General features: G+C 63.0%; 38 protein-coding genes and 2 tRNA genes (1 of these 40 running past the window's edge). 10 read left to right on the top strand and 30 right to left on the bottom strand.

What is annotated here, in order from left to right; all coding sequences use genetic code 11:
* From JX292_RS07535 to murA, 8 genes are all read right to left on the bottom strand, one after another.
* Window positions 1-2,764, bottom strand: the 5' portion of a protein-coding gene (locus tag JX292_RS07535; protein WP_204863151.1) for an ATP-dependent DNA helicase RecG. The gene continues 740 nt to the left of window position 1, outside the view; 2,764 of the gene's 3,504 nt are visible here — the first part of the coding sequence; the start codon lies at window positions 2,762-2,764; its stop codon lies beyond the left edge, outside the window.
* Window positions 2,761-4,239 carry a Dak phosphatase gene (locus tag JX292_RS09030; protein ID WP_239653694.1) on the bottom strand — a complete coding sequence of 493 codons (1,479 nt, stop codon included), beginning with the start codon at window positions 4,237-4,239 and terminating at the stop codon, window positions 2,761-2,763. The genes JX292_RS07535 and JX292_RS09030 overlap by 4 nt, the downstream gene beginning before the upstream one ends.
* A gap of 258 nt (window positions 4,240-4,497) precedes the next feature.
* On the bottom strand, window positions 4,498-5,682 hold the full coding sequence (locus tag JX292_RS07525) for a thiamine-phosphate kinase (protein ID WP_239653693.1): 1,185 nt from the start codon (window positions 5,680-5,682) through the stop codon (window positions 4,498-4,500).
* Window positions 5,683-5,890: 208 nt separating this feature from the next.
* Window positions 5,891-7,348, bottom strand: a complete 1,458-nt coding sequence (locus JX292_RS07520; protein WP_204863146.1) for a hypothetical protein — start codon at window positions 7,346-7,348, stop codon at window positions 5,891-5,893.
* 451 nt (window positions 7,349-7,799) lie between these two features.
* On the bottom strand, window positions 7,800-8,918 hold the full coding sequence (locus JX292_RS07515; RefSeq protein ID WP_204863144.1) for a D-alanine--D-alanine ligase family protein: 1,119 nt from the start codon (window positions 8,916-8,918) through the stop codon (window positions 7,800-7,802).
* A gap of 266 nt (window positions 8,919-9,184) precedes the next feature.
* On the bottom strand, window positions 9,185-10,303 hold the full coding sequence (locus tag JX292_RS07510) for an NAD(P)H-dependent glycerol-3-phosphate dehydrogenase (RefSeq protein ID WP_204863142.1): 1,119 nt from the start codon (window positions 10,301-10,303) through the stop codon (window positions 9,185-9,187).
* A gap of 108 nt (window positions 10,304-10,411) precedes the next feature.
* A complete protein-coding gene (locus tag JX292_RS07505; RefSeq protein WP_204863140.1) occupies window positions 10,412-11,269 on the bottom strand; it encodes a lysophospholipid acyltransferase family protein in 858 nt (285 codons plus the stop codon).
* Window positions 11,269-12,702 (bottom strand): UDP-N-acetylglucosamine 1-carboxyvinyltransferase, encoded by a 1,434-nt coding sequence (gene murA, locus JX292_RS07500; RefSeq protein ID WP_204863138.1) that lies wholly within the window; start codon window positions 12,700-12,702, stop codon window positions 11,269-11,271. Before murA ends, JX292_RS07505 begins: the two co-directional genes overlap by 1 nt.
* Window positions 12,703-13,255: 553 nt before the next feature.
* Here murA and JX292_RS07495 point away from each other — a divergent pair.
* Window positions 13,256-14,761, top strand: a complete 1,506-nt coding sequence (locus JX292_RS07495; RefSeq protein ID WP_239653692.1) for a transcriptional initiation protein Tat — start codon at window positions 13,256-13,258, stop codon at window positions 14,759-14,761.
* Between the two features lie 112 nt (window positions 14,762-14,873).
* Here the strand turns inward: JX292_RS07495 and leuD are convergent, their stop codons facing one another.
* Together leuD and leuC are read right to left on the bottom strand one after the other, a co-directional pair.
* Window positions 14,874-15,467 carry a 3-isopropylmalate dehydratase small subunit gene (gene leuD / locus JX292_RS07490; protein WP_204863136.1) on the bottom strand — a complete coding sequence of 198 codons (594 nt, stop codon included), beginning with the start codon at window positions 15,465-15,467 and terminating at the stop codon, window positions 14,874-14,876.
* A 31-nt stretch (window positions 15,468-15,498) separates the two neighbouring features.
* The gene (gene leuC / locus JX292_RS07485) at window positions 15,499-16,941 is read right to left on the bottom strand and encodes a 3-isopropylmalate dehydratase large subunit (protein ID WP_204863134.1); all 1,443 of its coding nucleotides are present in this window, start codon (window positions 16,939-16,941) and stop codon (window positions 15,499-15,501) included.
* A 523-nt stretch (window positions 16,942-17,464) separates the two neighbouring features.
* Between leuC and JX292_RS07480 the strand changes: the two genes are divergently transcribed.
* A complete protein-coding gene (locus JX292_RS07480) occupies window positions 17,465-18,274 on the top strand; it encodes an IclR family transcriptional regulator (RefSeq protein WP_204863271.1) in 810 nt (269 codons plus the stop codon).
* 129 nt (window positions 18,275-18,403) lie between these two features.
* On the opposite strand, the gene JX292_RS07475 is transcribed toward JX292_RS07480, so the two are convergent.
* Both JX292_RS07475 and JX292_RS07470 read right to left on the bottom strand, forming a co-directional pair.
* Window positions 18,404-20,314, bottom strand: a complete 1,911-nt coding sequence (locus JX292_RS07475; protein ID WP_204863132.1) for a GTPase — start codon at window positions 20,312-20,314, stop codon at window positions 18,404-18,406.
* Window positions 20,315-20,390: 76 nt separating this feature from the next.
* Complete coding sequence (locus JX292_RS07470) at window positions 20,391-22,220, bottom strand: GTPase (protein WP_204863121.1); 1,830 nt, start codon at window positions 22,218-22,220, stop codon at window positions 20,391-20,393.
* A 387-nt stretch (window positions 22,221-22,607) separates the two neighbouring features.
* On the opposite strand from JX292_RS07470, the gene JX292_RS07465 reads away from it, so the two are divergent.
* The 7 genes from JX292_RS07465 to epsC all read left to right on the top strand — a co-directional run bounded on the left by JX292_RS07465 (window position 22,608) and on the right by epsC (window position 30,511).
* The gene (locus tag JX292_RS07465; protein WP_204863118.1) at window positions 22,608-23,468 is read left to right on the top strand and encodes a DUF6318 family protein; all 861 of its coding nucleotides are present in this window, start codon (window positions 22,608-22,610) and stop codon (window positions 23,466-23,468) included.
* Between the two features lie 188 nt (window positions 23,469-23,656).
* Window positions 23,657-24,880 carry a DUF6318 family protein gene (locus tag JX292_RS07460; protein ID WP_239653691.1) on the top strand — a complete coding sequence of 408 codons (1,224 nt, stop codon included), beginning with the start codon at window positions 23,657-23,659 and terminating at the stop codon, window positions 24,878-24,880.
* Between the two features lie 282 nt (window positions 24,881-25,162).
* The gene (locus tag JX292_RS07455) at window positions 25,163-26,032 is read left to right on the top strand and encodes a DUF6318 family protein (protein WP_204863116.1); all 870 of its coding nucleotides are present in this window, start codon (window positions 25,163-25,165) and stop codon (window positions 26,030-26,032) included.
* A 134-nt stretch (window positions 26,033-26,166) separates the two neighbouring features.
* Complete coding sequence (locus JX292_RS07450; RefSeq protein WP_239653690.1) at window positions 26,167-27,165, top strand: DUF6318 family protein; 999 nt, start codon at window positions 26,167-26,169, stop codon at window positions 27,163-27,165.
* A 192-nt stretch (window positions 27,166-27,357) separates the two neighbouring features.
* The gene (locus tag JX292_RS07445; protein ID WP_204863114.1) at window positions 27,358-28,122 is read left to right on the top strand and encodes a DUF6318 family protein; all 765 of its coding nucleotides are present in this window, start codon (window positions 27,358-27,360) and stop codon (window positions 28,120-28,122) included.
* Between the two features lie 566 nt (window positions 28,123-28,688).
* Window positions 28,689-29,624 (top strand): cysteine synthase A, encoded by a 936-nt coding sequence (cysK, locus tag JX292_RS07440; protein WP_204863112.1) that lies wholly within the window; start codon window positions 28,689-28,691, stop codon window positions 29,622-29,624.
* A 302-nt stretch (window positions 29,625-29,926) separates the two neighbouring features.
* A complete protein-coding gene (gene epsC, locus JX292_RS07435; protein ID WP_204863110.1) occupies window positions 29,927-30,511 on the top strand; it encodes a serine O-acetyltransferase EpsC in 585 nt (194 codons plus the stop codon).
* 192 nt (window positions 30,512-30,703) lie between these two features.
* On the opposite strand, the gene gndA is transcribed toward epsC, so the two are convergent.
* Window positions 30,704-32,176, bottom strand: coding sequence for an NADP-dependent phosphogluconate dehydrogenase (gene gndA / locus JX292_RS07430; protein WP_204863108.1), 1,473 nt, complete (start codon window positions 32,174-32,176; stop codon window positions 30,704-30,706).
* Between the two features lie 175 nt (window positions 32,177-32,351).
* Window positions 32,352-32,424: transfer RNA gene (locus JX292_RS07425), tRNA-Val, on the bottom strand.
* 483 nt (window positions 32,425-32,907) lie between these two features.
* Here JX292_RS07425 and aceE point away from each other — a divergent pair.
* Window positions 32,908-35,640 carry a pyruvate dehydrogenase (acetyl-transferring), homodimeric type gene (gene aceE, locus JX292_RS07420; protein WP_204863106.1) on the top strand — a complete coding sequence of 911 codons (2,733 nt, stop codon included), beginning with the start codon at window positions 32,908-32,910 and terminating at the stop codon, window positions 35,638-35,640.
* Window positions 35,641-35,931: 291 nt separating this feature from the next.
* On the opposite strand, the gene JX292_RS07415 is transcribed toward aceE, so the two are convergent.
* From JX292_RS07415 to JX292_RS07340, 16 genes are all read right to left on the bottom strand, one after another.
* Window positions 35,932-40,233, bottom strand: a complete 4,302-nt coding sequence (locus tag JX292_RS07415) for a non-ribosomal peptide synthetase (RefSeq protein ID WP_204863104.1) — start codon at window positions 40,231-40,233, stop codon at window positions 35,932-35,934.
* 180 nt (window positions 40,234-40,413) lie between these two features.
* Window positions 40,414-40,641, bottom strand: coding sequence for a phosphopantetheine-binding protein (locus JX292_RS07410; RefSeq protein ID WP_204863098.1), 228 nt, complete (start codon window positions 40,639-40,641; stop codon window positions 40,414-40,416).
* A gap of 80 nt (window positions 40,642-40,721) precedes the next feature.
* Window positions 40,722-42,425 carry a (2,3-dihydroxybenzoyl)adenylate synthase gene (locus JX292_RS07405; RefSeq protein WP_204863097.1) on the bottom strand — a complete coding sequence of 568 codons (1,704 nt, stop codon included), beginning with the start codon at window positions 42,423-42,425 and terminating at the stop codon, window positions 40,722-40,724.
* A gap of 108 nt (window positions 42,426-42,533) precedes the next feature.
* Complete coding sequence (locus JX292_RS07400) at window positions 42,534-43,985, bottom strand: enterochelin esterase domain-containing protein (RefSeq protein WP_239653689.1); 1,452 nt, start codon at window positions 43,983-43,985, stop codon at window positions 42,534-42,536.
* Between the two features lie 484 nt (window positions 43,986-44,469).
* A complete protein-coding gene (locus JX292_RS07395; protein WP_204863268.1) occupies window positions 44,470-45,273 on the bottom strand; it encodes an ABC transporter ATP-binding protein in 804 nt (267 codons plus the stop codon).
* Between the two features lie 44 nt (window positions 45,274-45,317).
* Window positions 45,318-46,445 (bottom strand): FecCD family ABC transporter permease, encoded by a 1,128-nt coding sequence (locus tag JX292_RS07390; RefSeq protein WP_239653688.1) that lies wholly within the window; start codon window positions 46,443-46,445, stop codon window positions 45,318-45,320.
* Window positions 46,445-47,512, bottom strand: coding sequence for a FecCD family ABC transporter permease (locus JX292_RS07385; RefSeq protein ID WP_204863096.1), 1,068 nt, complete (start codon window positions 47,510-47,512; stop codon window positions 46,445-46,447). The genes JX292_RS07390 and JX292_RS07385 overlap by 1 nt, the downstream gene beginning before the upstream one ends.
* Before the next feature lie 146 nt (window positions 47,513-47,658).
* A complete protein-coding gene (locus JX292_RS07380) occupies window positions 47,659-48,681 on the bottom strand; it encodes a plasmid partitioning protein (protein WP_204863095.1) in 1,023 nt (340 codons plus the stop codon).
* A 157-nt stretch (window positions 48,682-48,838) separates the two neighbouring features.
* Window positions 48,839-50,380, bottom strand: coding sequence for a peptidase (locus JX292_RS07375; protein ID WP_204863093.1), 1,542 nt, complete (start codon window positions 50,378-50,380; stop codon window positions 48,839-48,841).
* 121 nt (window positions 50,381-50,501) lie between these two features.
* The gene (locus tag JX292_RS07370) at window positions 50,502-51,581 is read right to left on the bottom strand and encodes an ABC transporter substrate-binding protein (protein WP_204863091.1); all 1,080 of its coding nucleotides are present in this window, start codon (window positions 51,579-51,581) and stop codon (window positions 50,502-50,504) included.
* Window positions 51,582-51,908: 327 nt separating this feature from the next.
* A complete protein-coding gene (gene rpe / locus JX292_RS07365; protein ID WP_204863089.1) occupies window positions 51,909-52,610 on the bottom strand; it encodes a ribulose-phosphate 3-epimerase in 702 nt (233 codons plus the stop codon).
* 51 nt (window positions 52,611-52,661) lie between these two features.
* Window positions 52,662-54,617, bottom strand: a complete 1,956-nt coding sequence (locus tag JX292_RS07360; RefSeq protein WP_204863087.1) for an RsmB/NOP family class I SAM-dependent RNA methyltransferase — start codon at window positions 54,615-54,617, stop codon at window positions 52,662-52,664.
* Window positions 54,614-55,582: a methionyl-tRNA formyltransferase gene (gene fmt, locus JX292_RS07355; protein WP_204863085.1), complete on the bottom strand. Its 969-nt coding sequence runs from the start codon at window positions 55,580-55,582 to the stop codon at window positions 54,614-54,616. Before fmt ends, JX292_RS07360 begins: the two co-directional genes overlap by 4 nt.
* Window positions 55,583-55,588: 6 nt before the next feature.
* Window positions 55,589-56,194 carry a peptide deformylase gene (def, locus tag JX292_RS07350; protein ID WP_204863084.1) on the bottom strand — a complete coding sequence of 202 codons (606 nt, stop codon included), beginning with the start codon at window positions 56,192-56,194 and terminating at the stop codon, window positions 55,589-55,591.
* A gap of 223 nt (window positions 56,195-56,417) precedes the next feature.
* On the bottom strand, window positions 56,418-57,281 hold the full coding sequence (locus JX292_RS07345; RefSeq protein ID WP_204863083.1) for a cytochrome: 864 nt from the start codon (window positions 57,279-57,281) through the stop codon (window positions 56,418-56,420).
* 159 nt (window positions 57,282-57,440) lie between these two features.
* A tRNA-Val gene (locus JX292_RS07340) sits at window positions 57,441-57,515 on the bottom strand.
* Window positions 57,516-57,671: the final 156 nt, after the last annotated feature.

Here is a 57,671-nt window from a genome sequence, read left to right as displayed (position 1 = left end):
CGCCCTCCTCCCCAATTTTGGGCACGACAACATACACCTGGTGGCCCGCATCGATTTCTTCGCGGGCGCGCCTCCACAGCCGGGACGCCCAAGCGGGCTTTTCGGCCAGGGGCACCACGTGGGTTGAAATCTTCTGGCGGCCGGCGGGCAGGGTGTCGAGCACGGACACGTCCAGGTCGCCAAATACGGTCATGGCGACGGTGCGCGGAATGGGTGTTGCGGTCATGACCAGGCGGTGCGGCAGGGCGCCGTCGGTGCCGCGCAGGCCGTCGCGCTGTTCCACGCCGAAGCGGTGCTGCTCGTCCACGACGACCAGGCCCAGGTCATTGAAACGCACGTCGTTGGAGAGCAGGGCGTGGGTGCCAATCACGATTTGCGCGGTGCCGTCGGCAAGCTCCTTCAGCACCTGCCGCTTGGCACGGGTGCCCATGGAGGCAGTCAGTAGGCGCACACGCACGCGGCCGGGTTCCTCTCCGCTCCCCGCTGGGCTTCCCTCGGCGTAACCGTCGGCAGATTCGGCAACATCAGAGCCTTCGGGTGCCGCCATATCCCCCAGAATGTCCAGCACCGAACGCAGGTGCTGCTCGGCGAGCACCTCGGTCGGGGCGAGCATCGCGGACTGGCCGCCCGCATCGGCCACCTGCAGCATGGCGCGCAGGGCCACCACGGTCTTACCGGAACCCACATCACCTTGCAGCAGGCGGTTCATGGGCGATTCGCTCGCAAGGTCGGCGGCAATCTCAGCCCCCACTTTCTGTTGCCCCTCGGTCAGCTCGTAGGGCAGAACCTGAAGCAGCCGATCGGCCAGGCCACCCTCCACAGCGGGGCGAGGCTGGGTCAGGTGCGCGGCACGCACCGAATGCAGGCGCGCCAGGGCGCTCTGCAACACGAAGGCTTCACGGTAGCGCATCTGAGCCTGCGCGGCGCGCCAGGTGTCCTCGGTGTCGGGGGTGTGCAGGGCGCGGTACGTCCACTCCAGGGACGGCACCTTGCGGGCGCGACGAATCGTGTAGGGCACCGGGTCTTCAAGCTCTTTGAGCGGAACCTTTTCGAGCAGCTGCGCCATGTAGCCGCTGATGCGGTCGGTGGGCAGCTTCACGGGGGCGCGGTAGACGGGCACGGGGGCGGTGGCGGCGTCGGTGACATCCGCGCCGGAGGCGTCCTTCGAGAGCAGGGCGTAGTGCGGGTTGGTGAGCGTGTACTCGCCGCGGTAGATGCCGACTTTCCCGGAGAACATCATGGTTTCACCCTCATGGATTTCGCGGGCGGCGGTCCAGGCGTTGAAGAAGGAGAGCTTCATCTGCGAGCCAATAAGAGCCCCCGTGCCTGGGTTCATGCTTGGGCTGGGCGCGGGCACACCAAAGAGTCCTCCCTGCGCGAAGCCATCCTGTGCAAAACCATCCTGGCCGTAACTGTCTGCGTAGCCGCTATAGGAGGCGGGCTGCGCTCCCCTGCCCTGCGCAGGGTTCTGCGCACCGGGGTTCCGCGTGGCATGAGCGAGCGCGTTAATGCGCGGGTTGTGTATCCCGGTTGCCTGCCAATTCTGTGCGGGTGTTGCAGAGGAACCGGGGCGGTTAGCGCGCCCGGGCACCACGGATACAGGACCAGCGGCACCAAAACCGGCAGCCCCAAAACCTGCGGGTGCATCCTGCCCGGTGGCGTCTGCGAGCCGGTCGGTGATGGTCACTTCCGTGATTTTGCCGCGGCGCGCCGCCATGGTTCGAGTACTCACGTGCACCACGCGGGCGATGATGGTGACGTCCTGGCCCTCAACGAGTTCGGCGAAGGAGCTGAGCTCACCGCGCGGCAGGTACTTGCGCGGGAAGTATTCGAGCATTTCCCCGACGGTTTCCAGGCCCAGGTGCGTGGCGATGGCCTTGGCACTGGGTGCGGGCAGGTACTTTTTGAGCGGCGCGTTCTCGAGGCTGTCTTCGGCCGCGTAGCGCGCCAGGGCGCGACTTTTGGCCTCCGCAGCAATTGATGCGACGGTCGGTTTCTCAGCCGCAACCTTCTCAGCGGTTGCCTTCTTTGCGGAAGCTTTCTGGGCGGGCGCTTTCTTTGCGGGAGCAGTCTTCTTCGCTACGACCTTTTTAGGTGCAGTCTTTTTGAGTGCAAGCTTTTCAGCTTCCGCCTCGGGCGCGCTCTTCTTCGGCGCAGGCTTCTGCTCGCCCCCTTCGCTCGCCTTCGCTACCTTTTGCGGGCGCGCCGAAATATCCCGCGTAGTAGTTTCGCTCTCCTGCGGGCTTGGTTCCTTCTGAGCAGGTTCCTTCTGAGCTGTTTTCTTCCGAGCGGGTGCTTTCCGGACAGGTTCCCCCGGCAGATGTGATTCCGGCTGAGTAGCCTGCCGCGCCGCCAACGCAATGTCGACCAGCTCGTAGAGAGCGTCGTCGGTCATGGTGTGCGCGGCGGGCCCCAGCGAATGTTTGAGCGCCTTGAGCGCCTTTCGGTAGGGCGCGCTGGTTCGGCGCGCGGCCCGCTCGCTCAGCTCCTCGCGGCTCACCTCGCCGCGGGCGAAAGCGGCAAGGTCGCGCACGGTCAGTTCGGCTGTGGTGCGCAGCTGCTCATCGCTGAGAAGGGCAGCCCGGTGCTCCTTCTTTTGAGGCTCGGTAGGTTTGGCGGGCGCGGCGGGTTTAGCGGATTCAGCCGTTTCGGCGGGCACAACAGTCCCGGCGGATTCTGCGGGCGTTGCGGGTTCAGCCCCGAAAAGGCCCAGGTCCAGGGCCTCCTGTTCGGGGCTGTGCTTCGGGGTACGGCGCGGGCTCATCCGCAGGCCTCCGCGTGGTGCCCGTCTGCGAGCGAGGAGATGCGCTCGTCCGACCACTCCCCGTAGGAGGTCACGAGTTGGCGGGCCGGCTCCACCTCGGGCACGTGCACGTGCACAGCCCAGAGGCCGGCGGCCATGTCCAGAGGCGTGATGAGCAGGCTATCGCCTATGCCCTCCAGTTCTAGGCGTAGCTGCGCCATCCCGAGGGGTTCACAGCGCAGGGTGCCCATGAGCTCCCAGCCGCTTTCCCTTTCCTCGGCGGGAGTCCCCGTGCCCGTTTCGGTGGTGTTCGGCGCGGGTGCCGCGGAGGCGGGGGTCAGCATACCCCGGACCTCTTCTTCATTCAGGGTTGCGCCCTCCCAACGCGGGTTGGCGTGCACGACAGCCAGGTAGAAGCCGAGGGCGCCGGCGTCCACGCTTCCGGCCAGGTGCGGTGCGGGCGGGTACTCGGCGGTGCGTTCCAGGGCCCTCAGCATGGCGGCGCGGCGGGCACGGTTCAGAGGAGCTTCCGCGCCCTCGACATCCACCCCGTCGACGTCCTCCCCCTCGGAGCCATCCGCCCCGTTCGCTCCGGGATTGCCGGCTTCGGGCTCATCAACGCCGGGTTCGCCTGTACCGTGCGCCGGCTCGTCGGGGGCGTTCTCCCTCTCGGGCACACGGTAGTACAGGTCCAGGCTGGCCAGCTCCATCATGACGGACAGCATCGTGGAGGGCACCATCTGCTCCCCCACGCTCGCGCGCACACGCTCGGCGGCGCAGGCCATGGCGCGGGCCTCGGCCACCGCGTAGTCAAAACCGCGGAGCCCCTCGGAGCCCTCACCTCCCGAGGCGGCCGCGTGAGCCGCGCGCACCCGCTCCTCATCCCGAGCGAGGGCGCTCAGCAGCGGTAGCTTCTCGGCCTCCGGCCCCAGCTCCTGGGTAAGGTTGCCAGGCAGATCCCAGTAGCTGCGCACGGCTTCCAGTCCCCAGGCACAGAGTAACGTTCCGGAGTTACCGCGGGCCATCCGCGAGGCGCTCACGATGGCGCGCTCGTAGATTCCGCCCAGGCGCACCCACAGGTGGGCCAGCCCGGGCACGGTACCGTCTTCGCGGTCCGCGGGGTCCTCGAAGAGGAGCTCCTCCATGCCCCGGTCGAATTCCTCGGTGAGCGTGCGCAGGGTGTGGGCCAGGTTCGACCCGGTATCGTGGTCGGGCACGGGAAAGCCGTTAAGCTCGTTGAGGGGCTCACGATAGTGATCCACCACGGCGCGGGCGCTCGCGGACCAGGCGATACCGAACCGGTAGGCTCGCATGCAGGCACGGCGGTACACCTCGCGGGCCTCGCGCAGTGAGTCGTTGCGTTCGGGATTGCTCGGCGCAGAAGCACGCTGAGCGGCGGTCTTCAATCCCTTGTTCAATCCCTTGGAGCAGGCGGCGCCGCTGGGACCGGTCCCGACGGGCTGAGCGCCCCGCGAGTCTTCACGTTCTGTCCTCATGCTCCCCTCCTGCTTTTCCGGTTTCTGCCGTTTCTGTGGGCCCATGCGCCTGCGTGCACCAGGGCCAGCCAGGGCTAGTCCGCGCCACGGCTCATTACGGTAACCCCCAGGTCGGCGGGTGGGCGCAGTCTTTGTGCCCGAACCCCACCTCCTGCTTCGTATTTCTATTCTAATAGAATTTTCGATTAAATGTACGGTATTTGCTGCGGAATCCGAGAACCCGCAGGGCCCGGATCGGGCCAGGCTCCGTAGATTGCGCTAGGCTCCGTAGTGCTCCCAGCCCAACTCACTCAGGGGCGCGCCGTCCATGAGCACGGAACCGGCCGCAAGCGTCCCACGATGCCCCGCACCGTAGTGCCCGCCAGCCAGAGGGTCCGCGCTGTGGGCTCGGCCCGCGCGATCCACGCGGCACGATCCCAGAATCGTAAAGCCCTCGGGCACCTCAGCGGGAAAGGCCGCCAGCAGGCCGTGATCCTCTCCCCCGCCGAGTACGAAAGCCCTTGCTAGGGAGGCGGGGCTCTCGGCTCCCTCATTGCGTTCGACGATGGTCAGCAGCAAGCGAGCCACGGGTAGCAGGGGTGCGGCGAGCGCGTCCACGGCGGCCTCATCCAGGTGAATCTGCACGTTGGATGCGCGGGCAATTCGCCCCGCGTCCTTAACGAGTCCGTCAGAGACGTCCAGCATGGCGTTTGCTCCTGCATCGCGCGCCACCTCACCGAAAGGTACCGGGCTGACGGGGCGCATCTGGGCGTCGATCGCGCGTTCGCAGGCCTCGAGCATTTCGGTAGCTTCGGCGCTATTCAAGGTTCCCACGAGGTCTAATAGCCCCTCGGATAGGGGGATTTCAGGCAGTGGGTCGTGGGATAGCCCGCCATTCGCAATGCCCTTTAGGAGCACCAGGGCGGGGCGGGACAGCGGGTTGAGGAGCAGGCGCACCCCGGCGTCGGCCCAGCCGGTACGCCCAGCCAGCGCGAGTGTGTCACCAGCCTGCGCGCCGGAGCGTAGCACGGGCCGATCAGTGCGCCCCAGGGCGGTGACGGTTACCGAAATCTCGGAGGAGGCACCCATGTCTCCTCCGGCAATTGCGCAGTCTTCGGCCCCGCAGGCGTGCACACCGTCCACGAGCCCTCGGGCGAAGTCTTCAACCCAGCCGTAGGGGGTCTCACCCGGCAGGCTCAGGGAGACGAAGAGACTCACTGGCCGCGCACCCATGGCGGCGACGTCGGCTAGGTTTTGTGTGGCCGACTTGCGACCGACCTCGTACCCGCTACTGCGGGTTCCATCGAAACCTCCGGGCCAGGGGTCCATGAAGTCTTGGTCTTGCACGAGAGTATCGGTGGTGACCACGGTCCGCTCAGTCGAGGGGGCCAGTACGGCGCAGTCGTCTCCGGGCCCTACTTCGAGCGCTTCGGTGCGCCCCGATGCACGGAGTGCATTGGCCACTCGTTCGTTATGGGCCTCGATGATGGGCATGAAGGCGCGCAGAACGCGGGACTCTCCCAGCTGCGCGAGAGGTGTCTCGCGTGTGGGATGGTCCCGCGTTTCATGAGATGTTTGAGGATTCACACCCTTAATTATCGCGTATTCTGCGCTACGCGTTAGCTCGCGGCCACTTTTCTCACAAGGGAGAACGATGGCCTGTTCGGGAGGCTTAGCTTCCCTGGCTGAAGTAGCGGATTGCCAAGGCAATCAGCACAATGCCGATGAGCGAGAAGAGAATCAGCGGTGCAATGCCGGACAGACCCGAATCGTCTGCGTCGGCGTTCTTCACGGCCTGTTCCTGCGAGGCGTTCGCACCGTCAGCCTTGGTCACGCTCTTGGCGGAGCGGCTGGCGGTAGCAGACGCGGAGGAGCTGGGCGACTTCGAAGCCGCTGCCGAGCTGGGCGATTTCGAGGGGCTGGCCTCTGTGGTTCGGTCGTCCTCAGATTTATTGCGTGAGAGGTAACCGGCCACCCAATCGGCCGCACCGGGAATCGAATCCTGCGAACCATTGTTCGCGGCGATGCGTCCCAGTGTCGTAGAGCCGGCGGGCAGAGGATCTTCGTCGGTATCGCCACTCGGATCAGGCTTTGCGGCCCCCTTCGATGCGGAGGTCGGCGGGGTGATCGGGCGCGCTACCTCGATGGAGATAACGGTATCCTCTTGACGCCTGGTCGGTGCGATAATCTCACGACCCACCGAAGGTGCCGGCGCTACGGGGTCCGTCTCCGGAGGGGCTACAGGCTGGCTGGTGTTGTCTTTGGGATCATCAGAAATCACGGGTATGACGGGAACCATCGGATCCTGAGAAGTGCCCTTCGTGGGTTCCTGAGTGGGCGCGGGAACAACCGGCTGTTGCGTGGGCTCCTTGGAAGGCTCGGGGGCGGGCTCCGGTGTGGGGTCCTGAGTAGGCTCGGGGGTCGGATCTTGAGTCGGCTCAGGGGTGGGGTCCTGAGTAGGCTCAGGGGTGGGGTCCTGGGTCGGTTCCGGAGTGGGGTCCGCGCTCTTGGAGGGTTCCGGAGTAGGCTCAGGGGTCGGATCCTGGGTAGGTTCCGGGGTGGGGTCCTGGGTCGGTTCCGGAGTAGGGTCCGTGCTCTTGGAAGGTTCCGGAGTCGGCTCAGGGGTCGGATCCTGAGTCGGTTCCGGGGTCGGCTCAGCGCTCTTTGAAGGCTCGGGCGTGGGCTCGGCGGTCTTGGAGGGCTCGGGCGTGGGCTCGGCACTCTTTGAAGGCTCGGGAGTAGGGTCTGCCGTCTTGGAAGGCTCCGGAGTCGGCTCGGCGGTCTTCGAAGGTTCCGGAGTAGCCTCCTTAGTCGGTTCAGCACTCTCAGACAACTCAGTCTTTGGCTGGGCATCAGAAGTAGCGCGAGGAGATGCCTCAGCATCGGCCGTCGCGGAAGAAGTAGCGTTGGTGGTAGGCCACGCACTCACCGTAGCTAGGGTAGGAACTGCCGCCTGCGAATGTTCGTCAACGGCGGGATTTAAGGTTTGATCTGCGGCGTTTTCGGGGTGCACCGGTACCCGGGCAGCGTCCTGTATATCCTGCGCAAACGAGGCTACAAAGGGGCTTCCGGAAGCAACCAGTGCTGTCGCCAGACTCGCAGAGACCACCTTACGGTTTCGTTTTCCCAAAGGTTGTCCTTGACTTTCTGATATATCGTGAGTGAATAGGTATCCCATCAGCTAGCGACGGAATACCATCAGTTATTCTACCGAATTGGCGGAGACTTTCACGTTCATCTTACCGCTTTTAGGCATGTCTTCGAGGCATGTTATAGATTTTTATACCCGCTCATACGGACTTATTATCTATTACAAGCATTGCGTTCACTGGTGAGAAACTTTGCGTTACCCCTAATCGGTATACATCCTCATTGTGGCAATTCACAAAGACACTCTCACAGTATAAACCCTCAGTGATTTTTCACACCAGAGAAATTAGAATATCTCTCGCGCATTCCCGAGAGTCTCCCCGGCCTTCCCAGCCAGTAAAACACGGCAAAACAGAGGGCATATGCAAGCGGAGGCGCACCGTACAGCAGAAGACACCATACGGCGCACCCCCCCCACAGCGAACGCAAATCTAGCGCAGACCCAGAGGACGTTCCATCGCCAGGGTCAACAGCTCGCTAATCAGGTCGGTGTAGGAAATACCGGTGTTCTCCCACATGGTCTTATACATCGAAATTGGGGTAAAGCCGGGCATGGTGTTCACCTCGTTGATGACCAGGCGGCCATCCTCAGTGTAGAAGAAGTCCGCACGCGACAGACCCTCACCGTCCAGCGCCAGGAACGCCTTGACCGCCAGTTCGCGCAGGCGCTCCTGCACATCCTGCGGCAGGTTTGCCGGGCACACGGTCACAGCGGAAGACTCAGAAACGTACTTCGCCTCAAAATCGTAGAAACCGTGATCCTGATCCACGACCTCAATCTCGCCGGGGTACGATGCGCGCGGCATCTCGCCGTGGTGGCCGTCCAGCACGGCGCACTCAATCTCGCGGCCCACAATACCGGCCTCAACGATAATCTTCGGGTCGTGGCGGCGAGCCTCCTCAATGGCGGGCACGAGCTCCTCCACCGAATCCACCTTGGTAATACCGAAAGAAGAACCGGCGCGGGTCGGCTTGACGAACAGGGGGAAGCCCAACTTCAGCACGCGCTCCAGAATCTGCTCACGGTCCTCGTGCTCCCACTGGCGGTTGGTGACGACCTCATAGGGGCCGACCTCCAGGCCAGCGGATTCGAACGCAACCTTCATGAAGTGCTTATCCATACCCATGGCCGAGGCGGTCACACCGCAACCCACATAGTGCAGGTCAGCCATCTCCAGCAGACCCTGTACAGTACCATCCTCACCAAAGGGGCCGTGTAGCAGCGGGAAAACAACATCCACCGGCGCGGTGCGGGTAACGTTACCCTCAGCATCCACCAGGGTCAGGCGGGAATCGCCAGCACCCAAAGGCAGGAACACCTGCTGGGTGCCCGCAGGGAACTCCGCGGTACCGCGAGTGCCGGCGGTCAGCTCGGCGAGCTGCTGCTCATCAGTCAGGTACCAGCGGCCGTCACGGGTAATACCGATAGTGATGACGTCGTAGGCGGTGCGGTCAATAGCGCCCAGCACGCCAGCGGCGGTAATGAGCGAAATGGGGTGCTCAGAGGAGCGGCCACCGCACAGCAGGGCGACGGTCTTCTTCTCGGTCATGTGTTTCTCCTAGTCAGTGTTCCTCTTACCGCGGGCGAACCTTATCGCGGGCGGAAGGACGGAACGGTGAAGCGTCGGTTGAGACGTTACGGGGTGAACGTCAAACGTGCAAATACCGCCGCGACTCCCCGGCCATTGTATGCCCGAAGGTCGCAACGGTATCCGTCGTTGGATGCAAATCTTTTTTTCTAGTATGTCCGCGCGGAGGGCCCGCGCGCAAGGGGTCGAGCAAGGGGTCGAACGGCCCGGCCCGCCGGCCCGGCCCCCTAATGCCCCTCGTGCTTGAGGCGGCGGCCCAGCAGCAACGGGGCGAGATTCTCAATACTGATGCGGCCCGAAAGCACCGCCACCACCGCCTCCACGATGGGCATCTCTACACCGTGACGGCGAGCCAACTCAGCCACCACAGGAGCCGACTTAATCGACTCAGCCGTCTGGCTCATATGCTCGTGCAGGCGGGAAGGCGCAATACCCTCGGCCAGCAGACGGCCGGCCGTGTGGTTACGAGACAGCGGCGAGGAGCAGGTAGCAATCAAATCGCCCATACCGGCCAGGCCGCTCATCGTCGCAGCCTCACCACCCAGCACCACCGCCAGGCGGGTGATTTCCGCCAGGCCACGCGTCATGATGGAGGCCTTTGAATTATCGCCGTAGTTGCGCCCCTCGCAGATACCCACGCAGAGAGCAATCACGTTCTTCACCAGACCACCGATTTCGGTGCCAACTACGTCAGTATTGGTGTACGGGCGGAAATAGCCGCAGGCGACGACGCGAGCCACCGCCTCAGCTACCGGCATGGTGCGGGCCGCCACTACCGAAGCAGTCGGCTCCTCCCCCATAATCTCGGTGGCCAGGTTCGGACCCGACAGCACGCACACGCGATGCGGGATGTGCCCAATCGCCCGCACATTCGCGCCGCGCATCGCCAGGGCTTCCTCCAGCTCCTCGGTAATGACCTGCGACATGCGCAAACCCGTGCCGGTCTCCAGGCCCTTAGCCAGAGAGACCAGCAGCGCCTCCGGCTTAATGAAGCGGGCGTAGTTCTGCAACTGCGAGCGCAGTACCTGCGCCGGCAGAGCCAGGACTACCAGGTCTGCACCGCTCAGGGCCGACGCCGCGTCCGCGGTGAAGTGCAGGTTATCGGGAAGCTTAATACCCGGGAAGTAGCGAGAGTTCTCGCGGGTGCGTTCACACTCGGCCATGGCCTGCTCGTCGCGACCAATAAGAGTCACGCGAGTATCATCACCGCGCTCGTGAGCAGCATCCGCCGCGATTTTGGCGAAGGCTGTACCCCAGCTACCCGCACCAAGAATCGCAATGGATTCCACGGTAGGTGAAGGGGCGAACTCGGAGCTCGGTGCCGGGGTTCGTCCAAAGAAACTCATGGGAACCTGTCTCTCTCGCACTCCCTTGCGGATGCGGGGCGCGGGCGTTGGTGTGGCTGGTAGGGGGTGGCGGCAAGCCAGAGTTACGTGAGCGGCCGGATCGAAGGTTTACTTTGCGTCCGGTTCGCCGAGTGCACCGCCGACCGGGCCCGAAGGGGTTCCGGGGGCTTCACGGCGCTTGGCGCGCGGGTTCCAGCGACCCTCGGGGGCCTTCTCACCGCGAATCTCCTCGAGCTCGGCGGTGATGGCGTCCAGCATCGCGTCGGTCACTACGCCAAGCTCGGTGCGGGTGTGCTTCGCCTCGGGGCTGGGGTCAGCCACGAGGGAGGCAATATCGAGAGCCGGGCCTACCTTCACGCGCACGGTCTTACGGGGGAAAAGCGAAATCTTGCGCTTCTCCTTCACGCGGCCGTCTTCACCGGGCTCGTCCACGTAGCCGAGGATCTGCTCGTCACCCCAGTGCGCCACCGGGTAGACGGGCGCACCGGTGGACAGGGCCAGGCGAGCCGCGCCGGTACGCGCCTGCATGGGCCACAGCTGCGGGTCGTGGGTGGTGGTGCCCTCGGGGAAAATCACGACGGCACCGCCAGCCTCCACGACCTTGCGCGCGGTAATCAACGACTTGCGGGCGTCCACCGAGCCACGAACCACGGGAATGTGCGCAAGTTTGCGCATGATGTAGCCGAGCACGGGGGCGCGGAAGAGCGAGTCCTTCGCCAAGAAGCGCGGCAGGGCGCCATTGACGAACGCGGGGAAAGCCACGGTGACCGGGTCGAGCTCGGTCGTGTGGTTGGCAACGATGATGTACCCACCGTTCCTCGGCAGGTTTTCGCGGCCGGTAATTTCGATGTGGGCAATGAGCTTGTACACTCCGCGTGCGGCGTTACCGAGCACCTTGTAGAGCGCATCACCGTAGGCGGTGGGTTCAATCTCCGGCAGTGCCTTCTTTCCCTGCTGACCGCTCATTAGCCCTGAACCTCAACTTCCTCGGGTTCCACCACGACAATGGCGGCGTCCGGCTTGGGGGCCTTAGTGGTTTTGCGCTCAAGCACCTCGAAGTTAGCGCCCAGGTTCTTGAGCTTCTGCTCAAAGTTCTCGTAGCCGCGGGCGATCAGCTCAACACCGCTCACGTGGGAAGTACCCTTAGCGGTTAGCGCCGCAATGATGTGGGAGAAGCCGCCGCGCAGGTCGGGGACCTCAATATCGGCGCCGGTCAGCGGGGTGGGGCCGGAAATGATGGCGGAGTGGCCGTAGCCCTTACCCTCAAAGCGGCAGGGTGCGCCACCCACGCAATCGCGCATCACCACAATATCCGCACCCATCTGCTTGAGGGCGTTGGTGAAGCCGAAGCGTTCCTCGTACACGGTCTCGTGCACGATGGAAGCACCCTTTGCCTGGGTCAAGGCCACAACGAGCGGCTGCTGCCAGTCGGTCATGAAGCCGGGGTGTACGTTGGTTTCGAAGACGATAGGCTTAAGCTCCGCGCCGGGGGTGCGGCGTGCGGGGTGGGTGAAGCGGATACCCTCGTCGGTCACCTCGTACAGGCCACCCATCTTACGGAACTGGTTCAGGAACGCGGTCATATCCTTCTGAGCGGCACCGCGCACGAAAATATCGCCGCCGGTGGCCAGAGCCGCGGAGGCCCAGGAAGCGGACTCATTGCGATCGGGCAGGGAGGTGTGATCGTAGCCGGTCAGCTCGTCCACACCCTCGATCACGATGGTGCGGTCCTCGTTGATGAAGATAATAGCGCCCATCTTCTGCAGCACAGCGATGAGGTCAATAATCTCGGGCTCAATCGCGGCATTGCGCAGAACGGTCTTACCCTTAGCGCGCACACCGGTGAGCAGAACCTGCTCGGTAGCGCCCACGGAGGGGTAGTTCAGCACAATCTCAGCGCCCTTCAAACCATCCTTAGGCACAATCAGAGTGGTGCCGGTCTCGTCGTCCTTCTCGACGACGGCGCCGAACTTACGCAGAGCAGCCATGTGGTAGTCAATGGGGCGGTCACCAATCTTGCAACCACCCAGGTTAGGAATACGTGCGGTACCGAGAGTATGCAGCAGCGGGCCCACCATCAGAATCGGGATGCGCGAGTTACCGCCGAAAAGCTGAATCTCCTCCGCGTTCTTGGCCGCGGTGAAGGCGTCCTGCGCGGGGTTGAGGGTGAGAACACCAGACTCGGGGTCATAGTCAACCTTGGCGCCGTGTAGCTCGACCAGGGTGGTCACAATCTCCACGTCGCTCAGGTCGGGGACGTTGCGCAGGGTCGAGGGCGTCGAACCGTGCAGCGCTGCGACCATCGCCTTGGGCACCAGGTTCTTGGCGCCGCGTACATGGACCTCACCGACGAGCGGAGTACCACCTTCGATGCGAAGCTTGCTGATGTTCTCAGTCATTAAAAATCCTTTGGAGCGTCGGTCGGTGCGACCCGAACCGGAAAACCATGTGTAACTGCGCCGTCGTTATGTACGTGCCGTGCCTTCAAAAACGAAGTCAAAACGGGCGCATATATTCATCATTATTCTAAGCCCCCGGGTAAAGGTGCTCAAAACAAGGGAAGGGCGTTCAGCCGTAGCATACTACTCACCATGCGGCGCAGACATCACGAAGATACGGCGGCTACGTCTGCTTCGTCCCCCGCCCACTAGGATGCCCAAAATGGCCTATCACGCGAGTGTCAGAGCAGAGACGCCAGAGCAGATGGTAGGGTGCTCGACGCATAGCGAATATCCGAAGTGGCGGCACCTTACTCAAAAACGCCCGCGAAAAACACAGGAAAAAATAAATTAACATACCCAAAAATTCACTGCACTGCAAATACACAGGGGATTTGAGCTAAATATATCGTCGAAAACCCTAAGTATCACCCAGAACTTGAACCTCACGCACATTTAAGCCCTACAATAACGTGCGCAACCGCACCAGCGTGTTCCACACCGAAAGAACCCCATGAAATACAATCACACATCACAAAACACCGCACATCACACCGATTCCCGAACCACCGGAACTCGACCCGCCGCATCGCCGAAGATGTCGCGCCGCAACCTCGTCCGAGGAGCCGCCTGGAGCACCCCGGCCATCCTCGCCAGCTCCACCGTTCCGGCATGGGCAGCCAGCCCCGAGCCCCACTGCTCCCCCGCATTCTCCCTCAAACCCGTAGCCACCGGCTACGACGACGCCAAGGGCGCCTACAGCGAATGGATCGTTCCGCAGGGCACCGGCCGCGTACGTTTCGACCTGACCGGCGGCGCTGGCGGAGCCACCTCCTCCTTCACCCCCGCATACCTCGCCCGGGAGACAGACTCCTACCTCATCGGCGGCGGCGCGGGCGCCCAGCTCAGCGGCATCCTGAAGGTCTCGGAGGGCGATATTCTGCGCGTCTGGGCCGGCAACGGCGGCGTCGGTGCCCCCTCCGGAACCCACCCGGCACTCGGAGGCGGCGGCTACGCGGCGGGCGGCGACTCCACCGGCTCCAGCACACAGGTCGGCGAAGCCCAGACCCCCAAAAGCACCTCCGGCATCGTCTACGGCGCCTCCGGCGGCGGCTCCTCCGCCATCGAATTGGTCCACAACGGCACCGTCACCGTAGTAGCCGTAGCCGGCGCCGGCGGAGGAGGCGCACAGTTCGCAACCCTCGCAAGCTACACCACGGTTTTTGAGAAAGCCCCCAACGATCAGCTCAACCCGGCCATGCGTATCGCCGCAGACGGCGCCGGCACTGCCATTGGCGGCGGCAACGCCGGGGCCGACGCAAGTCAAGACAACGACGGCCAGGGCGGCATGCTCATGGCGCGCCCCTACCAGGCCATCCACCCCATCACCATCGGGGATCAAGACATAGACCTGCGCATCAGCGTCACCGGAGGCACCCAGGGCCGCGCGGGCGTACCCGGCACGACCGGAGAAGCCCTCCTCGGTGTACTCGGTGCCGACCGACAGCTCACCTTCAAGGACATGACGACCCCGTGGTTCGAGAACATTGAGTTCCCGCCCTACTACAGCTACGATGGCGACTCCATCATCACCGGCCTCAAAGGCACCGGAGGCTCCGACGCAACCTCCGGCTACAAGGGACGAGGCGGTTCGGGCGCCCTCATCACCCACGAACAGGACAAGTACACCCTAACCAGCATCGCCTCAGGTGGTGGCGCCGGATACGGCGGAGGCGGCGCAGCCCTGAACCTCTGGACGACCGCCAGCTACTTTGAAGACATCTTCGGCCGTCAGGTGCAATTCAGCGAGGGAGAGAACATCACCTCCATCACCGCAATAAGCGGCGGAGGCGGCGCTGGCGGCAGCTACATCAACCACGAGCTGGTGAGCGACTTCAGCCTGTCCACCGCGAAGAACGCCAACTCGCAGGTAGGCGTGCGCTCCCCCGGCTCGGTGCAGCTGTACACCTGCTCGGAGAACGCATCCCTCGCCTCCCCCATCACGGGAGAGGCCGCCTAGCGTTATTCAGCGGTATTCCACACACATCACAAAAGCTCGGGGCGGTCACCATGACGGTGACCGCCCCGAGCTTTGAGCTACCGACGCTCTCGCGGTAGCGAAGTAGTGGCGTTTAGAGCTCCTGGGTGCGCGGCATCCAGGAGGGGCGCTTCGCCTCGTACGCCTCAATGGCGTCGAGGTTCTGCAGGGTCAGGCCGATGTCGTCCAGGCCCTCCATGAGGCGCCAGCGCACGTAGTCGTCAATCTCGAAGGGAACGACCAGCGCGCCCACGGTCACGGTCTTCGACTCCAGGTCAACCGTGATTTCGGTGCCGGGCTCGTGCTCCAGAGCCTTCCAGATCAGCTCGATGTCGTCCTGGGCGACCTGCGCGGTCACCAGGCCCTGCTTACCCGAGTTGCCACGGAAAATATCCGCAAAACGGGCCGAGATAACGACCTTGAAGCCGTAGTCGCGCAACGCCCACACGGCGTGCTCACGCGAGGAACCGGTACCAAAGTCCGGGCCGGCCACCAGAACGCTACCGTGCTTATAGGGCTCCTGATTCAGAATGAACTCGGGGTCCTTACGCCAGTTGGCGAAGAGCGCGTCGTCGAAGCCGGTCTTGGTCACTCGCTTGAGGTAGACCGCGGGGATAATCTGGTCAGTATCAACATTCGAAGAACGCAGCGGTACGCCGATACCGGTGTGCTTAATAATGGGTTCCATAATGGCTCTCCTTTATAGCGTCGGTGGCGTATTACGCCAGAACGTCGGACGGTGCGGACAGGGTACCGCGCACGGCGGTTGCGGCGGCGACCACCGGGGAGACCAGGTGGGTGCGGCCGCCCTTACCCTGGCGGCCCTCAAAGTTACGGTTCGAGGTGGAGGCGCAACGCTCCCCCGGTGCCAGCTGATCGGGGTTCATACCCAGGCACATGGAGCATCCGGCAAATCGCCAATCGGCACCGAAGTCCTTGAAGATTTTGTCCAGACCCTCTTCTTCAGCTTGTGCGCGCACCTTCTGGGAGCCGGGCACGACCATCATGCGCACGTTCTCAGCGATGGTGCGGCCGCGCACGATATCGGCGGCGGCACGCAGGTCCTCGATGCGGGAGTTGGTGCAGGAACCCAGGAAGACGACGTCCACGGGGATTTCCTTCATGGGGGTACCCGCCTCCAGGCCCATGTACTCGAGGGCGCGGGTTGCAGCGACCTTGTCGTTCTCGTCCTCGAAGTCGTCGGGGAACGGCACAGACTGGCTCAGCGGCACGCCCTGGCCGGGGTTGGTACCCCAGGTGACGAAGGGCTCGAGCTCGTCGGCATTGATGAAGATTTCCTTGTCGAAGACGGCACCTTCGTCGGTGGGCAGGGTCTTCCAGTACTCCACGGCCTTGTCCCACTCTTCACCCTTGGGGGCGTGCGGGCGGCCCTTGATGTACTCGAAGGTGGTCTCGTCGGGGGCGACCATGCCGGCGCGCGCACCCGCCTCAATGGACATGTTGCACATGGTCATGCGGCCCTCCATGGAGAGGGCGCGGATTGCGGAACCGCGGTACTCGAGCACGTAGCCCTGGCCGCCGCCGGTGCCAATCTGCGCGATGACGGCGAGGATGATGTCCTTAGCGGTCACGCCGGGCTTGAGGGTGCCCTCAACGTTGATGGCCATGGTCTTGAAGCGTGCCAGGGGCAGGGTCTGGGTGGCCATGACGTGCTCCACCTCGGAGGTGCCGATGCCGAAGGCCAGCGCGCCGAACGCGCCGTGGGTGGAGGTGTGGGAGTCACCGCAGACGATGGTCATGCCGGGCATGGTCAGGCCGAGCTGCGGGCCGACCACGTGCACAATACCCTGTTCCTTATCGCCCAGAGAGTGGATGCGCACGCCAAATTCTTTGGCGTTGCGGCGCAGGGTCTCAATCTGGGTGCGGCTGGTCAGGTCGGCGATGGTGCCGAAGATGTTGTCGGTGGGGGTGTTGTGGTCCTCGGTGGCGATGGTCAGGTCGAGGCGGCGCAGAGGTCGGTGCTCGATGCGCAGGCCCTCGAAGGCCTGGGGTGAGGTCACCTCGTGCAGAAGCTGCAGGTCAATGTAGAGCAGGTCGGGCTTGCCGTTTTCGCCGGGGACGACGACGTGGGCGTCCCAGACCTTTTCGGCGAGGGTGCGCGGACGAGCGTCCGCGGGGTGTGCGTTCTGTTCGCTAGTCATAGTTTCTCCTGCTGTGATGCGTTGCTACGGTGTGGGGCGCGATGGTCGCGGGGTGGTTTCGGATTCTTGAAACGGAAGGTAGGGAGCGGATTATGTACCCGCAACTACCGTCAATCCAGTATTTTCCTGCGGCGTGTCGCATAAATTTTCATGAGTTCTTAGCCCGTGAGACGGACTGAAGCTCACCCTGAGTACCCCGTATTTTTGTGTGGGTTTCACTCGTGAATCTCTCAAAAATTCACGGTTTTCCCGGTAACGAGCGGGGATTTTCGCATATTATCGACAAGAAACCCACATAAACACTTATTGTGAAACACTCATAATTTACACCGAAGGCGGTCCTTCAATCTTCGACTCTGCACACCTATGAGTCCACAAAGTCCGGGTTATCTTTCATATTCTGAGATAGAATAAAGGAATGACTCCTTCCGCATCACGTTTCAGCGCACACGGAATGCGTCACGTCAACGCATCCACACAACACAACGCACCGATCATCGACCCCGTCAAGCCCCCCGAGCACATGAACGCCGATGAGCAAGTGGTAGAGGTACACTCCCACGGTTCCTCCGGCGTGGGTGTACTCGACAAGGCCACGCTCATCCTCGACTGCCTCGAGGCCGGCCCCGTCTCCCTGGGCGACCTCGTCAAGGCCACCGGCCTGGCCCGCCCCACCGCACACCGCCTCGCCGTAGCTTTGGCTCACCACCGCCTTGTGGCACGCGACGTGCAGGGCCGCTTCATGCTCGGCCCGCGCCTGACCGAGCTGGCCTCCGCCACGATCTCTGACGAGCTCACCACCGTGGCCAACCCGATTCTGCAACAGCTCAGCCTCGACGCCGACGAATCCACCCAGCTGTACCGCCGCCAGGGCGACTGGCGCGTATGCGTCGCGACCTCCCCCCGCCCCTCCGGCATGCACGAATCCATCCCCCTGGGCACCCAGCTGTCCATGCAGGCCGGCTCCGCCGCGCAGGTGCTGCTGGCGTGGGAGGACCAGAACCGCATCGTTGAGGGCCTGCGCGACGCCCACTTCAGCGCCGCCATGCTCGCGGCCGTTCGCCGCATCGGCTGGGCACAGTCCGTGGGCGAGCGCGAACGCGGCACCGCCTCGGTTTCGGCCCCCGTGCGCGCGCCCGGCGGCAAGGTGATTGCGGCCGTCTCCATTTCGGGCCCGATTGACCGCATGACCCGTCAGACCAACCGCAATTACCCCGAGCTGGTCTTCAAGGCCGCGCACGCCATCACCGAGGGCCTGCGCGAGCTTTCGGCCTCGCACGAACACGTTGATATCGAGGCGGAAAACCACGCAGAGACCCCCGAGATCGGCTAGTTTTAGCGGCGCCTCAAACAGCACCACGCAGACTAACTAATAGTCCCTCCCCACCATTTCGGTGGGGAGGGACTATTTGCGTCCGGGCAGGTGTGCGCCGGGCCAAGCTATCCGCGCCCGAAGATTCCGTTAGGGCCGAATCTGAAGCGCTGAACGGTAGGCCTGCAGTCGCTGAGCCTCCGCCTGCACCGGTTCGATAACGCAGGAGCGGACCGCCCCCTCAACCCCCGCGTTCAGGCGCACACGCAGTCGGCGGGCGTAGCGCCGGGCACCCCAGGCCGTCAGCAGTCGTCCCAGCCCGGCGGCGGCAATACCCAACAGCACGCCCAAGATAACGAGCAGGGTCGGCAGTGGCACCGGGAACCCCTCAGGAGCAGGAGGCGGCGGCAACTGAATCTGCAGGTACCCCAGCCCCGCAATGAGGGTCAGCCAGGCCACGCCCGCCAGGGCACTGAGCAGGGCCAGCCACTGCAACACATTGAAGACCGTCCACGGGGCACGCTGGCGGCCGCGCGTGTAGTCGATGCGCGCAATGTCGCGTTCAATCAGGGTCGGCAGCTCGGACTCCCGCGAGAGGGCCGCCTCACTGAGGGAACGCTTCCAGGGCTCGCCCACGTTCTGCCCCATGCGTGAGCCGTAGCGGCGCACCGCGTTAGCCATGTTTGCCTTCTGCGCGGCGCTCAGCGGAGGCAGTGAGGGGGCCACGAGCTCGGGAGCGGATTCCTGGGCAGGTTCGCCCAGCATCCCGGGGTTCGAGGCCTCGGCCCCCTTCTTACGCCCGTTCTTCGCCTCGCTCTTTGTGTCGTTCTTTCCCGCGGAACCGGTCCCAAGGTGAAGGCGGCGTAGCGGGTCAGCCTTCAGGCGTCCCATCCAGCGCGTAGCAATCCAGCCGGTGCGGGTGCGGGCCGCGCGGCGGTACGACTCGGTTGCCGCCTCCAAAACCTGGGTGGCGGGGCTTGCGTCGTAGCAGGCCTGCGTCAGCTCCCGCTCGGCGGTCAGCGCGTCAGCTCCGGTCAGGGTCGTTCCCTCTCCCCCGGCATAGGCGCGCAATTCGCTGGCGATGGCGTACAGTTGGGCGTCCGTGCTCTGCAGCGAGGCGCTCTTCGCGGCGGCCACCTGGGCCAGCAGGTCGCGGAGCGCATCCATTCCCTCACCGGTTCGAGCCGAGAGGGCCAGGGGCGGAGCCAGCAGGTGACGGTCGGTGCCTTCGGCCTGCATCAGGTGCGTCAGGGAGGCCAGCACGGCGGGCACCTCGGAGGGCGCAAGCTTATCGGCCTGGTTGAGCACACAGAGGGTCTGCGCGCCGGAGGCGGCCAGCGGCACCATGAACTCGCTGTGAATCACCGCATCAGCGTATTTTTGGGGGTCTACGACCCACACGAGCACGTCCACGTAGCGCATCATGCGGGCGGCGAGTTCGCGGTTGGCGGTGGTGACGGAGTCGAAGTCCGGCATATCCAGCAGAATCAGGCCGCCGGTGCGGGTGCGGGTTTCGCCGCGGCCCACCATGCGTCGGATGCGGTTAAAGAGGCCCGGGACCGGTTCGGTCACCGCGTTGGGGGCGGACTGTGCGCTCGCAGCGTTCGGCGTCTGCCTCTCGACGTCCCGGATAAATTCCGTGCTCTGGGGGTACACGCGGTTTTCGATGCCCAGCCAGTCCAGTAGTTCGTCGCTGTCCTCGGCACCCCAGACTGCGGCCTGCACCGCGGAGGTCGTGGGACGTGTGGGCGCAGAGCGGGCGATGGGGTACCCAGCCACGGCGTTGAAGAGCGTGGATTTGCCGCTGCCGGTCGCACCGAAGAAGCCGATGATGGTGTGCTCGGTGGAGAGCTCGCGGCGGCGGCTCAGGCGTTCGAGGGCCTCGGAGGCTTCGAGCACCACGGGTTCGGGGAGGCGGTCGCGGCCGTAGTCCAGCGCGTCGTTGAGGCTCGCGACGGCCCGTGCGAAGGTTGAGACAGCCCGGGGAGCCTGGGGAGTCCGGGGATCCTGGGGTTCCGCCGGCGGGTTCGGGCGGTCGCCTCGGGGATTGTGGGTGGTCATGGGTGGGCTTTCTGGAAGGTCTGGTGGGTGCTGGGGTGGTGGCGATAGTGCCGGTACCGGAAAGAGGTTACCGCGGTTAGGCACTCTCGGTGGTCATAGCCTCGGCGAGCGAGTGCACGCTACGGGCCGCATCCCACACCGTTTCGGCGGGTACCTCGGGTTCGGTTTCTGCCAGCACCTCGGTGCAGGGTCGCCCGTGTTCGCGGAGCAGGGAGCCCATGCGTTCGAGCAGGTCGGTACGGGCCCGGGTGGCCATGCGGCGCACGGCGTCCTCGCCAAAGATGGATTCGAGGAGCTTGGCGCCGACCACGCCGCTACCGCCGGCGATGCCGACCTCCACGCCGGTGAGGCCTCCCGTGAGGCTGAACGCGGCGACCATCATGAGCACGGCCACGGCGTTGACGCTCAGCGAGAGGAATCGGGCGCGCTGGCGCTTGCCGGCGCCTTCCTCGCGAATCATGTCGAGTACTGAGGCCTGCCAGAGGCGGATTTCCGCGGCCACGGCAGCCGAGAACTCCTCCTCGGGTGAGGTACCGGCGGGCGAGGCGCTACCGGTCGGGGTAGGGGCCGCGTCCAGACGCTGTAGCAGGGAGCGGCCGGCGCGGGTTGCACGCCAGCGAGCGCGGGTGCCTTCGGAGGCGCGGGCGGCGGCGTCCATGGCCACGGCGTAGATGCCGGTTTCGAGGGCGTCCTCGACCTTTTGTGCGGCGGCGGGCTGGCCTCGCAACGCTGATCCTACGCGGTCGCGTAGGCGGCCGATGGTGTTGTCGAGGGAGCGGAAGAAGTCGCCGGTGCCTACGAAGTCGTGCCAGCGTGAGAGCACCTCGCCGCGTAGCAGTGAGCCATCCGAAAGCGCCGCATCAATGCTTGTCAGAGCCTTTTCGTACTCTTCGGCGGCAACCAGGGTCAGGGCGTGGTGGGAGGCCTGCTGCCGCTCCTGCTCGAGGGCGAGGGTGCGCAGGTTTCGGGCGAGAGTCTCGACGGTTCCGGCAAGCGTCGTGCGGGCGATGGCGGCGCGGGCGGGTGCGTCAGCTCCGAGCTCGCGAATCCACAGGGTAAGCGGCGCCAGGCTGATGGGGTTGATGAGCCCCCGCTCGTCGCGTGGCTGTTCGGTCACGGTGTGAATCAGTACGGCCTCGATTCCGGCCTCGCGGAGCATGCGGCGCAGGTCGGTCTCGATGGCTTCTTCGTCCCCTTCGGGAACGCGGTTGAGCACCACGGCGATTGTGATGGAGCGCGCGGCCGCCGCGTGGAGCAGTTCCCAGGGCACGGCGTCGGCGTAGCGGTTGGCGGTGGTGACAAAGAGCCACAGATCGGCTGCGGAGAGCAGTTCCTTGGCGAGGGTGCGGTTTTCTTTGGAGACCGAGTCGATATCGGGTGCGTCGATGAGCGCGATACCGCGCGGCAGGGCCGCCGTGGGCACGGGGACGAGGGCCTGCGGGACTAGCGGGTCGGCACCGGGTAGACCCTCCCCCTTCTGCACGCGGGTGCGGGGCAGGGTCGGTAGAAAACGGTCGGGAGCTAGGGCGGCTTCGTCTTCGGCGCGGTAGAGCAGCACGGGGTGGCGGGTGGTGGGTCGAATTGCGCCGGATTGGGTGAGGGGTTCACCCAGCAGTGTGTTGACCAGGGTGGACTTGCCGGCGCCGGTGGATCCGCCGACCACGATGGTGAGCGGGCTGTCCATGCTGGCGCTGCGGGGCAGGATGTAGTCGTCAAGCTGCCGGGCCATAGAGGCGATAAAGGCCCGGGCGGAGGCGGTTTCTATCGCTGCGGATGTGGCTTCGCGAGCGCTGCCGTGCCCGTCCTGGTGAAGGCCGATTTCTTCGGGGTCGACATCCAGTGAGAAGGGGATTCGAGTGAGGAGTTCGCGCACTGCCTGAAGCTGCGCATAATCGGTGGTAGTCACAGCGTTATTGTCCCACAGCCCGCATCATCACACCGTTGAGGGGGTGAGTGAAGGCTGTCGTAGGGGGTTATTTCTAACACATTGGTTCGTTTACTCCCACCCCATATGACAGAGAAAAATAAAGATTTGATAACTTTTTACGCTCAGAGGCATATACCCGCGTGATGATCCTCGAAAAGTCCCTAAAATCGTGTGACACGACGTATAACTTTCGGGTTGGGGCGCGGTTCACTCCCGCGCTTCCTGTCCCGTGTATACGGTGCGCGCCAGTTGATGACCACCCGGTGCACGCCCGAATTCCCCGTACGGTTCGCCGCGAGGTTTTCACCTGCCCGCCGAGCCGTGGGGACTTATTCTGCCCGTACACTCTCACCGCGAAAGGTCTGCATGCCCGATTCGCTCTCTCGCCGCCACCTTCTGGCGTTCTCATCTGGGGCGGCGTTTAGCGTGCTCGCAACTGCCTGCGGCGCTTCTTCTTCTCACGTCACGACGCCTAACGGTACGGCCTCGGTTGGTTCAGCCCCCGAGCCCGTTGCTTCCCCTCGTCCTGCCTCAGTCGTTGTCTCTCGTGGTGTCCGTCGTACTGAGCCGTTGCCGGCGTCAGCTCTGGATGGCCGCGGCCCCGTGATTCTTCCCGACCGGTACTTCGAGCGTGACGGGGTTTTCTCCGCCGGAACGCTCAGTCATCGCGCCCTCAACGTCCCCCGCCCTCGCAAGCCCGAGGAGATAGGTGAGCGTAGCGTTGAGGGTCTGCACACGTTCCTGCAGTATTGGAGTGCCTCGCAGAACTATATGTTCCTCACCGGTGACACTGAGCCATTTATGGATCTGCCCGGTCAGGAGCGTTTCAACCATATGACCAACATGTACCGCGATATTTACCGCTACAACATCGGTTGGCTTGTGTCGAAGAATAGCGTGCCCATGTGCATTCACCTGGACAGTGCTCAGCCGGTTCCTGTCTCGACGGCAGATGTGTACTGTTGGAAGGCCACGCTCAAGGTGGATGAGGCGGCGTTCCTCTTCAATCACGAGACGCTTCAGCGTGAGCTCCTCACCAAGGTGTACGGCCATAAGTCGCAGGCTGATGTTTACGTGTACTTTGGTGAGGAAGGCTGGCAGATGCTGGAGGACCCGCAGGCTTCTCCCAGCGCGACCGCCACCCCCTCGGCGGATTCGAGTGCGCAGCCAACCCCCAATGCGACCCCCTCAGCAAAGGCCACCCGGTATCTTCAGGGATCCGCATAAACCCTCCCACCATAGGTGACATAGGGCACGGACGTGGGGGTTTATTTGTGCGCCGGGCGTGAACTCTATAGGCTTAGGGCTATACGGGCTTCACGCCTATGTTTCCTTCAGCACTGATGGGGCATCGCGTGCAAGCTTCTAACACACCACCGATACTTCCGTTTCACATCATGTTCGAGGGGATCACTATGATTCACAGCCGCCGCCGTTTCTTTGCCGTCACGGGCACCGCAGCGCTGGGTGCGATGCTTGCCGCTTGCGGGTCGAAGAGCGCTTCGACGGCCACCGCCTCCGCCACTGCTTCCGCTACGATTGCCGGTGCGTACGACAATCTTTCCGGCGAGTTGAAGTGGACTAAGTTCATTCCGGGCCATGGTGCGTCCGCTATCAGTAGCACCGACCCGACGACCGGCGAGGTGTACACGATTGAGCCGACCGCGGGCCCTGCCTCGGTGGATGCTAAGGCGAGCTCCGTGCCGATTCCCGTTGAGGATGACACCATGTACGACAAGAATGCCCGCGGCTTGCGTGCGACCTTTGCGTACTTTGCGGCGGCCGTGGACTATGCGCGCGCCACGGGTGACACGGGCCCGGCCCTGCAGGTTGTGCATCCCGATAACACTCCGCAGCGCGCCTCGCTGGAGAAGCTGCGCGTCTTCTATGCACCCGGCACGAACTGGATTGTGGATGGTGGCTGGACCTACCGTCTGACTGAGAAGCAGCCGGTTACGCGCGGCACGAAGTATTCGTGGGCCTGCTCGGTGACGCAGGCGCACGGACTGGTGGTGGAAAAGGCCACCAACACGACCAAGCCTCTGGAGAACACCGAAGCGCAGGATATTACGGCCCTCTACGCTGAGTATGACGAAGAGGCGAAGCGTTGGACGGTGATTTCGGCGCAGCAGTACGATCCGTCGATGACGCCGAAGCCGACGCATACCTCGCGCCCGCAGCCCTCCTCGACCTACACGCCGACAGTAACAGACGACAGCACCGCGGCCGCGCACACTGGTTCGGGTGCCGCTACCGGTTCGGGTTCTCATGCTAATACGGGTGGTTCCGCACGAACCGGCGCCAACGGTGGAGCGCAGAGCGGAACGGTTCAGAACGGCGGTGCGCAGAACGCACCGGCTCAGGCCCCTGCCGGTCAGGGTGGAGCCGCTCAGAACGGCGCGACCAATACCGGTGCCCAGAACGGTGGGACTCAGAATGGTGGCGCTCAGAATGTCCCCGCGCAGAATGGCGCAACTCCCGCGGCTCCGGCCGGTCAGCAGAGTGCTGAGGCTCCGGCCCAGCAGAATCCGGTGCAGCAAAATCCTGCGGCTCCCACTGCCGGTGGTGCAGCGGATCGTCCCGCGGGTGATACTCCTGCAGTAAACCCCGCTACGGCCGAGGCTCCGGCGGCTCGATAGCCCCTTCAGAAGGCAAACGGTTGGGGAGGTGCCGCCTTCACAGACCCAGCTCACAGACCCAGTCCCACCCATCTCGCGGATGTTACGGCGGGCGGTGGGCGGTACATCACCCCCTGTGCGGCGGTAATGTACCCGGCCGCGGGTGCGGGTGCGCGTTATACTTAGGACTGTCTCGTTCGACGGTGATTCGGTACCGGTTGCCCGGTATCGTGTGCCGTCCTCCGGGCGTCCCTCTCACTCCTTCATTCCTCTCGTATGAGAGTTACACGCGAAAGGCACTCCGTGGCACTTTTCCCTCATGCTTCCGGGCAGTCCCCCCGTTCCGCGTCCGGTCTGAGCCGACGTTCCGCTCTGCGGTATGCAGGAGTCGGTGTTGCGGGCGTGTCGCTGAGTGCTCTGCTGGCGGCCTGCGGTGGCAGTTCTGCCCCCTCTGCTTCGGCTGACCCTGATGAGCCGGTGGTGACTCCCTCTGCGTCGGCGCGCACCGATTTTAGCGGTGAGGTTACTTTTGATCATTTCGATTCCAAGGGTGAGTTCGTGGCGGCCACGGAGTCCGCTCCGGCGCAGAATGTGCCGGTGCCTAAGCGTCCTGAGAGTGCGGCGCAGAACTCGGTGCAGGGCCTGTATGATTCGATTGCTTTTGTCTACGCGGCGATTAACTACCTGGTGCTGACCGGTGACCCTGCTCCCTTGCGTGAGTCGAAGGCCGATGAGAAGTTTATTTCTTCCCTTTCGATGTTTATGGATGAGGGTAACGTAAGCTCCCAGGCGCGTGACTGGTATGTATCGCCGAAGGTGACGTTGAAGGCGTACACGGCGCTTCCGACTCTCGTGAAGAAGAGCGTTCAGTGGACCTTTGACCTGGCGATTGATTTGGGTCCGACCATGGTTTTGGATGGTGCTCCGGTGTCGATTCCTGAGAAGGAGCGCCGCATTGAGCGCGGTCTGGTGGTCACGGGTGTGCGCATGGAGAGTGACTGGGCTTTGACCATTCAGGATGAGTATGAGGTTCAGGCTTCGGCTTCGGCTCCGGCTAACGGTGGTGCGGCTAACGGTGGTGCGGGCTCGCAGACCGACGGTAATGGCGGTTCCGGTAACGGCAATCCTGGTAACGGTAGCTCCGGTGGGAGCGGCCCCAACGATAATCTCTAAATCTTTGCCGAATGGCGCCCATGCCCTAACCTGCCCGTCGGGTTAGGGCATGACTTCTAGACGGGCCTGTGATCTGCGGATGGTTCCGTCGTGTATCGTGCCCCCATGCCCCATCTATGTGAGGTGTATTTCCGATGATTTTCTCTTCCGGTTCTTCCGATTTTTCTGCTTCCTCCGTTTCTCCCGCGTCCGTTCGGATTTCGCGCGGTGTTTCCCGCCGTTCTCTTATCCATGCGGGACTGGGCCTGTCGGGCTCGGCCGTGGCCGCGGCGTTGCTGAGCGCTTGTGGTTCCTCGAATTCGGGGTCGCAGAAGCAGGGTGGTAACCAGGGTGGTAGCCTCTCGGGTTCGAAGTCGAGTGCTAACCCGAATGGCTACACTGACGACGGTAAGAACTACTCCGGGACTGTGGAGTACACCCATTTTGAGGGCGCTATGAACTATGAGCCGGGTACTGTTGATCATCCGCCGCGTAATGCGCCTAAGCCACAGGTGACCGATGCGCTTTCTGCGAATACGGTGACGGGTTTTCACGAGGCGATTGCGTACTTTGCGGCGGCTATGGATTACCTGGTGAAGACCGGTAGCGCTGAGGCGTTCTCGACGGGTACTACGCTGGCGTCGAAGACCCGTTCCGAGGTGGACGCTCTCTCAGAGTCAATCCTGGCGGGTGTTAAGAAGGGCTCATGGTATGTGAACCCCGCGGCTTCTTACGCTCTTTCGAGTGCGCAGCCATCCATTATGAGCGACGGCAACCTGCTTTTCAAGGGTCAGTACACTCTTGATTTTGGCGCGGAGGCGGTTGCTGAAGGCAAGGTGCAGCCGGTGGTGAACTCCGCGAGCCCCTCCGCTTCGGCGTCGGCTGAGGCCACCGAGCCTTCCGAGGATGCGCTGGTTTCCGGGCAGGCTACTAGCGCCTCGGCTTCTCCTTCTGCTGCGGGTCTGGCTTCTCAGGTGACGGTCCAGGAGTGTGATTTCCGTGGACGCTACCACTCTGATTCGAAGGTGTGGGAGCTGAGCGTGGTGTACGGTGCTACGTTGCGGGGCGGGTCGGCTTCCGCATCGGCTTCAGCAGGTGCTTCTGCCGCTTCTGCCGTGGTGAGTTCTGCGGCGGGTTCCCCATCTGCTTCCTAGTCTGTACTCAATTCGAAGGCCCGGATTGCGGCCTGTTCCTGCTTGTTGGTTCCTCCAGCTGGTTTTCTATTCCTGGCTTGCCGAACGAGATGCTTCTCACGCGGCCCCGTCTCCGGGCCGGTCTGGACTCTGTATTGAGGCGCGTTTGCGGTTAAACTGGTTGCAATCACCGAATGTCTGAAAGGTATCACTATGTCTGAGATTCTGACCCGCCGCGCGGCGTTGGGCGTGCTGGGCGTCAGCTCCGTGGCTCTACTGGCAGCCTGCGGTTCGAAGGCTTCGTCTGAGGCTTCTGCGTCCTCTTCCTCCGCAACTCCTGAGGCGACGACGGCCTCGGCTAGCGCCTCTGAGACGGTGTCTCCGAGCGCTTCCGCTTCGCCTTCGGCAAGTGCCACGGCGACCGCCACGAACTCGCCGCTACCCAATGATGATAAGGATTACCGTGGTGTAGCAAAGTTGGAGAAGCTGGAGGAGCACGGCGAGTACCAGCCGGGTAACGCTGAGCATCCGCCGCAGAATGCGCCGTCCCCGATTGTTCCGGAGAGCATGCATCAGAATTCAGTGGCTGGTTTTGCTTCGGCTCTAGCTTATTTTGGTGCAGCGTTTGAGTATCTGTTGCGCACCGGTGATATGCACTATATGAACGAGGTCAGTACTGATCAGAGCACTCTTGCGGTGATGAAGAAGTACGCGGATTCCACTAAGTCTGGTATTGATGAGAAGAAGACCTGGTATGTGAATCCGACCGCTACGTTGACCATTGAGACGAAGCAGCCGGTTCTTGCTCAGGGTGCGTACAACTGGACTGTGACCCTGAATGTTGATTTGGGTGAGAAGCTGTTTAAGGACGGCAAGGAGCAGACCGTGGCGGCTGATAAGCGTCACGTGAAGATGTTCGGTGAGGCTGTTGGTCGTTACCTGAACAATAAGTGGGATTTGCATATGGACATCAACTAGTCCGTTTGCCTCTCGCCTGTGGCCCGGGTGTTTGTTTTGAGGATTTTTCGTTCTGTGGATGCGCTTTTGGGGTTGTCCGCGGGGCGTATTTTGGGGGCTTGAGCCTTCTGTTATGCGGGCCGCAGATATTTTTTCATTCTGTAGCAATAAAATAGCCGTTCTGGACTTGCGGTGAACGGGGTTCACCACTACTCTTATATACAGAGGTTGTCTTTTTGGGCTACATAATGTTTCAAGAAAGCACCGCGCACTCTCCGTGAGGGAGAGCCTTTAGGACGAAGGTTTTGCGCGGTGCTTTTCTTTATGCCATTTGGGGTACTCACCGATGGCCCGGTCACGGCACGGGTTGAGGGGAGCAATCCGGCCCGGCTGAAGTAGCACTGGAACGTCCCGTTGGGGCGCACCCCTGCTAGCGTCCTCAGTCATGAAAAGTCATGTTACGAACTGTGACCGCAGGTTTAAACCTGCCGCCGCCGAGTAGTAGAGTGTCCACGTACCCAAATTATTCACTGGGGAGATGGCCTATTCCGGTAGTCCCCTCCCCCATGCTCAGAAGGAGCACCTCCATGGCAAAGATTGTCAACAGCATCGTCGAGGCTATCGGCGAGACTCCCCTGGTCCGCCTGAACCGTCTGGACGAGGGCCTGCCCGGTAACGTTGCCGTCAAGCTCGAGTTTTACAACCCTGCAGGCTCCGTCAAGGACCGTATCGGCCGCGCCATCATTGACGCCGCTGAGGAGTCCGGCGCGCTGAAGCCCGGCGGCACCATCGTTGAGGGTACCTCTGGTAACACCGGTATCGCCCTGGCCATGGTCGGTGCGGCTCGCGGCTACCACGTCATCCTGACCATGCCCGAGACCATGTCCGCTGAGCGTCGCGTTCTACTGCGCGCATACGGTGCGCAGATTGTGCTGACCCCCGGTACCGAGGGTATGCGCGGCGCCGTGGAGAAGGCTCAGGAAATCGTTGCCAACACCGAGAACGCTATCTTGGCTTCTCAGTTCTCCAACGAGGCTAACCCCGCCATCCACTACAAGACCACCGGCCCCGAGATTTGGGAAGCTACCGACGGCAAGGTCGACATCTTCGTGGCAGGTATCGGTACCGGCGGCACCATCTCCGGTTCGGGTAAGTATCTGAAGGAGCAGAACCCCAACATTAAGGTTGTCGCTGTGGAGCCCAAGGACTCGCCGTTGCTCTCCGAGGGTCGCGTTGGTCCCCACAAGATTCAGGGTCTGGGCGCTAACTTCATTCCCGAGACCCTTGACCGCGGTATCTACGACTCCGTGACCGCCGTCAGCGGCGATGACGCAATGCGCACCTCCCGCCAGCTGGCTACTCAGGAAGGTATCCTGGGCGGTATTTCTTCCGGTGCGGCCGTCTGGGCAGCTCTGGAAGAGGCTAAGAAGTCCGAGAACAAGGACAAGCTGATTGTGGCTGTCGTTCCCGACTTCGGCGAGCGTTACATCTCCACCGCTCTCTACGAGGACATCCGCGGCTAATAGGCCCCAATTTTAGGCGGCTCTCTAGGTAGAGGCCACCATCTAGAACAGGACGCAGTGTTCGACGCTCCGCCCCGGTGTACATACCGTTGCACACTGGGGCGGAGCGTTTGCGTCCCTGCCGCTCCTGGGCCCGTTGGAGCCTCAAATATTACGTTCCGTGCACAATTGTGACCGCGATGTTAAAGAGAGCGTTCACTATGACGACGACCGGGTGCGGGAATAGGTGAATGAGCACCGTTGTTGGTACCTTTGGAAAGGTCGCACACTCAGAGCATGACCATTGAGGGAAAGGGAACCCCATGAGTTTTATTGCGCGTCTGCGTGAAGATATTGAGAACGTCCGCCAGCATGACCCCGCTGCCCGCGGCGCTGTCGAGATTGCTCTGAACTATTCGGGTATGCACGCCATCTGGGCGCACCGTCTCACCCATAAGCTCTGGCAGAAGGAAGAGACGAAGTCGCTGGCGCGTACTCTCTCTCAGGTCGCCCGTTTTCTGACCGGCGTAGAGATTCACCCGGGCGCCACGATTGGCCGCCGCTTCTTCATCGATCACGGCATGGGCATCGTGATTGGTGAGACCGCTGAGATTGGCGACGACGTAATGCTTTACCACGGTGTGACGCTGGGCGGTCGTTCCCTTGAAAAGGTGAAGCGTCATCCGACCATCGGCGATCGGGTCACGATTGGTGCCGGCGCGAAGGTGTTGGGTCCGGTAGAGATTGGTGCCGATAGCGCCATCGGCGCGAATGCTGTGGTGGTCAACGATCACCCGGCTGATTCGATTATTACCGGCATTCCTGCGAAGCACCGCCCGCGTACCCCGGAGAAGAAGAAGCCTCTGGTGGACGCTGTGGAGTACATTGACCCTGCCATGTGGATTTAGCGCTTCCTAGCTTTTTAGACCCTTAGAGGAGCCTTAGAAGGCTCCTAGCCAACATCTGTGGCCCCTCTCCCCCACGCCCACGGTATATTTCTTTATCACCCCGCACAACGACATATCAAAAACATAACGAAGGCCCGCCCGGTTGGATGTGAAATCCAGCCGGGCGGGCCTTCTACGTTCAGCTATAAAAGTTTAGTGAACGTGGATATCCGCTGCGTTCGCCTCAGAACGGTCACCGCTCCACATGGTGTGGAAGGCGCCCTCTTCGTCGATACGGCCGTAGGTGTGCGCACCGAAGAAGTCGCGCTGGCCCTGAATCAGGGCTGCGGGCAGGCGGTCGCGGCGCAGGCCGTCGTAGTACGACAGTGCGGATGCGAACACTGGCACAGGGATGCCCAGTGCGGTAGCCTTGGCCACAACGCGGCGCCAGGAGGGAACGAGCTCGTCCATGAGGTTCTTGAAGGCGGGGGCGAGCAACATGTTCGCGGGAGCCTGATCAGCGTAGGCGGCCATGATGTCGCCCAGCAACTCGGCGCGGATGATGCAGCCGGCGCGCCACAGCGATGCGATGGTGTCCAGCTTCAGGTCCCAACCGTACTCCTTGCCGGCGCGGGTCAGCAGGTCCATGCCCTGTGCGTATGCAACGAGCTTGGATGCGAAGAGCGCGCGGCGCACATCCTCGACGAACTCGGGGTCGCCGGCGCCCACACCGGTGGTGGCAATCAGGCCGGCGGGTAGCTCGCGCTGAGCCTGCTCGCGCTGCTCACGCTCGACGGAGGACAGGGCGCGAGCGAACACAGACTCTGCGATGGCGGAGACGGGGGAACCGAGGTCCAGGCCGGCCTTAGCGGTCCACAGGCCGGTACCCTTCTGACCCGCGGCGTCAACAATTACGTCGACCAGCGGCTTGCCGGTCTTGGCGTCCACCTGTGCGAGCACCTCGGAGGTGATTTCAATCAGGTAGGAGCTCAGCTCGGTCTTGTTCCAGGCCTTGAAAATCTCTGCCTGCTCAGCGGGCTCGAGGCCAGCCACGGAGCGCAACAGGTCGTAGGCCTCACCAATCACCTGCATGTCGGCGTACTCAATGCCATTGTGGACCATCTTCACGAAGTGGCCCGCACCGTCGGTGGAGATCCATGCGCAGCAGGGTGCGCCGTCCTGGGGTGCCTTAGCGGCGATCTTCTCGAGCATGGGACCGACGTGCTTGTAGGACTCGGCGGAGCCGCCGGGCATCATGGAGGGGCCCCAGAGGGCGCCTTCCTCGCCGCCGGAGACACCGACGCCCACGAAGTGCAGGCCCTTCTCTGCCAGTGCGCGCTCGCGGCGGATGGTGTCAGGGAAGTGGGAGTTACCGCCGTCGATGATGATGTCGCCCTCGTCCAGCAGGGGGGTGAGCTGCTCAATCACGGAGTCGACGGGGCCGCCCGCCTTCACCATGATCAGGATGCGGCGGGGAGATTCGAGGGAGTCGACGAGTTCCTGCAGGGACTCGGTACGAATGAAGTCACCCTCTGCACCGTGCTCGGCGAGCAGGGCGTCGGTCTTCTCAGCGGAACGGTTGTGCAGTGCTACGGTGTAGCCGTTGCGTGCCAGGTTGCGGGCGAGGTTTGCACCCATGACAGCAAGGCCGGTTACACCAATCTGTGCCTTCTTGTTTTCAGTCATGTATATAAGGATACGCGCTCAGGGCGGGGCATACCCGTGATGCGGACCATTTAATACATTTAGCCGCGCCAATCAAGGGATTTCGGGAACGAGTCGACCTAAATTGGAGGAGCCTACCAGCGCGGAGAAGATGGTATAACAAAACCCCGGTACCGTATGGTACCGGGGTTAGCGGTGGGTCCTACCGGGATCGAACCGATGACATCCACGGTGTAAACGTGGCGCTCTACCAGCTGAGCTAAAGACCCGTAATTCTTGCTGACTCTCTACCAGCTGAACACAAGGTAATACTATACAGACCGACTTATGGGCGCGCAAATCATCTATACGTGTTCTACATCTCACAATCTTGGAGCAGGCTGCGGATTCAGCAATCAGCACCCCATACAACCCCACAAAACACAACTCCCTCAATCCACCCAATATCCCAATAAAAGGCGGCACTTCGCGGTATTTCCATTCCCCCGGTTCCCCCTTGATATATAGGTTCACTTAGACCTTATCACCCCTCTTTTGCGCCTCGTTTTCCGCAATGATGCCCAGAGTGCGAAACCAACACCGCAAAAACATCATTTTGATGCCACGAAGGCCATTTTTAGGTCTAAGATAGTAGAGAAAGAAGCGTAGCGGGTCTAACGATCTGCCGCGTTTAAACATAGAGATGGTTCAAATGATGCAGAATCGCTTCATGAACGATCTATACAACCGCACAGAAGAGAGGTTGGATTAGTTTGGCTAACGTACCGAACGAGCACTCCCTGAGCACCCTTCTCGATGGCCTGAAGGACATCGACGTCGAAGAGACCCAGGAGTGGGCTGAATCCCTCGAAGACCTGATTAAGACCCACGGCACCGAGCGTGCTGAGTACATCCTTCGCGCGCTGATTAAGGAAGCTGGCGAGAAGGGTGTCGAGGTTCCGACTCTGACCAAGACTGACTACATCAACACCATTCCCGTTGATCAGCAGCCCGAGTACCCCGGCGATGAGGAACTCGAGCGCCAGTACCGCGCATGGATTCGTTGGAACGCTGCAATTATGGTGCAGCGTGCCCAGAAGAAGGGCATCGGCGTGGGCGGTCACATCTCCACCTTCGCAGGTATCGCTGACCTCTACGAAATGGGCCAGAACCACTTCTTCCGCGGCCGTAACCACCCCGGTGGCGGCGACCAGGTGTTCTTCCAGGGTCACTCCTCCCCCGGCGTTTACGCTCGCGGCTTCGTTGAGGGCGTCCTGACCGAAGAGCAGATGGACGGCTTCCGTCAGGAGAAGACCAAGGGCGCAAACGGTATTCCTTCGTACCCGCACCCCCGTTGCATGCCTACGTTCTGGCAGTTCCCGACCGTGTCCATGGGTCTGGGCCCTCTGAACGCAATCCACCAGGCATCCTTCAACAAGTACCTGCACAACCACAAGATCAAGGACACCTCCGAGCAGCACGTCTGGGCATTCCTGGGCGATGGCGAGATGGACGAGCCCGAGTCGCGTGGTGCACTGCAGCTGGCTGCTAACGAGCACCTGGACAACCTGACCTTCGTCATCAACTGCAACCTGCAGCGTCTGGACGGCCCCGTTCGCGGTAACGGCAAGATCGTTCAGGAACTCGAGGCATTCTTCCGCGGCGCAGGCTGGCACGTCATCAAGGTCCTGTGGGGCTCCGACTACGACGAGCTGCTCAAGAAGGACAAGAGCGGCAAGCTCATCCAGCTGATGAACGAGACTCTCGACGGTGACTACCAGACCTTCCGTGGCGAAAACGGTGGCTACATCCGCGAGCACTTCTTCGGCAAGTACCCCGAGACCAAGGAACTGGTTGCAGACCTGACCGACGAGCAGATCTTCAACCTGCGTCTGGGTGGCCACGACGACAAGAAGATCTACGCAGCCTTCAAGGAGGCTATGGAGACCAAGGGTCAGCCCACCGTCATCCTGGCACAGTCCATTAAGGGCGCGGAGCTCGGCCCCTACTTCGAGGCACGTAACTCCACCCACCAGATCAAGAAGTTCACCATGGAAGCACTGAAGGGCTTCCGTGACCACCTGAACATCCCCATCTCCGACGAGGAGCTGGAGAAGGATCTGTACAACCCGCCGTACTACCTGCCCGAGGCAAACCACCCGGCACTGCAGTACATGCAGGCACGCCGTAAGGAACTCGGCGGCTACGTCCCCGGTCGTCCGAACGTCCAGCCCGAGATTACCCTGCCCGACGCTAAGGCATACGCCGCAGCTAAGAAGGGTTCCGGCAAGCAGACCGCCGCAAGCACCATGGCCTTCGTCCGCCTGATGAAGGACCTCATGCGTGTGAAGGGCTTCGGTCACCGTATCGCTCCCATCACCCCCGATGAGGCACGTACCTTCGGTATGGAAGCATTCTTCCCCTCCGCTAAGCTGTACAACCCCAACGGCCAGAACTACGTGCCCGTTGACCACGAGCTCATGCTCTCCTACACCGAGTCCCCCGAGGGCCAGATTGTTCACGTTGGTATTAACGAGGCAGGCGCAACCGCTGCATTCATCGCTCTGGGTTCCTCCTACGACACCCACGGCGAGCCGATGATCCCGATTTACATCTTCTACTCGATGTTCGGTTTCCAGCGCACCGGCGACGGCTTCTGGGCTGCTGCCGACCAGATGTGCCGCGGCTTCGTCATCGGTGCAACCGCCGGTCGTACCACCCTGTCCGGTGAGGGCCTGCAGCACAACGACGGCCACTCCCCGATTCTGGCCTCCACCAACCCGGCGTTCAAGATCTACGACCCGGCCTACTCCTACGAGATTGCCCACATCGTGGAGCGCGGTATCGAGCAGATGTACGGCACCAAGGACGAAGATCACAACGTCATGTACTACCTGACCGTGTACAACGAGCCGATTCACCAGCCTGCTGAGCCGGCAAACGTTGACGTTGAGGGCATCGTCAAGGGTATCCACAAGATCAGCGACTCCCCGCTGACCTCCGGCCCCAAGGCACAGCTGCTCGCTTCGGGTATCGCTGTTCCGTGGATTGAGAAGGCTCAGAAGCTGCTGGCTGAAGACTGGGGCGTCTCCGCAGACGTCTGGTCTGTCACCTCGTGGACCGAACTGCGCCGCGACGGCGTTGCTGCTGAGGAAGAGGCTCTGCTGAACCCGAACCAGCCCGCTCGCGTTCCTTACGTGACCCAGAAGCTGGCAGGTGCCGCTGGCCCGATCATCGCGACCACCGACTACACCTCGGCTGTTCCCGACCAGATTCGCCAGTTCGTTCCGAACGACTTCGCAACCCTGGGTGCCGACGGCTTCGGCTTCGCAGACACCCGCCCGGGCGCACGTCGCTTCTTCCACATCGATGCAGAGTCGGTCGTTGTCCGCACCCTGCAGATGCTGGCAAAGCGCGGCGAGGTTGCAGCGGACGTTCCCGCAAAGGCATTCGCTAAGTACGACCTGCTGAACGTGAACGCTAACTCCGAGCTGGCACAGCACTAAGTATTTAGCTGTAGAACATCGGTTCTGAGCTGGACGCTCAACGAAGGCCCTCGGTTGATGATTCATCAACCGGGGGCCTTCGTGTTTTAACTTTGTTCTGCGAGCAAGCCCGTAGTTTGGGGCAGACAGTTTGCACAGACAGCAGCGGTCTAAACACACAACGCTGTGTACAGCTATATTTTGTACAGCCAGGGTTGAAACAAACGGTGTTGCTTGTGCATAAACTACTGGCCCGGAGGTAACAGCTGCTACCCTCGGGCCAGTTCAGTCACTCGTGGGCGTTAGGCTGGGCTAGCCGGCGAAGTGGCCGGTCACCTCCGCCAAACGCGCCGGATTCACCAGGTCAGGATGCGTACCCTCCAGTAGCACCGAACGGAACGACGACGCATGCGCCGCCCAACCCGCCGCATCCAGATACGGCTGATCCTCGTGCGGTACACCCACCAGCAACACGTCACCGCCGAAGAACGCCTGCTCAGCACCACGCATGAGCGCCGCCGAAGCACGCATACTACCCAGGCACACGCCCAGCTTCTCCTCCGGTAGGTAACCCATCGCTGAACCCGCCCTCTGCAGACGCTCCAACGTACCCGGCAAATCAAGCTGCTCGTCGACGGCAGGCTCCGGCAAACCGCCCATGCGCAGCAACGCACGGAAGCTCTCCTGCTCATCCGGCGCAGGCACGCCCTGCCACTGCTCCGAAGGATACGCATCCAGCAGGATGACGCGCTCAACCTGCGCACCCGCAGCCTGCGCCAAAGCCGCCACCTGCACCGCGGCAGTACCGCCCACAGACCAGCCCATCAACGCAAAACGACGCGGCAACGAACGCTCCACCAGAGTCTTTTCAATCAGCTTCAGGTAGCCCTCAGCCAACTCCTGCAGGCTCGACGCAAAGCCAGTCTGCGGGTCAGAGAACGCCTCAGCCTGCACAGCATACACGCCCTGTTGAGCCGGAAGATGCGAGAGGTACCCCGCATAGCACCAGCCCAAACCACCCGCGGGCGGCAGAATAAACAGCGGCGCGGGGGCATCGGTAGCGTCATGCGCGGTAGGTTGTTCTCGTAGCGGCAGAACCGGCGCGAACTCCGCGCCCTCGCCGCGCTCCCCCGCAATGGACGCCGCCAACGCCTGCACGGTCGGATGCGCAAAAAGCGCACCGATGCTCACGCTCAGGCCCAGTTGCTCCTCAACCGCGGCAATCACCTCTAGAGCCGCCAACGAATGGCCGCCCGAGGCAAAGAAATCCTCGTCCACGCCGAAACGCTCACGACCCAGCACACCCGCAATAATTGAGCACAGCTGCTGCTCCAGCAGACCGTGCGGGCCCTCAGCGTCGGAAGCCTCGGGGGTCAGGTCGAGGGACGCCAGTAGCTTACGATCCGCTTTACCGGAGGGACTCACCGGCAACGCAGGCAGAGTGTGCCACAGGGTAGGAACCATGTAGTCCGGCAGAACCTGCGCACAATGCTCACGCGCCGCCTCCACCAGCTGCTCGGCACGCTCAGCGGGCACGTCGCCCACCTCCAGCACCGCCGCCAGAGCGGGCTCACGCAGACCGCGGTACAGCAGAGCCACCGAAGCGCTCACACCCTCAACCGCGGCAAGAGCCATCTCAATATCGCCCAGTTCCAGGCGCTGACCGCGCACCTTAATCTGATAATCCGTGCGGCCGCGGTAACCAATGACGGCGCGGCCATCGGAAAGAATCTCCCAGCACGCCAAATCACCCGTACGATACAGGCGCTGACTCTCACCGTTCAGTAGCGCGAGCGCACCGGCGGGAGCCTGCTCCGCAAAAGCCGCCGCGGTCGCCTGTGGGTTGTTCTTGTAACCGCGCGCCAGCTGCACACCCGACAGGTGCAGCTCACCCGTCACACCCACCGGCACGGGGTGACCGGTCGGGTCAAGAATCAGAGTGCCGGTGTTCCAGACCGGCTCGCCAATGGGCACGCTCTCGCGCTGCGGGTCGGAGGAGGTCTCCCAGAAGGTGACGTCCACCGCCGCCTCAGTCGGGCCGTAGAGGTTCAGCGGGTACACGCCCAGAACCTCGCCCGCAGCCTGCACCTGGTCCTTCTGCAGTGCCTCGCCCGAGCAGACCACGTAGCGTAGAGGCTGTTCCCGGTCATGCCCGAAGCCGGCCTCCGTCAGGATGCGGCGCGCCGCCGGCGAAGAGGTCAGCGCCGAAAGCATGGTCGGCACAAAGTGCACCGCCGTGACGGACTGCTCGGCAATCACGCGCGCCAGGTAGGCGGGGTCGCGGTGCCCCTCCGGGGCGGCAATGACCACGGCAGCACCCTCTGCGAGCGGCCAGTACAGCTCCCACACGTGCACGTCGAAGGAAATGGGGGTCTTGTGCAGAACGCGGTCGCCCTCCCCCACCGGAATCTGGTGCTGCTGCCAGCGCAGGCGGTTATCAATCGAGCGGTGGCTGATGGCAACGCCCTTCGGGCGGCCCGTGGAGCCGGAGGTGAAGAGCACGTAAGCGTCCTCGTCCAGGCCGGTTTTTACGCCCGGAAGCTCCTCTGCGGCGGGTGCCTTGCTGGGCTCGTCAGTGCTCAGCAGCGGCAGGGTATGCTGGGGCAGGTTCGCGTGACGCGCAGGGTCCTGCGGGTTCAGTTCCTCCGCGCTCAGCGGCTGCAGACCGGGGCCGTGCAGAAGCAGGGAGCATTCGGCGTCCTCCATCATCACGCCCACACGCTCGGCGGGCAGATCAGGAAGCACCGGCACGTAGGTGGCGCCCGCGTACAGCAGGGCGTACAGCGCCACGTACTGCTCCACGCCGCGGTGCACACGCAGGCCCACCGCATCGGAAGGGCGAACGCCCCAGTCCAGCAGCTGCGCGGCAAGCGCACGGGCGCGCTCGTCCAGCTCGGCGTAGGTGAGGGCGCGGTCAAAAGCGTAGGCGCGCTCCGACTCGGGGGTGAGCACCTCACCGGGCGCGGGGGCAGAATCCAGCACGGCGAGCGCCTGCGGATGCGCCGCCACCGCGTCACGGAAACGATCCAGCAGGGTCTTGTACTCCAGCGGATGCTCGGTGCGCGCCGGGGCGGTCAGCTCGCGCAAGGTTGCCAGTTCAGCCTCGGTCGCCAGGCCCAGGTTGTTCAGGGAGGCGCCCTCGCGCTGCGCCTGGGCGGCATAGGCGGGTAGCCACTCGCTCAGGCGGGCGGCGTGGTGCTCCAGCTCCTCGGCGGTGTAGAGCGCCGGGTTCATGTCAATCTCACAGGAGATGCTGTTGCCGCGGCCGGGCATGCCGCGCAGGGTGAAGGTTGCATCTGCGACGGGGCCTGCCGAAATATTGTGGATGCGCGCGGTCGGTACCGCGGCTCCGGACTCGCCTCTGGAGGGGGCCGCCAGCGGCAGCACCGCGTCGAAGGGTACCACGTTAATCTGCGCGCCAAAGAGCCTGGACTGGGCATGACGTGCGATGCGCTCGAGGTCTTCCTGGCGTGCCAGCGGGTGCTCGGCGTTGCGGGCGTACTGTTCCTTCACCGAGTACAGGGACTCCGCGATGGGACCGGTCGCCGCAACCTGCACCGGCAGAACGTTCACCGCGGTACAGCCGGTCTGCGCGCTTGCCGCACCCAGGGCGCGGGTCGCCTCCGGCAGGGTGCGGGCGAACATGCGGTTCATCTGCGGCACACCGAACGAAGCCTGCGGGTAGCCGCCCACACGCGCCAGGTACGAGCCCACGGCGGCGGTCGCCAGCACGGGCCAGGACACCCCGTGATGCTTTGCCGCATCCAGTAGAGCCTGCTGAGCCTGCGGGTCGATGGAAAAACTACGGCGCACCGCACGCGCCGACGGTGAGGCGGTACGACCCGCAAGGGAGGTGTCTTCCTGTTCCAGGGCGCCGCTCGCCTGCCAGAAGGCGAGGTCTTCGTCGCGGGTGGCAGAGGCGGCCTCGTCGGCGTCGAGCAGTTGCTGCAGGCTCATGCGGCGGGTGGGCGGAACCGGCTGACCGGCGGACAGGGCGCGGTAAATAGCGGCAACGCGGGAGAGACCGTTGAACGCCGCGAAGCCGTCGGCGACCACGTGGGAGAAGGAATGGTACACCCAGAGGAACCCGCCGTAACGCGCCAGGGCGCTACGCACGGTCACGCCCGCATCGGTGGTAAGGGGCTGGGCGAGCAGGCGCTGTGCCCAGGCACGCACCGGCGCGGGAAGAACAGAGTCAGACAGGGCTGATTCGGGCAGGTCAGAGGCGCTCTCCTCCCCCGCCTCCACGGAGCCGTTCAGCTCGCCCTCCTCCAGTTCGCCCCCGTCCACGAGCAGGTCGATGCCCGAAAGGAATGCCTCAAGCGGCAGAATCTGCTGGGAGGCGGCCCCATCGGCAATGCGGGTGCGCACGCGGAAGCCCTCGTTCTCGCGGTAGAGCTGCACCAGTGCCTCGCGTAGCAACGTCACGTCGGTGTCCGCGGGGCATTGCAGAACCTCCGCGGTGTTGTAGCAGGGGTTTTCCGGGTCAATCGCCGCGGCAAAATAGATACCGCGCGCGTTGGTGGTCAGCGGCAGCCAGGGGTCTTTGGTCTGCCCGTTCGGTGCGGCCTGCGCGGTGTGCGAGGTGGAAGCGGTAGTATCAGCTACGCCCATGGTGGCCTCTCAGGTCTGATTCAAGGTCTGGATTAGGAATGATGTGTGTGGGGGGCTACTACTCCCCCGCCATTCTCAGCTGAAATCAGCCGGAACAGCGGAAAGTAAAACAGCGAAAGCAGAACACCCCGGGCACCCGTCTGCAAGACCGGCAGGCAGGCACTCGGGGTGCGGTAACGCTTAGCCCAGGCGGGAGGCGATGAACTCCACGGTCGGGTTCTCCACCAGCTCAGTGAACTCGATGACGGCGCCCTCGGCGGCCAGGTCGTCGAGCAGAGCGAAGGAGCCCATCGAATCCAGGCCCAGCGAGAACAGCTCGGTGGTCGGGTCATCGAAGGCGGCCTGCAGGGAATCGGGCTCGACAATGTACTTCGCCAGGATGGGGCGCAGGGTCTCGATTGCGGACATTTTTCTCCTCTTCAGGGTCGGTCGGGATCGCTCAAAATCCCTCAAAGAAACGGGGCGTAGCCGGCATAACCAAAAAGTGCTTAACCGAAAATCTCGGACAGCTTGGCACGTAGCTCGCGGCGAGAAATCTTACCCACGTTCGTGGTGGGCAGCTCCTGCAGAACCTGCACGCGCTCCGGGATCTTGAACTCGGCGAGCTTCTTCGAGGTGAAGAACTCGTGCATCGTGCGGCGCGGGTTCTCACCCAGGTCGGCGCCTTCCTGCGGCACAATAACCAGGCCCACACGCTCGCCCACGGTCTCATCCGGAATGCCCAGCGCCACGGCGTCAAAAACGTCGGGGTGGGTCAGCGCCAGCTCTTCGATTTCGTCCACGGCAATCTTCTCGCCGTTACGGTTAATCTGGTCCTTCGCGCGGCCGGTGACCTCGATGTACTTGCCGGCCACCAGGCGCACAATGTCGCCGGTGCGGTAGTAGCCGTCCTCGGTGAAGCTGTAGCGGTTCGCGTTCTCCTCCAGGTAGTAGCCGCGAATCGTGTACGGGCCGCGGGTGAGCAGGTGACCGCTCTCACCGCGCTTAACCGGCTGGTCCTGATCGTCAACAATCAAAATCTCGTCGTCGGGGCTAATCGGGTAGCCCTGCGTGTTCAGACGCATCTCAATCGGGTCGTTCGAACGGGTGTAGTTCACCAGGCCCTCTGCCATGCCGAACACCTGCTGAACCGTGCAACCGAGCACGGACTCGATCTTGCCCGCAACCGCTGGTGCCAGCTTCGAGCCGCCCACCTGCAGGGTCTGCAAGGAGGGCAGGGACACGCCGCGCTTCTCCGCGGAGGCAACCCACGCCTGAGCCAGCGGCGGCACCAGCGCGGAGGTGGTCACACCCTCCATCTCGATAAGGTGGAACGCGGTCTGCGGAGACGGGTCGGCCGCGAACACAAGCTTGCCGGAGGCGCACATGACGCCCAGGATGCCAGGCGAGCTCATCGTGAAGTTGTGGGCGGCGGGCAGCACCACGAGCATGGTCGTGTTGTTGTTCAGCTTGCAGATGTCCACCGAGCCGCGCACTGAGTACAGGTAGGCGGCGTGGGTACGAGGAATCAGCTTCGAGATGCCGGTCGTACCGCCGGAGAGCTGCAGGAACGCCACCTGCTCGCTCGCGAGGGTCTTCTCGGTGTTCTGGATGACGCCGGGCACGAACTCTTCAGCGAGCTCTTCTTCGGTCAGCGGGGTTAGCGGCTCCGCAACGTCAATGGCGACCGGCGGCTCCAGGGAGTTCTTGAGCAACTCGGCGGCAACGTCCTCATGCAGGGCGGTGAAATCGGCGCCGGGGGTCAACGAGGAGAACACATGCGCCGCCGCATCGGTGCGGGTCGCAAAGTGCACGAGCTCGGTGGTGCGGTGCTGCGGCAGGCAGAAAACTGGCAACGCCGCCGCCCAGAAGATACCCAGCAGGTACACCAGGTACTCGGCGGTGTTACCCAGCTGCAACAGCACGCGGTCGCCGGGCTGCACGCCAGCCTTCACGAGGCGCGCCGCAGCGGCGCGGCCGGCCGCCTCCAGCTCACCGTAGGAGAGGCGAATCTGCTGGGGCTTGCCGTCCTCAGTAAGCTGCGCGTGCGAAAGCGCGACCAGCGCCGGGAAGTGCGGCTTTGCGCGGCAGGCGTCCAGCAGGAACTCGGGGATGGTCTGGTCAATCCAGTAGCCAGCCTCGCGGTACTTCGCGGCAAAAGACTCGGGGATGAGAGGAGTCTCGGCAAGCGGGCTGCGTTCTACTACAGTCATTTCTCTCGTTTTCTGTGTTGTGGTCTCTACGATGAGCATAGCGCGAGGGCGGGCCCTCACTCGCAACGTACACGAGCGAGCGGGGTCCCGCCCCGGTACAGTTCAGGGTTATGCGACCCGGCGGGATATTTCGCGACGCAGGCAGTACGATACGCACTCGGGATGGTCCGCGGCGCACGAAGACATGAGGCACTCCAGGCTCGGCACGATAGCGCCACGCCAGCAGGCGTAGTCATGACCGCCGTTGAAGGTGTTGAAGCGAAGGTTATCGAGGTGGTGTTCCTCAGCATACTTGCGCAACTCGCGATGCGGAGGCACCAGAATCCACTCCTGCTCACCCACCTCAATCTCAACCTTCAGGTGGCTCAGACGGTCCAACTCACCGGCGGCTTCCAGCTCCTTCAGACAATCCATGACCTGCGGCTGCCACAGCGAGGAGGACTGGGCGATTGCGCCGCCGAAGGCCTCGGGGCGGGTAAACACCGCCAGCAGCGAGGACAGGCCACCCAGAGACTGGCCGTTCACGATAATGTTGCCGGGGTCGGTCTGAATGCCGTGCACCTTGCGCAGGTGCGGGAAGGCCACATCGGCCAGGTAGTCGCCAATCGGGTTGTCGCCGTTGAGTTCCTTCCAGCGGTTCTCACGGCCGCCCGAGTGCAGGAAGAACACGTGCATCGAAGGAATACGGCCCGCCTCGTAGGCACGGTTGAGAGTCTGCTCCATGCCCTGGCTGAACCACATCTCGCCGTCGAATTGTACGAAGAGCGGGGAATCGGGGCCGGGCTCACCCACGCGGCCCAGAACGTAGCGGTGACCGTCGGGGGTGTGCATCCATTCGGGTTCGGGCAGCTCGTCAATCTCTGCCTGGGTCAGCAGGAACTCCTGAACGGGGGCGTCCTCCAGCTGCACCACGCCCATGCATCGGCCGATGCGGTTGCACACAGTCTCGGGGTTCAGCGGGTCGCCCTCACCGGAGTCCAAGGCGGCGCGCAGGCGCACCTGGTCGTCGTCACCCAGCCAGACGGGGCGCTCGCCAGGCAGCGCCGGCAAGAAGTTGTAGGAGGCACGCCAGGTGGTTTCCATCTGCATGCTCAGCTGCCACCAGCCAGTGCCCTCGATGCGGGTCATGAGGGAACGGTCAAGGTTCTTCTCATCGGTGAGGCGGTTGATGAACATGAGCACCTGTTCGGCCTGCTCGTTGCGGTACAGGAAGGTCGCGATGCGCTCGGACTCATCCACGGTGCCGTCGGGGCGCACCACCGGCTCAATGATGGGGGTACCTTCAGAAACAACCTCGACGATGCGGGCGTTCAGCTCTTCGGGGCTCACAGCCTCGGCAATCAGACCGGTGATGAGGGGGCTGTCCACACGCGGTGCTGGCTCGGGACGCGGGGTCTTCGGCGGGGTCGGGCGAACCTGCTGTGCGGGGGTCTTCTCTGCGACCTGCGGGGCGGCGGTCAACGTCATGCCTGCCCGCGTGGGGTCAGTCTGCGTGGTGTTTGCGCTATCCATGGTGCTTTCGGATTCGGGGTCGTGCAGGCCCTGTCCATGCCTCCTCATCGGTGATATTGCGCGTGAGCAACGTAGCGTGATGTAGTACTCCTTCAACGGTGAGGAGGAACGTCAGTATTAGTTAGCCTCCCCTACCTCACTCTATGGTATCCCTAACCCAAACCTGAACGAAATAGCGAACAAAAATATGACGTCATACGAGAGAAGAAAAACATCCCCCGAAAAAGCCGCCCCAGCAATCACCCAAGGCACAGAAACACGTAAGGCACCGAGACCATGCATCAAACGTAACAACGTACGTCTCATGCGGCAGTCCCGGTGCCTTACGTGCGGGATTCCCATAAGAAATGGAACCTACCCAGTGCTCGGATCCGTTCATGCGTCAAAGACGGGCGAGCGCTGGGTAGGCGCCCTACGCGCAGGGGATCCTGGGTCCCTCAGATCCTCTCGCTAGCTGCAGAGCGCATTGCCCGGCGTTTCCCTCCGTATAGATACGGCTGGTGCCAACTCCCACGCGGCTTAGGGGCGAAAACTATTTGCTTTCGCGGGCCGCCGAAATACCATCAGCGGCAATATGGATATCCTGGTGCTCCTTCGGAATCACCAAAGGAGTTCCAGTGCATGGATCAGGAATAATGATCGACTGAAGATCAAAAACTTCCTGAATTAGCTCTGGTGTAATTATTGCACGAGGATCACCTTGAGCGATAATCCGTCCCTGCTTCATTAACACAACATGAGTAGCATACCTGAAAGCGAGGTTCAGGTCATGCAACACCACGGCAACAGTTCGACCCTCAGCATGCAATTTTTTCGTCAGGTTCAGCACTTCAATCTGATGGGTGATGTCCAGATAGGTCGTCGGCTCATCGAGCAGAATCAGCGGGGTCTGCTGCGCGAGAGTCATAGCAATCCACACACGCTGACGCTGACCGCCCGAAAGTGCCTCAATCGGACGCTCCGCAAGTTCCAGAACATTCGCCGCCTTCATCGCCTCCACACAGGCCCGTTCGTCCTCCTCAGACCAGGACCGCAACAGCGACTGATGCGGGTAGCGTCCGCGCGCCACGACGTCAGCCACGGTCACGCCACTGGGCGCTTCCGGAGTCTGCGGGAGCATCGCCAGGATCTTAGCGATAGCCCGAGACTTCATCTGCGGCAACGGCGTGCCATCCAGGCGAACTTCGCCTTCTTTCAGCGGATTCACGCGGGCCAGAGCCTTCAAAGTCGTCGATTTACCGCAGGCATTCGGACCCAAAATAACGGTCAGTTCACCCTCCGGAACCTGAAAATCCACCCCGTTGAGCACCGTGTGTTCGCCATAGGCCACCACCATCTGCTCACCCTCAAGGCGGCTGGTCACGCTAGTCTTCGTGCTCACTAGCTCCTCGTCCTTTCACGATAAATCAGATAAATCAGGTAGAGACCACCAATCGCGCCGGTCACCACACCCACCTGAATGATGCGTCCCGAAATGGCGAATCGGCCTATGAGATCAGACCCGAGCACCATGAGCGCACCCATCAATGCCGAGGAGGTAAAACCCACCCCGCCGATGCGCCCCAGGCTCTTCGCAATATGCGGCGCGGCCAAAGCCACGAAGGCAATAGGGCCGGTCGTCGCGGTCGCCAATGAGACCAAAAGCACACCAATAAAGAGGGCTGCAACACGATAAGAGTCCACACTCACGCCCAAACCGGAAGCCACCTGATCACCAAAACGAATGGCGCCCAGCGGACGAACCAGCATCAGCAACAGCGGAGTCACGACCAGCAACAGGCCCAACAACGAGTACGTGCGCTCCCAAGTCATGTCATTCAGCGAGCCGGCCAGCCACGAAGCCGCCGTCTGCGCCTGCGTCAGCGAGGCTCGCACAACCAGCAGCGCATTGAAGGCCGCCAGGGTCGAACCCACACCGATACCCACCAGCACCAGGCGGAAACCGTACAGACCCGTATTGCGCGTCATCAACCACACAAGAATCGAAGTCGCCAGGCCGCCAATCACCGCGCCCAGCGCAACCTCCACAGGCCCGGAATTGAACACAATAATCTGTAGCAGAGCACCGGTGGCCGCGCCGTTCGTGAAACCGATAATATCCGGCGAGCCCAGGGCATTACCCGAAATGACCTGGAAAATAGAACCCGACAGGCCCAACGCGGCGCCCACCAGAAGAGCCGCCACGATGCGCGCCGCACGCTGCTGAGCAAAAGTCACCGCAATCGGCTTACCCTCACCCAAAAGCGCCGGAATAACCTTCTCAGGGGCGAGCTTGTAGTCACCCTGTAGCATGCCCCAGAAAGCCAGCGAAATAATAACCGCTACCAAAATCACATTCAGAATGACCACGCGCCACGGAACCTGCGCACTGAGCGGCCCGCGCACCGTCAGAACGGGACGACCACCCAGGTCACGACCGCGGCGGGGATACCCCGCCTCTGTAGCCGTGGAAACGGCAGCCGAGGAAACAGTCGACGCAGAACGCGCCGAAACAGAACTATTCGACATCAGAGCGCCTCCACCTTGCGACGGGTCATCAAGAACAGGAAGACCGGAGCACCCGCCAGAGTCGCCACGATACCCGCCTGCGTCTCCTGCGGAGCCACCAGCACGCGCGCCAGAATATCCGCGCCCAGCAGCCACACCGGCCCCAGCAGAGCCGAACCATAGTTCACCCAGCGCACATCATTACCAAGCAGAGCACGCACCACAAACGGCACCGCCAAACCCACAAAACCAATCGGACCCACCGCCGCCGTCGCCGCACCCGCCAGCACCGTCACCGACAGCAAGGTCAGATTCTGCGTAGTACGTACGCTCACGCCCAGGCTCGTGGCCGCCTCCTCGCCCATGCCCAGGGCGTTAATAGCTGGGGCCACCACAAAAGCAATCAGCACGCCCACCACAATCACGGGACCAACAGTCGAAACGATACCCATACCGCGGCCCTCCAGAGAACCGGAAACCCACAGACGGAACTCGTTATACGCATCCTGATTAGCCAGCAACAAGCCCTGCGCAAGCGCCGACAGCGCGGCAGAAATCGCCACACCCGCCAACGCCAGCTTCACAATCGACCCGTCACGGCCACGACCCAGCGTATACACCAGCACCGCGGCCAGCGCGCCACCAATCGTCGCAGCGATCATATACTGCCAAATACCCATCACGCCGAACGCCACCACGGAAGCGATCACAGCCACCGAGGCGCCAGCGTTCACACCCATCAGGCCGGGCTCAGCCAGCGGGTTACGAGTCAACGACTGCATCAACGAACCGGCAACCGCCAACGCCGCACCCGCCGCAAGACCCACCAGGGTACGCGGAATACGCTGCTCCATCACAATCGTCTGAGCCTGCTCAGAAGCAGTGCCATTGAAAACAGCCAGAACCTGATCCGGCGGAAGATTATTCGACCCAAACAGCAAAGAAGCAGCCACAGCCCCCACCAAAAGCACCGCAAACAAGAACAGAAAAGCCAGGCGCTTGCCCAACTTCTGCCCCTGAATCACAGACCTCTGACGGGACGTACTCTCCTGCTGAACACCTCGGGACAATGAGCTCGTGCGGGCCACTATGCTCCTTATGCTCGATACAAGAAAACTAAGGAGGCGCACCCGGCACACCCACGCCATGCGAGGGGTACCCGGCACACCGGTAGATAACGAGAGAAACGCCGGAGCGGGCAGGGTGCTCCCCCACCCGCATCCGACGTTAAGTTTTAGCGCTTACGGGCTACCAGCAGTACAGCGGCGGCTACCAGGCTCACGCCTAGAACCACCACGCCAACCCACGGAAATGCAGCACCGTAAGTCACGGTCTGCACGGTGGATGCGGTGTTAGCGGAGTTCGATGCCGAAGCGCTCGGGCTCGATGCAGTACCACGCGCAACAGCCGAAGAGGATGCACTCGCCGAAGCGCTCGCCTTCTTCTGAGCACCTGCAGAAGCCGAAGCAGCAGGCGCAGCGGAAGAACCGGAGGTACCGGAGGCAGCTTCCGCATTCAAGCGGTCGTACTCTTCCTTGGTAATGGTGTTGCCGTCAGCGTCGGTGTACACGGTCTCAGTATCAGCCGCACCGCCTGCCGAACCATTCGAGCTGCCATTGGCGGAGGATTCGTTGGAATCGTTAGAGCCCTGGGCATCGTCTGCAGAGTCGGAGCTGTTAGAGTTCGAGCCGCCATTCGAGGAACCACCGTTGCTCTTCGAGCTGGAAGAGCCACGGTTCGAGGAAGAACCCGAAGAGTTCGAGGACGAGTTATCCGAACCGCCCTCACCCACCACGGTGAACTCGGGGCTACGGTTGCTGTACGCCTCGGTGCCCAGGTACTTGCCGTCCTTGTCATGCTTCTCACCAGTTGCAAGGAAACGCAGGGTGTGAGTACCAGCGCCCACATCCGGCAGAATGAAGGAACCGGAGACGTTGCCGTTGCCATCGGTCATCTGCTGGTGCACTACGCAAGCGCCCTGTGCCGCATCGGAGGGGCAGAGGCTACCGTCATCAACCTTCACAGACACCACAGTATTCGCGGGGAAACCGCTCACGCTAAAGGAAATCACGCCGTGCTCACTCACCGATGAGGAAACGGTCGAAGAGGTGCCGGGGGTCGATGCCTTTGCACCGCCCGGAGGCAGAGCGGATGCGGTGCCAACGCCCAGGCCGAGCGCAAGGGTGGCGGCGGCGCAGGCGGTCAGTGCCTTAGCAGTCAGGGACGCCTTCGGGGCTCCCGAAAAAGGTGCACGCATGGTGGTCCTTTCAAAATTACCGGGGTCGAAGCTGAACGCTACGCGGTTCGTGTGGGTGCTGTTCAGCGGGTCGTGACCCGAGTGGTTGGAGGGGCACCGGCCCCCTCCCTTGTCCTGGGGAGGGAACCGGTGCCGTGTGAATATGTGGTCAGAAAGCTTACTTCTTGGAGGTGCGCAACAGCAGAGCCGCGGCCAAAACCACCAGGCCAGATACCGAAAGCAGCAGGTTATTGGCGTTGTTGACCAGCCACTTGGTCAGGCCGGTCAGCTCAGTGCCTTCAATGACAGGACCTTGTGCCTTCGTGCCTGCGGCGGAGTTCTGGGAGCCCTGCGTGTTCTGCGAGTTCTCAGAACCGGCTGCGGCCTTCACAGCCTTTTTCGCGGCACCTTCAGTCTTCTGCAGGTTAGATGCCAGGGCCTTCTGCGCATCCTGAACCTTCGCCTTAGCCTGCACACGGTTCACGATTGGGGAGGTGCTCTGCGACAGGGCGGCGAGGGATGCGTCCACGTCGGTGGCGCGGGTGCTGATGCGGCCGCCCGCGTTACGCATGGGCACCGGTGCGGTGGTGGTTGCGGTTGCGGGGTTTTCGTTCAGCTCTTCAACCAGCTGGTCGGTGGCGTCCTGCTCATCACGGGAAACTTCCTGACGAGGGGTAACAGCACGCTCCACGGTTATGTCAGCAAAACCAAGGACAGCGTTCTGCGCGCCTTGGTTGCCGTTGTGCACGACCACGCGGTAGGTGGCGGCGGGCATGCTTACACGGGTTTCGTAGCTGAAGCTGCGGTTGTTATCTAGACGCTTCCAGCCGGAGCCGTAGAGGGTCTGCGGGGAGTTGCCGAGGTAGGTTGCGGCGTACACCCAGGTGCCCGGTTCAGCGTTCGGCACGGTCACGGTCACGGTAGAACCGTCACGGATCACCTGCACGCCATGGCCGTCGGTCAGTTCGGAGGCGTTGACCGGCTGGGGGGCGTCAACGGGGGCGTACTCCGGAGCCTTGTCGCTGAGCTTAATCAGCTGTCGAATAGACACACCGCGGTCGTAGTTATTACCCTGCTCGTCTTCTCCGCCCAGGGAACCAGAGAGGACCTGCACGTTGTGCTCGGAATTTTCGGTAGCCCAGCCTGCCTTCGCCAAATCTTCAGCACTCAGACCGGTGTTTTCGGGGGTCGGCAGGGGAACCTCAACCTCAAAGGTGCCGTCTTCATTGGCGATTGCCATGAAGTTCGCGGGCGAGTTGCCGCCCTTCTTGGTCAGGGGGTTAATGGCCTGGTGATTCTTATCGGGGCGGGCATCCAGGAACTTGACCGCAAATACGGCGCCGCGACCGGGGGCGTTACTCACGAAGCCTTCACCGCGCACCACAATCTTGCCTTCGCGCCACTTTTCGGTGGAGATGGTGACATTCGCCTTCACGGGGTTCGCGGGCTTGGAGCTGGCAGACTTAGTCGGCTCAATACTCGACGACGCGGACGGAGTAGGCTCAGCGGTCTTGCTCGGCTCATCAGAGGGAGCAGCATTAGGGGTAGCCGAGGCTGACGGGGTCGCCGCCGGGTCCGAGGCGATACCAATCGGCAGGTTGGAATCCGCGAATGCAAGAGTGGTGCCGGTCAGCGCTGCTCCGGGAGTGATGAGCGCGCCGGCGAGAGCCACGACGGCACCGTAGCGGGCTGCGGTGCGCACAGGTCGAGTTTCGGTCATTGTGGTCCTTGAGGATGGTGTGGTGGGTCGTGCATCCCCTTCCCGCCGCGGGTCTAGGTCGCGGCGGGAAGGGGCCTGGAAGCTTTATCAGGTGATGGCTTCACACAAGGGTGAGGGCGCTTTAGAGCGGAAGCGCCTTCTTGACGTCTTCGATAATGCCCTCGAGCAGCAGCGGGCCGCCGGTGGAGGTCCACTTGGAGCCGTCCACGAGAATCACGTGGTCGTCCTTGACTGCCTTCAGGTTGGTGAATCCGGAGGTTTCCTTTGCCTTATTCAGTGCTTCTTCGGCGCCCTGCAGACCTGCGGTACCCTGTGCGTTCGGGTTCTTCTGGCTTGCGCCGCCGAGGGTGCCGAGGAACATGTAGTCCGCGTCGATGGTTGCCAGGTTCTCCAGGGAGACGGGCTCGGAGTGGCCCTGGCCGTTGCGGTCCTGCGAGGAGGGGCGCTTGAGGCCCAGGTCGTTGAGTACCTGACCGGCGGGCAGTTCCTTGAGAATCAGGGCGGGGCCGTTGCCTGCCCAGCGCACGACGGAGAAGGTCTTATCGCCGTACTTGGGGGCGAGCTGATCCTTCAGCGTTGCGGCGCTTGCCTCGTACGCCTTGATGACCTCTTCGCCCTTGTCGACCATGTTCATCGCCTTCGCCACGTTGCGGAAATTGATGCGCCAGTCACCGCCAGCGTAGCCGCAGTAGACCACGGGGGCAATCTTCTTGAGGGTTTCGAAGGCCTCGGAGCGCTTGTCCACGCCGGTGGAGTCGACCAGAATCAGGTCGGGGTCGAGGTTACCGATCTGTTCGTAGTTCACCTGGGCAACGGTGCCGATAATCTTGACGTCCTTGGCTCGGTCGGCCAAATAGTTCGGAACGCCGGACTGGCCGCGGCCCGAAACGGAACCGGCGGGGGTCACGCCGAGGGCGAGCAGGCCGTCGAGGGTCGGCTCGGAGAGCACGATGACCTTCTTCGGGTTGGCGGGAACTTCTACGTTCTCCTGGTCGATGTCCTTGATGGTGCGGGTGCCGCCGGAGTTCGAACCGCCCGATGCGGAGCCGCCGGAGGTGGTGGTCGTAGTGGTCTCGCTACTGCAGGCCGCGAGGGCGAGGGCAACTGAGGAGGCGAGGGCCAGACCGAAGAAGGCGCGGCGGTTAACGCCCGATGCACCCTGGTTTTCGGCGTCGGTTAGCTCGGAAAGGTTGAAAGACATAGTTCTCCCTAGATATCACTAAACTATACCTAACCTTACAGATATCTGAGTGTTACATCAAGATATTCAGAGCCTCGCATACGTTCCCGAGGCGATGACCCGTTCTACCGCGGATTTTCAGGGTTTTTGACTCTTCGTAATTTGTCACAATTTTGCTGACAGGGTGTCTAACGAAGCGAATGAACGTCCTCACCCCCGGAATGCCGCGCTCCCCCTAACCCCTCTCACAACCCTCTCGCGACGCACAAACGCCCCGCCGTGAAGAACAACGACGGGGCGCAATCTTCACAACGGGGCGCTTGAGGCTTTATTGAGTGCGGGGCGCCACTAGTGGCCGCAACCGCAACCGGCATTGGAACGCTGCACCGAAGCCGCCGCGGCGCGCAGGGAGGCGATGGCCGCCTCCGGGCCGCCGAGCGCCTCGTCCACACCGTAGACCGAACTGCCGGCCACGAAGCAGGTTGCGCCCGCCTCGGCCGCACGCAGAATGGTCTCCTCGGTGATGCCGCCGTCCACCTGCAAAATCACCGGCAGGTTCGCGCCCTCAATCGCCTTGGCGGCGCGGGCAATCTTCGGCAGGGTCACGTCCAGGAACGCCTGGCCGCCGAAGCCGGGCTCCACGGTCATAATCAGCAGCATGTCCAGCTCACTGAGCATGTCCAGGTAGGGTTCCACGGCGGTCGCGGGGCGCAGCGCCATGCCTGCCTTCGCGCCCTCGGCACGCAGGGTGCGCGCCAGCTTGATGGGGGCGATAGCCGCCTCCGCGTGGAAGGTCACCGACTCGCAGCCCATGCTGGCGTATTCGGGTGCCCAACGGTCGGCGTCCTCAATCATCAGGTGCACGTCGAACGGCACCGGCGAGATTTCACGCAGACGCTTGACCACGGGCGGGCCCCAGGTGAGGTTGGGGACGAAGTGGTTGTCCATCACGTCAATATGCGCGGCATCTGCGGTCGCGATGCGCTCCAGCTCACGCTGCAGATTCGCGAAATCCGCCGAGAGGATGGAGGGGTTAATGGCAATACCCATAGGGGTCCTTTCAAATCCGTGCCGTATGGCGGGTGATGGGCGAATAAAGGTTTAGTTCTTACGCAGCAGGGCGAGGAACATTGCGTCGGTTCCATGCACGTGCGGCCACAGCTGTGCGGTGGTCGGGTTCTCCGAAGCCTTCACGACCGGCGCACCCTTCTTCACCTTGATTTCGGGGGTGTGACCGGGGTCCTTCTCCCCCGCCAGCACGCTCACGGACTCGCCGTTCGCGCCTTCGATGTGCAGAGCAATTTCACGCAGTGCGGCGGCGGAGTCGAGCAGGCTGACCGCACCGCTTTCGAGCACCTCGGCCACAATGTTCTGGGTTTCTGCCGCGTGCGGGGAGCAGGTCACGTAGGCGATCACGCCGCCGGGGCGGGTCGCCTCAATGGCTGCGTCCAGGAGCTGACGCTGCAGGGGCAGTAGCTCGGCGATGTCGCGCAGGGACTTGCGCCAACGTGCCTCGGGGCGGCGGCGCAGGGCACCCAGACCCGAGCAGGGCACATCCACCATGACGCGGTCGAAAAGCTGACCGGGCTCAACGGAGCCGGGCAGTGCGGAGGCGTTCTTGCGCAGGGTCTCGCGGATCTGGCGGCCGTCGCCGGTGAGTACCGTGTAGCTGTCCTCGGGCAGGGGGCGCATGGAGGATTCCACGAGCTGGGCGCGGTGCGGTGCCGCCTCATTGGCAACCAGGGATGCGCCACGCTGAACACCGATAGCGCCAAGCAACGCCGCCTTACCGCCGGGGCCCGCGCACAGGTCAAGCCAGGCGGTGTCGGTGCCGTCCAGGGGTGCGGCGGCGAGTGCGCGTGCCACCAGCTGGGAGCCGGCGTCCTGCGCACGGACGGTGCCCTCACGCACTGATTCGAGGCGGGCCAAGTCGCCGGATGCGTACAGTGCCGAGCCCTCAACCAGCTCGCCATCCACGGCGCCCTGTTCGCGCGCCTCCTCGAGGCTGCCCAGGCCGGGTAGCGCCACCAGGTTCACCACGGGGGCGAGGTTGTCGGCCTCGAGCAGTTGCTCGATTTCGGAGGCGGGGCGGCCGTGCGCGACCAGCGCCTGGCGCATGGAACGCACAATCCAGGCCGGGTGCGAGGCGAGCAGGGCCATGCGTTCGGTGTCGTCCTTCGCGTCCTCGATGATGAGTTCGTACCACTCTTCGGGGGTGCGCTCGGAAACGCGGCGGAGCACCGCGTTGATGAAGCTTGCCGGGCCCGCACCGATCTTTTCGCGTGCCAGGGACACGCTCTGGTTCAGCGCCGCGTGGGCGGGAACGCGCATGTTCAGCAGCTGGTGCACGCCCATGCGCAGCACAATCAGGGTGGTCACACCGACCTTCTCGAGGGGACGGTCCACGCAGTGGCGCAGGATTGCGTCGTAGGTGCCCTGGTGGCGCAGCGTGCCGTAGGTCAGCTCGGTGGCGAAGCCCGCGTCGCGGTGGTCGAGGTGGTGGCTACGAATCGCCTTGGGCAGCACCAGGTTCGCGTAGGCGTCAGATTCTGCCACGGAGCGCAGTACGTCGAAGACGGTTGCGCGGGCGGTGTCTGCGGTACGCGAGCGTGCGGAGGGCGCCGCCGCCGAGAATTCGCGGGCGGACATGGAGCGGCGGTTGCGTTCGTGGCCGCTCTTATTGCGCTGGGAGGTGCCGCCGCCACCGCGTTTGGTGTCCTCGTGCGCGGTCTTGGCGCGGCGTTCGGCGCGTTCGACGCTGGTCAGGCCGTCAAAGCGGCGGCCGGTGCGCGATTCACTGCGGGAGTTGTCATCCCATTTCTGCGGGCGGCCATGGGATTGCTGGTTCTGAGCGCGCTGGGAATTCTGGGACTGCTGGCGGTTCTGCTCGCTCACGCCAGAGCCAGAGCCGTTGCCAGCGCCGGAGCGGCGGCGACGCTTACGCTTCGTACCGCCTTCGCCCTGGCCACTGCCCTGGTTGAACTTGCCGTTGCCGGGCTTACCGGAGTGACCGGGCTTGCCGTGTCCACCCTTGTGGGGGCGCTTTTCGTTGCTCATGCGAGTACCACCAGGCCTTCCACCATGTCCTTGCCAGCGCCGCGAGCCCACGCGGATGCATCCATCATTTTCTTACCGGCGGGCTGAACCTGCAGTAGCATCAGGGGTTCGGTACCGGTGCCGACCAGCACCTTCTTCGCGTGCAGGCGCACCGCGCCGGGTGCCAGGGTGCCGCCGTTCGTCTCGGTCAGGGAGGCCACCAGGCGCTCGTCGGCAACCGCCAGGCCGCCGATCTTGAAGCGGTTTTCGCCCAGTTCGCACCATGCGCCGGGTTCGGGGGTCACGCCGCGGTAGCGTGCCAGGATCTGTTCGGCGGGCTCGGTCCAGGTGAGGCGGCCGTCGGTAATGCTCATCTTGGAGGCGTAGCTGACCGACTCGTCCTCGACCTGCACGGTACCGTGCTCGCCGGCCTCGAGGCGTTCAAAGGTGCGCTCGAGCAGCGCGCCGCCGCTGGTGGCCAGGCGCATGAGCACGGAGCCTGCGGTGTCGTCGGCGGCCACGGGGGTGGATTCTTGTTCGAAGGTGGGGCCGGTGTCCAGGCCTTCTTCGAGCAGGAAGGTGGTGGAGAAAATTTCCTGCTCACCGGCGATGAGGGCGCGCTGTACGGGGGCGGCGCCACGCCATGCGGGCAGCTTGGAGAAGTGCAGGTTGACCCAGCCGTAGCGCAGGGATTCGAGCGCGGGCAGCGGTAGCAGGGCACCGTAGGCGACCACGGCTGCCGCGTCGGCGTTCAGCTCTGAGAGGGCCGCGGCGGCTTCGTCGTTCCAGCGGTTTGCCTTCACGATGGGCAGGCCGAGCTCCTCGGCGCGCTGGGCGACCGGGGAGGGGGTGAGCACGCGCTTGCGGCCCACGGGAGCGTCCTCGCGGGTGAGCACGCCCACCACGCGCACCTTATCGGAGCTTGCGAGGTAGTCGAGCGGGGGCACGGCCACGTCGGGGGTGCCTGCGTAAATGATGTTGAGCATGTGAGCCTACTTTCCGAAGCTGCCGAAGGAGGAACCTGCCGAACCGGCACCGAATGCGCCACCGGCCCCGAAGGCACCGCCCACGCGGGTTGCACGTTCGGTCACGGTCTTTGCGGCGACAGTGTTGTAGTCGGCGGCACGCAGGGCACGCATCACGCGTCGACGGTCTTCACCGACGAGGCGGTCGATGAAGAGCTTGCCGTGCAGGTGATCCGTTTCGTGCTGCAGCATGCGCGCGAATAGTCCCTCACCTTCCAGTACGAGGGGTTCGCCGTGGCGGTCCACGCCGGTCACGCGCGCCCAGTTCTTGCGCGGGGTCGCGGACTTCTGACCGGGCACGGACAGGCAACCTTCGCCGCCTTCCTGGTCTTCTTCGCCGACTTCGAGCACGGGGTTGATGATATAGCCTTCGCGGTCGTCGATGCCGCCGAAGGTGAAGATCTGCTTGGAGATGCCGATCTGCGGGCCGGCCAATCCCACGCCACCCACGTCGTACATGGTTTCTAGCATGTCGTCGATGAGTCGTGCCAGGTCGTCGTCGAAGACGGTGATGGGTTCGCAGATGCTACGTAGCACCGGGTCGCCTACGGTGCGGATGCTCAGGATGGTCATAGTTCTCCTCTGCCGGCGCCGGGCCGGTCTAATGTGCTAACGGATATTCGGTGGGGTGCCGCGGGGTGTGGCTCTCCCCCATTGTCCCCGAATCGGGGCGGGTAAATCTAGAGGGGTCTTCGGCAGGTGTCTCTGGGCCGCGTTCTAGGCTGAGTCTCCGGGCCGGTCGTCGCCACGGGAGCTGAGCGAGGCGGGGGCTCATTCTGTCCGGCCCCTCGCAATGCTATGCGGCGGAGCGTCGCTCGGTGGGCGGCGGAACAACAGGCATGAGCGCGGGGTCCTCAAATTCCTGCAGCTGGCGGTCGAATTCCCAGACGCGGCGCAGGGCGCAGAACTTGTACCAGTTGCGTTCGAGGATGGCGGGATTCGCCTGCTGCGGCAGCACCTGCGTCTCGCCGAGGGCCACGCCCATGAGCACGGGCGCGTCACCGTATTTCCAGGGTTCCCAGGTGCCGGCGTCGGGGTCGACGAGGGATTCTTCGGCTTTGAGGCCGGCGACAAGCTGCATGATGACCTTCTCGTCGAGCGCCTTGACGCGGCCGCGCTTGTCGGTGCCTTTGGTTTTATAGTCGATGATGCAGGTGCGGCCCGCGATTTCCGCGACGAGGTCGAGGGTGCCCGCGTAGCCGACGGTGTCGTTCCAGATGGTAATTTCGGCGGCGAGGGGGCGGGGGTTGAAGGCTTCCCACCATTCGTCGAAGCGGTCGGCGTAGGCTTGCTCGCCGTTGGCGATGAGCAGTTCGCGGCATCCGGCGACGTCGTGGTCGCGACCCATGGCGCGCAGGGCGATGTTTTCGGCGTAGTTGTGCACGCGGTCGCCTCGTGCGGCTGCGGCGTCGCGGTATCGTTCGGAGGCGCTAGCCGCGTCGCGGATAATGGCGAACTTGAGGCCGTGCGATCCGGAGGCACGGTAGGCGCGCTGGTCTTCGAGTGCGGCTTTGGCGGCCATGTATCCGTGCCAGCCGCTCAGGTCGGTGGCGTGTTGCCCGATGACGGTGGTAATGGAGGGCACGAGCAGTTCTCCCCCGCGCTTGCGGGAGTACATTCGTCCGTAGTCGGTGGAGGTTGCGAGTTCGGGTGATGTCACGGGGTACCTCGTTCGTGGTGGGGCCGTGTCGGGGTTTGGCGTTCTCTCGGCTGGCCGGTTGGTGCGTCCCAGGGCGGGTCGGCGGGTTTTCGGAGCCTTTGTGGAGGGTGCGCCGGGGTGGACACAATAAAACCCCCGTTCCTTGAAACGGGGGTTCTTTGGTGCGTGATACTGGGTTCGAACCAGTGACCTCTTCGGTGTGAACGAAGCGCGCTACCACTGCGCCAATCACGCTTACGGATAAGACTATACCGGCGGTTTGAGGGGAGGTCAAATTGAGGGGTTAACTTTTTTGAAAAACTTTGTTCCCCCGGGAGCGGCGCCGTGAGAGGCTCATGGCGGCACCATAGAATCTCAAACCATTTTTCTCAGATAAACAAAGAAGCTCCC

The sequence above is a fragment of the Rothia mucilaginosa genome (assembly GCF_901875305.1).
Classification (GTDB): Bacteria; Actinomycetota; Actinomycetes; order Actinomycetales; family Micrococcaceae; genus Rothia.
This window is presented reverse-complemented; position numbering and strand designations above follow the sequence as displayed.

Excerpts from the sequence above, each read along its gene's own strand:
- JX292_RS09030 (WP_239653694.1), bottom strand. The coding sequence starts at position 4,239 with ATGAGGACAGAACGTGAAGACTCGCGGGGCGCTCAGCCCGTCGGGACC.
- JX292_RS07515 (WP_204863144.1), bottom strand. The coding sequence starts at position 8,918 with ATGACCGAGAAGAAGACCGTCGCCCTGCTGTGCGGTGGCCGCTCCTCT.
- JX292_RS07510 (WP_204863142.1), bottom strand. The coding sequence starts at position 10,303 with ATGAGTTTCTTTGGACGAACCCCGGCACCGAGCTCCGAGTTCGCCCCT.
- JX292_RS07505 (WP_204863140.1), bottom strand. The coding sequence starts at position 11,269 with ATGAGCGGTCAGCAGGGAAAGAAGGCACTGCCGGAGATTGAACCCACC.
- murA (WP_204863138.1), bottom strand. The coding sequence starts at position 12,702 with ATGACTGAGAACATCAGCAAGCTTCGCATCGAAGGTGGTACTCCGCTC.
- JX292_RS07495 (WP_239653692.1), top strand. The coding sequence starts at position 13,256 with ATGAAATACAATCACACATCACAAAACACCGCACATCACACCGATTCC.
- leuD (WP_204863136.1), bottom strand. The coding sequence starts at position 15,467 with ATGGAACCCATTATTAAGCACACCGGTATCGGCGTACCGCTGCGTTCT.
- leuC (WP_204863134.1), bottom strand. The coding sequence starts at position 16,941 with ATGACTAGCGAACAGAACGCACACCCCGCGGACGCTCGTCCGCGCACC.
- JX292_RS07480 (WP_204863271.1), top strand. The coding sequence starts at position 17,465 with ATGAACGCCGATGAGCAAGTGGTAGAGGTACACTCCCACGGTTCCTCC.
- JX292_RS07475 (WP_204863132.1), bottom strand. The coding sequence starts at position 20,314 with ATGACCACCCACAATCCCCGAGGCGACCGCCCGAACCCGCCGGCGGAA.
- JX292_RS07465 (WP_204863118.1), top strand. The coding sequence starts at position 22,608 with ATGCCCGATTCGCTCTCTCGCCGCCACCTTCTGGCGTTCTCATCTGGG.
- JX292_RS07460 (WP_239653691.1), top strand. The coding sequence starts at position 23,657 with ATGATTCACAGCCGCCGCCGTTTCTTTGCCGTCACGGGCACCGCAGCG.
- JX292_RS07450 (WP_239653690.1), top strand. The coding sequence starts at position 26,167 with ATGATTTTCTCTTCCGGTTCTTCCGATTTTTCTGCTTCCTCCGTTTCT.
- JX292_RS07445 (WP_204863114.1), top strand. The coding sequence starts at position 27,358 with ATGTCTGAGATTCTGACCCGCCGCGCGGCGTTGGGCGTGCTGGGCGTC.
- cysK (WP_204863112.1), top strand. The coding sequence starts at position 28,689 with ATGGCAAAGATTGTCAACAGCATCGTCGAGGCTATCGGCGAGACTCCC.
- epsC (WP_204863110.1), top strand. The coding sequence starts at position 29,927 with ATGAGTTTTATTGCGCGTCTGCGTGAAGATATTGAGAACGTCCGCCAG.
- gndA (WP_204863108.1), bottom strand. The coding sequence starts at position 32,176 with ATGACTGAAAACAAGAAGGCACAGATTGGTGTAACCGGCCTTGCTGTC.
- JX292_RS07415 (WP_204863104.1), bottom strand. The coding sequence starts at position 40,233 with ATGGGCGTAGCTGATACTACCGCTTCCACCTCGCACACCGCGCAGGCC.
- JX292_RS07410 (WP_204863098.1), bottom strand. The coding sequence starts at position 40,641 with ATGTCCGCAATCGAGACCCTGCGCCCCATCCTGGCGAAGTACATTGTC.
- JX292_RS07405 (WP_204863097.1), bottom strand. The coding sequence starts at position 42,425 with ATGACTGTAGTAGAACGCAGCCCGCTTGCCGAGACTCCTCTCATCCCC.
- JX292_RS07400 (WP_239653689.1), bottom strand. The coding sequence starts at position 43,985 with ATGAGGAGGCATGGACAGGGCCTGCACGACCCCGAATCCGAAAGCACC.
- JX292_RS07395 (WP_204863268.1), bottom strand. The coding sequence starts at position 45,273 with ATGGTGGTGGCCTATGGCGAACACACGGTGCTCAACGGGGTGGATTTT.
- JX292_RS07390 (WP_239653688.1), bottom strand. The coding sequence starts at position 46,445 with ATGTCGAATAGTTCTGTTTCGGCGCGTTCTGCGTCGACTGTTTCCTCG.
- JX292_RS07380 (WP_204863095.1), bottom strand. The coding sequence starts at position 48,681 with ATGCGTGCACCTTTTTCGGGAGCCCCGAAGGCGTCCCTGACTGCTAAG.
- JX292_RS07375 (WP_204863093.1), bottom strand. The coding sequence starts at position 50,380 with ATGACCGAAACTCGACCTGTGCGCACCGCAGCCCGCTACGGTGCCGTC.
- JX292_RS07370 (WP_204863091.1), bottom strand. The coding sequence starts at position 51,581 with ATGTCTTTCAACCTTTCCGAGCTAACCGACGCCGAAAACCAGGGTGCA.
- rpe (WP_204863089.1), bottom strand. The coding sequence starts at position 52,610 with ATGGGTATTGCCATTAACCCCTCCATCCTCTCGGCGGATTTCGCGAAT.
- JX292_RS07360 (WP_204863087.1), bottom strand. The coding sequence starts at position 54,617 with ATGAGCAACGAAAAGCGCCCCCACAAGGGTGGACACGGCAAGCCCGGT.
- fmt (WP_204863085.1), bottom strand. The coding sequence starts at position 55,582 with ATGCTCAACATCATTTACGCAGGCACCCCCGACGTGGCCGTGCCCCCG.
- def (WP_204863084.1), bottom strand. The coding sequence starts at position 56,194 with ATGACCATCCTGAGCATCCGCACCGTAGGCGACCCGGTGCTACGTAGC.